At 41.6% G+C, this 57,671-nt stretch carries 50 protein-coding genes and 2 riboswitches (1 of these 52 cut by a window edge); of the genes, 45 read left to right on the plus strand and 5 right to left on the minus strand.

What is annotated here, in order from left to right; all coding sequences use genetic code 11:
* Positions 1-48: 48 nt before the first annotated feature.
* Positions 49-221, plus strand: a riboswitch (cobalamin riboswitch).
* 106 nt (positions 222-327) lie between these two features.
* The 20 genes from BUB11_RS12920 to BUB11_RS13015 all read left to right on the plus strand — a co-directional run bounded on the left by BUB11_RS12920 (position 328) and on the right by BUB11_RS13015 (position 20,907).
* The gene (locus BUB11_RS12920) at positions 328-1,068 is read left to right on the plus strand and encodes an alpha-ribazole kinase (protein WP_073030176.1); all 741 of its coding nucleotides are present in this window, start codon (positions 328-330) and stop codon (positions 1,066-1,068) included.
* Positions 1,069-1,096: 28 nt separating this feature from the next.
* Positions 1,097-1,612 carry an ECF transporter S component gene (locus BUB11_RS12925; protein WP_073030177.1) on the plus strand — a complete coding sequence of 172 codons (516 nt, stop codon included), beginning with the start codon at positions 1,097-1,099 and terminating at the stop codon, positions 1,610-1,612.
* Between the two features lie 17 nt (positions 1,613-1,629).
* Positions 1,630-3,465, plus strand: coding sequence for an ABC transporter ATP-binding protein (locus tag BUB11_RS12930; RefSeq protein ID WP_084110276.1), 1,836 nt, complete (start codon positions 1,630-1,632; stop codon positions 3,463-3,465).
* Complete coding sequence (locus tag BUB11_RS12935) at positions 3,456-4,268, plus strand: energy-coupling factor transporter transmembrane component T family protein (protein WP_073030179.1); 813 nt, start codon at positions 3,456-3,458, stop codon at positions 4,266-4,268. The genes BUB11_RS12930 and BUB11_RS12935 overlap by 10 nt, the downstream gene beginning before the upstream one ends.
* Before the next feature lie 123 nt (positions 4,269-4,391).
* A complete protein-coding gene (cbiD, locus tag BUB11_RS12940; RefSeq protein ID WP_073030180.1) occupies positions 4,392-5,519 on the plus strand; it encodes a cobalt-precorrin-5B (C(1))-methyltransferase CbiD in 1,128 nt (375 codons plus the stop codon).
* Positions 5,520-5,855: 336 nt separating this feature from the next.
* Positions 5,856-6,041: riboswitch (cobalamin riboswitch) on the plus strand.
* A gap of 133 nt (positions 6,042-6,174) precedes the next feature.
* On the plus strand, positions 6,175-7,395 hold the full coding sequence (locus tag BUB11_RS12945; protein WP_073030181.1) for a bifunctional cobalt-precorrin-7 (C(5))-methyltransferase/cobalt-precorrin-6B (C(15))-methyltransferase: 1,221 nt from the start codon (positions 6,175-6,177) through the stop codon (positions 7,393-7,395).
* On the plus strand, positions 7,392-8,129 hold the full coding sequence (cobI, locus tag BUB11_RS12950) for a precorrin-2 C(20)-methyltransferase (protein ID WP_073030182.1): 738 nt from the start codon (positions 7,392-7,394) through the stop codon (positions 8,127-8,129). The genes BUB11_RS12945 and cobI overlap by 4 nt, the downstream gene beginning before the upstream one ends.
* Entirely contained in the window at positions 8,110-8,904 is a 795-nt protein-coding gene (cobM, locus tag BUB11_RS12955) for a precorrin-4 C(11)-methyltransferase (RefSeq protein ID WP_084110277.1), read from the plus strand. The genes cobI and cobM overlap by 20 nt, the downstream gene beginning before the upstream one ends.
* 14 nt (positions 8,905-8,918) lie before the next feature.
* Positions 8,919-10,040, plus strand: a complete 1,122-nt coding sequence (locus tag BUB11_RS12960; RefSeq protein WP_073030183.1) for a cobalt-precorrin 5A hydrolase — start codon at positions 8,919-8,921, stop codon at positions 10,038-10,040.
* A gap of 26 nt (positions 10,041-10,066) precedes the next feature.
* On the plus strand, positions 10,067-10,756 hold the full coding sequence (cobJ, locus tag BUB11_RS12965) for a precorrin-3B C(17)-methyltransferase (RefSeq protein ID WP_073030184.1): 690 nt from the start codon (positions 10,067-10,069) through the stop codon (positions 10,754-10,756).
* The gene (cobK, locus tag BUB11_RS12970) at positions 10,753-11,517 is read left to right on the plus strand and encodes a precorrin-6A reductase (RefSeq protein WP_073030185.1); all 765 of its coding nucleotides are present in this window, start codon (positions 10,753-10,755) and stop codon (positions 11,515-11,517) included. The genes cobJ and cobK overlap by 4 nt, the downstream gene beginning before the upstream one ends.
* The gene (locus BUB11_RS12975) at positions 11,514-11,882 is read left to right on the plus strand and encodes a sirohydrochlorin chelatase (RefSeq protein WP_073030186.1); all 369 of its coding nucleotides are present in this window, start codon (positions 11,514-11,516) and stop codon (positions 11,880-11,882) included. The genes cobK and BUB11_RS12975 overlap by 4 nt, the downstream gene beginning before the upstream one ends.
* Positions 11,879-12,517, plus strand: coding sequence for a precorrin-8X methylmutase (locus BUB11_RS12980; protein ID WP_073030187.1), 639 nt, complete (start codon positions 11,879-11,881; stop codon positions 12,515-12,517). The genes BUB11_RS12975 and BUB11_RS12980 overlap by 4 nt, the downstream gene beginning before the upstream one ends.
* A 132-nt stretch (positions 12,518-12,649) precedes the next feature.
* The gene (locus BUB11_RS12985) at positions 12,650-14,194 is read left to right on the plus strand and encodes a cobyric acid synthase (protein ID WP_073030236.1); all 1,545 of its coding nucleotides are present in this window, start codon (positions 12,650-12,652) and stop codon (positions 14,192-14,194) included.
* A 21-nt stretch (positions 14,195-14,215) separates the two neighbouring features.
* Positions 14,216-15,205: an adenosylcobinamide-phosphate synthase CbiB gene (cbiB, locus tag BUB11_RS12990; protein WP_073030188.1), complete on the plus strand. Its 990-nt coding sequence runs from the start codon at positions 14,216-14,218 to the stop codon at positions 15,203-15,205.
* A gap of 145 nt (positions 15,206-15,350) precedes the next feature.
* Positions 15,351-16,751: a cobyrinic acid a,c-diamide synthase CobB gene (locus BUB11_RS12995; protein ID WP_073030189.1), complete on the plus strand. Its 1,401-nt coding sequence runs from the start codon at positions 15,351-15,353 to the stop codon at positions 16,749-16,751.
* Positions 16,748-17,311 carry a cob(I)yrinic acid a,c-diamide adenosyltransferase gene (locus tag BUB11_RS13000; protein WP_073030190.1) on the plus strand — a complete coding sequence of 188 codons (564 nt, stop codon included), beginning with the start codon at positions 16,748-16,750 and terminating at the stop codon, positions 17,309-17,311. The genes BUB11_RS12995 and BUB11_RS13000 overlap by 4 nt, the downstream gene beginning before the upstream one ends.
* Positions 17,311-18,228: a GHMP family kinase ATP-binding protein gene (locus BUB11_RS13005; RefSeq protein WP_073030191.1), complete on the plus strand. Its 918-nt coding sequence runs from the start codon at positions 17,311-17,313 to the stop codon at positions 18,226-18,228. Before BUB11_RS13000 ends, BUB11_RS13005 begins: the two co-directional genes overlap by 1 nt.
* A 4-nt stretch (positions 18,229-18,232) precedes the next feature.
* Complete coding sequence (locus BUB11_RS13010) at positions 18,233-19,354, plus strand: pyridoxal phosphate-dependent aminotransferase (protein ID WP_073030192.1); 1,122 nt, start codon at positions 18,233-18,235, stop codon at positions 19,352-19,354.
* 749 nt (positions 19,355-20,103) lie between these two features.
* A complete protein-coding gene (locus tag BUB11_RS13015) occupies positions 20,104-20,907 on the plus strand; it encodes a methyltetrahydrofolate cobalamin methyltransferase (protein WP_073030193.1) in 804 nt (267 codons plus the stop codon).
* 238 nt (positions 20,908-21,145) lie between these two features.
* On the opposite strand, the gene BUB11_RS13020 is transcribed toward BUB11_RS13015, so the two are convergent.
* Complete coding sequence (locus BUB11_RS13020) at positions 21,146-22,039, minus strand: CobW family GTP-binding protein (protein ID WP_073030194.1); 894 nt, start codon at positions 22,037-22,039, stop codon at positions 21,146-21,148.
* A 548-nt stretch (positions 22,040-22,587) separates the two neighbouring features.
* Here BUB11_RS13020 and BUB11_RS13025 point away from each other — a divergent pair.
* From BUB11_RS13025 to BUB11_RS13040, 4 genes are all read left to right on the plus strand, one after another.
* Positions 22,588-23,220 (plus strand): corrinoid protein, encoded by a 633-nt coding sequence (locus tag BUB11_RS13025; RefSeq protein WP_073030195.1) that lies wholly within the window; start codon positions 22,588-22,590, stop codon positions 23,218-23,220.
* 29 nt (positions 23,221-23,249) lie between these two features.
* A complete protein-coding gene (locus tag BUB11_RS13030; RefSeq protein WP_073030196.1) occupies positions 23,250-24,650 on the plus strand; it encodes a methyltransferase MtaB domain-containing protein in 1,401 nt (466 codons plus the stop codon).
* A gap of 271 nt (positions 24,651-24,921) precedes the next feature.
* Positions 24,922-26,241, plus strand: a complete 1,320-nt coding sequence (locus BUB11_RS13035; protein WP_073030197.1) for a PocR ligand-binding domain-containing protein — start codon at positions 24,922-24,924, stop codon at positions 26,239-26,241.
* Between the two features lie 29 nt (positions 26,242-26,270).
* Complete coding sequence (locus tag BUB11_RS13040) at positions 26,271-26,918, plus strand: cobalamin B12-binding domain-containing protein (RefSeq protein WP_073030198.1); 648 nt, start codon at positions 26,271-26,273, stop codon at positions 26,916-26,918.
* A gap of 110 nt (positions 26,919-27,028) precedes the next feature.
* Here BUB11_RS13040 and BUB11_RS13045 read toward each other — a convergent pair whose 3' ends face one another.
* Together BUB11_RS13045 and BUB11_RS13050 are read right to left on the minus strand one after the other, a co-directional pair.
* Complete coding sequence (locus BUB11_RS13045) at positions 27,029-27,790, minus strand: DUF4367 domain-containing protein (RefSeq protein ID WP_073030199.1); 762 nt, start codon at positions 27,788-27,790, stop codon at positions 27,029-27,031.
* A 6-nt stretch (positions 27,791-27,796) separates the two neighbouring features.
* A complete protein-coding gene (locus BUB11_RS13050) occupies positions 27,797-28,318 on the minus strand; it encodes an RNA polymerase sigma factor (RefSeq protein WP_143187613.1) in 522 nt (173 codons plus the stop codon).
* Between the two features lie 284 nt (positions 28,319-28,602).
* Here BUB11_RS13050 and cls point away from each other — a divergent pair, with 284 nt between their 5' ends.
* The 4 genes from cls to BUB11_RS13070 all read left to right on the plus strand — a co-directional run bounded on the left by cls (position 28,603) and on the right by BUB11_RS13070 (position 33,131).
* Positions 28,603-30,027 carry a cardiolipin synthase gene (gene cls, locus BUB11_RS13055; protein WP_073030200.1) on the plus strand — a complete coding sequence of 475 codons (1,425 nt, stop codon included), beginning with the start codon at positions 28,603-28,605 and terminating at the stop codon, positions 30,025-30,027.
* A 242-nt stretch (positions 30,028-30,269) separates the two neighbouring features.
* Positions 30,270-30,782, plus strand: coding sequence for an RNA polymerase sigma factor (locus BUB11_RS13060; RefSeq protein WP_073030201.1), 513 nt, complete (start codon positions 30,270-30,272; stop codon positions 30,780-30,782).
* A complete protein-coding gene (locus tag BUB11_RS13065; protein ID WP_073030202.1) occupies positions 30,779-32,092 on the plus strand; it encodes a DUF4349 domain-containing protein in 1,314 nt (437 codons plus the stop codon). Before BUB11_RS13060 ends, BUB11_RS13065 begins: the two co-directional genes overlap by 4 nt.
* Before the next feature lie 190 nt (positions 32,093-32,282).
* Positions 32,283-33,131, plus strand: a complete 849-nt coding sequence (locus BUB11_RS13070; protein ID WP_084110279.1) for a YitT family protein — start codon at positions 32,283-32,285, stop codon at positions 33,129-33,131.
* Between the two features lie 12 nt (positions 33,132-33,143).
* On the opposite strand, the gene BUB11_RS13075 is transcribed toward BUB11_RS13070, so the two are convergent.
* Positions 33,144-33,869 (minus strand): polysaccharide deacetylase family protein, encoded by a 726-nt coding sequence (locus BUB11_RS13075; protein WP_084110280.1) that lies wholly within the window; start codon positions 33,867-33,869, stop codon positions 33,144-33,146.
* Positions 33,870-34,005: 136 nt separating this feature from the next.
* On the opposite strand from BUB11_RS13075, the gene addB reads away from it, so the two are divergent.
* The 14 genes from addB to BUB11_RS13155 all read left to right on the plus strand — a co-directional run bounded on the left by addB (position 34,006) and on the right by BUB11_RS13155 (position 55,654).
* A complete protein-coding gene (gene addB, locus BUB11_RS13080) occupies positions 34,006-37,749 on the plus strand; it encodes a helicase-exonuclease AddAB subunit AddB (RefSeq protein ID WP_073030205.1) in 3,744 nt (1,247 codons plus the stop codon).
* Complete coding sequence (locus BUB11_RS13085; protein WP_073030206.1) at positions 37,742-41,845, plus strand: UvrD-helicase domain-containing protein; 4,104 nt, start codon at positions 37,742-37,744, stop codon at positions 41,843-41,845. The genes addB and BUB11_RS13085 overlap by 8 nt, the downstream gene beginning before the upstream one ends.
* 285 nt (positions 41,846-42,130) lie before the next feature.
* On the plus strand, positions 42,131-45,163 hold the full coding sequence (locus BUB11_RS13090; RefSeq protein WP_073030207.1) for an FAD-dependent oxidoreductase: 3,033 nt from the start codon (positions 42,131-42,133) through the stop codon (positions 45,161-45,163).
* Positions 45,164-45,203: 40 nt separating this feature from the next.
* A complete protein-coding gene (locus BUB11_RS13095) occupies positions 45,204-45,671 on the plus strand; it encodes a hydrogenase iron-sulfur subunit (protein ID WP_073030208.1) in 468 nt (155 codons plus the stop codon).
* A complete protein-coding gene (locus BUB11_RS13100; RefSeq protein WP_073030209.1) occupies positions 45,664-46,614 on the plus strand; it encodes a 4Fe-4S dicluster domain-containing protein in 951 nt (316 codons plus the stop codon). Before BUB11_RS13095 ends, BUB11_RS13100 begins: the two co-directional genes overlap by 8 nt.
* 10 nt (positions 46,615-46,624) lie before the next feature.
* Positions 46,625-47,641: a 4Fe-4S dicluster domain-containing protein gene (locus BUB11_RS13105; RefSeq protein WP_073030210.1), complete on the plus strand. Its 1,017-nt coding sequence runs from the start codon at positions 46,625-46,627 to the stop codon at positions 47,639-47,641.
* Complete coding sequence (locus BUB11_RS13110) at positions 47,641-48,483, plus strand: FAD/NAD(P)-binding protein (RefSeq protein ID WP_073030211.1); 843 nt, start codon at positions 47,641-47,643, stop codon at positions 48,481-48,483. The genes BUB11_RS13105 and BUB11_RS13110 overlap by 1 nt, the downstream gene beginning before the upstream one ends.
* Positions 48,484-48,506: 23 nt before the next feature.
* Complete coding sequence (locus BUB11_RS13115; RefSeq protein ID WP_073030212.1) at positions 48,507-49,739, plus strand: (Fe-S)-binding protein; 1,233 nt, start codon at positions 48,507-48,509, stop codon at positions 49,737-49,739.
* 216 nt (positions 49,740-49,955) lie between these two features.
* Positions 49,956-50,246, plus strand: coding sequence for a DUF3846 domain-containing protein (locus BUB11_RS13120; RefSeq protein ID WP_073030213.1), 291 nt, complete (start codon positions 49,956-49,958; stop codon positions 50,244-50,246).
* Positions 50,247-50,351: 105 nt separating this feature from the next.
* Positions 50,352-51,212 carry a DegV family protein gene (locus BUB11_RS13125; protein ID WP_073030214.1) on the plus strand — a complete coding sequence of 287 codons (861 nt, stop codon included), beginning with the start codon at positions 50,352-50,354 and terminating at the stop codon, positions 51,210-51,212.
* Between the two features lie 369 nt (positions 51,213-51,581).
* Positions 51,582-51,836, plus strand: coding sequence for a hypothetical protein (locus tag BUB11_RS13130; protein WP_073030215.1), 255 nt, complete (start codon positions 51,582-51,584; stop codon positions 51,834-51,836).
* A gap of 640 nt (positions 51,837-52,476) precedes the next feature.
* The gene (locus tag BUB11_RS13140; protein ID WP_073030217.1) at positions 52,477-53,313 is read left to right on the plus strand and encodes a class I SAM-dependent methyltransferase; all 837 of its coding nucleotides are present in this window, start codon (positions 52,477-52,479) and stop codon (positions 53,311-53,313) included.
* A 15-nt stretch (positions 53,314-53,328) separates the two neighbouring features.
* Positions 53,329-54,459, plus strand: coding sequence for an ATP-grasp domain-containing protein (locus BUB11_RS13145; protein WP_242947543.1), 1,131 nt, complete (start codon positions 53,329-53,331; stop codon positions 54,457-54,459).
* 646 nt (positions 54,460-55,105) lie between these two features.
* The gene (locus tag BUB11_RS13155) at positions 55,106-55,654 is read left to right on the plus strand and encodes a phosphohydrolase (RefSeq protein ID WP_073030219.1); all 549 of its coding nucleotides are present in this window, start codon (positions 55,106-55,108) and stop codon (positions 55,652-55,654) included.
* A 107-nt stretch (positions 55,655-55,761) separates the two neighbouring features.
* On the opposite strand, the gene BUB11_RS13160 is transcribed toward BUB11_RS13155, so the two are convergent.
* A complete protein-coding gene (locus BUB11_RS13160) occupies positions 55,762-56,115 on the minus strand; it encodes a hypothetical protein (RefSeq protein WP_073030220.1) in 354 nt (117 codons plus the stop codon).
* Positions 56,116-56,489: 374 nt separating this feature from the next.
* On the opposite strand from BUB11_RS13160, the gene BUB11_RS13165 reads away from it, so the two are divergent.
* The 3 genes from BUB11_RS13165 to dsdA all read left to right on the plus strand — a co-directional run.
* Positions 56,490-56,609 carry a DUF4023 family protein gene (locus tag BUB11_RS13165; protein ID WP_073030221.1) on the plus strand — a complete coding sequence of 40 codons (120 nt, stop codon included), beginning with the start codon at positions 56,490-56,492 and terminating at the stop codon, positions 56,607-56,609.
* Positions 56,610-57,028: 419 nt separating this feature from the next.
* On the plus strand, positions 57,029-57,499 hold the full coding sequence (locus tag BUB11_RS13170) for a CBS domain-containing protein (RefSeq protein ID WP_073030222.1): 471 nt from the start codon (positions 57,029-57,031) through the stop codon (positions 57,497-57,499).
* Positions 57,500-57,583: 84 nt separating this feature from the next.
* Positions 57,584-57,671, plus strand: the start of a protein-coding gene (gene dsdA / locus BUB11_RS13175; protein WP_073030223.1) for a D-serine ammonia-lyase. 1,283 nt of this gene lie beyond the right edge of the window; the window shows 88 of its 1,371 coding nt (coding positions 1-88); the start codon lies at positions 57,584-57,586; the stop codon falls past the right edge of the window.

Genomic DNA, 57,671 nt, shown 5'->3' on the forward strand with positions numbered 1-57,671 from the left:
TTTCACTCTTGTAATCTAACGCAGTTTGCATTAAAATACATATAACTTAATCATTCGTTTGTTACTGGTGCCCTGCAAAGGGAGAATAGGGAACTGGGTGAGAATCCCGGACGGACCCACCACTGTAAAGAGGAGACTTATGCATAGCCACTGGGAAACCGGGAAGGCGCATAAAGTTGATGATTCTAAGTCAGGAGACCTGCCTGTAACTTAAAGTCATGAACAAAGGTAAAGTTCATGGTCGGTTTTCATTTTCAAACTAGTTGAAAATGAAAATTAGACTGTGAATTTTTTTGTTTTGTTAATTTATATGAGAGGTGAAAAGGTTTGGGATTTCTCGGTCGGGATGTTGAAGTTGTTTCGATAAACGAAACACAATCTTTGGTCGTTTCTTGTGATTCCTGTGGAGCAATTGGTATGAAGGAATTTGATGTGTACAAAATTTCGTGGTTTATAACAGGAAAATTGACCACAAGGGTTGCGCTGTTGGAGGTCCTTTCTACAGGAGGTATACCACAGATGCTGACCGTGGCAATTTCAAATGAACCGTGCCCGACTGGCGATGAATTATTAAAGGGGGTGAAGGATGAACTGGAATCCGCAGGATTAGAAAGTCTCCCTGTTGCGATAAGCACTGAGAAAAATATGTCCACAATTCAAACTGGCCTTGGAGTCAGCGTAATCGGACTAGCTGAGAAAAATAAGCTGCGTATTGGAACAGCACAACTTGGAGACGCCGTCTATTGTTTAGGATTCCCTAAGGTCGGAGCTGAACTTAGCAATCCGGAGGACCCGGAAATTATAAAAGTAAAATCGGTTCAAACCCTCTTAGAAAGTTCAAGTATACATGACATAATTCCAATAGGATCAAGAGGGATACGACTAGAAGCAGAACAATTGGCCTCTTCGGTCAATACTCGATTTAAATTTGCTCCTGCCTGTACTCTTGATTTAGATAAATCAGCGGGTCCGTCTACATGTCTTATTTTTTCGACATCCGGGGCATTAGATCAAAGATTATTAAGTTCTTTAAATTTGCCCTTAACGATAATAGGTGAATTATACTAAATAATTTAAATTAGGGAGGAATATTTGTATGAAGAATCTAGGAATAGAACAACAGGAATTACAACTTTCCGCTTGGAATGTTAAAAGATTATCAATTATGGCCATCTTCATTGCTTTAAGTGCCGTAGGAGCGCTCATTAAAATCCCAAGTCCTGTCGGAACGATTGGCATGGATTCTGCGCCCGGATTTTTTAGTGCCTTAGCCTTTGGCGGGCTAACCGGTGCGATAGTTATTGCTTTTGGACACTTGTTGACAGCGGCGGTTGTCGGATTCCCTTTGACAATTCCGGTCCATCTGTATGTTGCATTGCAAATGGCTTTATGGGCTGTAGCCTATCGTTGGGTCAATGAGAAGCTTGGTTTGATTCCGGCAGTCATCGTTGGAATTGTGCTTAATGGGGTAGTCTCAGCTTTTGCCATGCTTCCAATGATGGGTATGGGCGGAGTTCTAGCGCTTTTGCCTTTCCTAGTGGTTGGAGCAACTCTTAATGTTATTATTTCTGCAGTAGCCTACAAAGCAATTAAGGGAAGCCGGCTCATTTAATTAATGGGGTGAAAATCGTGGAGACCTTGGAAAATGAAAAATCCCAAGCAAGGGCAATCTGCCTTAAAAATCTCTCTTATCGTTATCCAAATGCAGTGGAACCAAGCTTGAAAAACATTAACTTAGACGTGGAAAAAGGAAAATTCTTTCTCATAATGGGGTCCACTGGGGCAGGGAAAACGACTTTGAGTTTATGTCTGAACGGTCTGATTCCTCAGCTTCTGGAGGGAAAACTAACAGGATGGGTAAGTGTAGCTGGAAAGGATGTCGGAAAAACCGCAGTACAGTCCTTGTCTAAAGTTCTGGGACTTGTTCTCCAGGACCCAGAGACACAAATTATTGGCCGAACGGTTGAGGAAGACACCTCATTTGGTCCTCGAAATTTTTTAGTGCCATTAGAGGAGATTAAACAGAGAGTAAATCAAACCTTAGAAAAGGTTCGCCTCCAAGGGTATAACGATCGTTTATCTGAGGAGCTGTCGGGGGGTGAAAAACAACGCCTGGCGATTGCGGGTGTCCTGGTGATGGAACCTGAAATCCTTGTGCTGGACGAACCGACTTCAGAACTTGATCCGGTAGGACGCTCAGAAATCTACGCAACCTTAGCGGATTTGCGGCGGAAAAAGGATTTAACCATTATATTAGTTGAACACTCCAGCGAAGAACTGATTTATAGGGCAGATGAAGTCGTGGTACTTAACCAGGGAGAATTAGTTTGGAGAGGAGTTCCTTCAGAACTCTTTCGCAATCTGCCCCTTTTGCGTCAGTGGGGGATTAAGCCGCTTCCGGTCAGTCAGATCGGATGGGATTTCTACGAAAAGGGTTGGATTACCCTTGCTGAAATCCCCTTAGATATCCCATCTGCAGAAGGTTTGATTAGAGAGCTTTTACCCAAATACGGACGTTGGCAGGGGCATTTACAAGGTCAAGCACAAAGACAAGTGCAAGTACCAGGTCAAGGGTTTGGGGCAGGACAGAGAAAGGATGGCTTGTTTCAGCAAGAACTGGACTTGTCTAAGAAAGAAATTGCAGTTCAAATCAAGGATCTAAATTATCAATATAACTCAGATCAGACCGCATTGAGAGGGATTAATCTGATGATTGAAGCAGGGGATTTCGTGGCTTTAATCGGACAAAACGGAGCAGGAAAAACGACTTTAGCCAAACATTTTAACGGACTTTTGAAACCAACCAGTGGTGAGGTTATCATTGAGGGCATGAATACTCTAAAGTATGATACCTCCGATTTGTCAAAAACCGTCGGCTATGTCTTTCAAAATCCGGATCATCAAATTTTCTCTGCTACCGTCGAGAAAGAGTTAGAATTTGGGCTCAAGAACGCGGGATTTAAAGGTGAGGAAATCAAGGAACGTGTTGAACAGGTTCTCCAGTATACGGGTTTAGAAAGATACCGCAACGTTCATCCGTTTAGTTTGGGCAAAGGAGAACGGCAAATGATTGCTGTGGCTTCAATCCTTGTCTTAAAACCTAAAGTCCTGATCATAGATGAACCAACCACGGGCTCAGACTGGACAGGAGTTCAGACCATGATGGCTTTGATCCGTAAACTCCACACTGCAGGGACGACAATTATAATGATTAGTCATGATATGGACTTAGTTGCTCAATATGCAAAGAGGGTTATTGTCTTAAAAGAAGGCGGTGTTTTGTTAGATGGCACGCCAAAGAGTGTTTTTTCCAACGAACAAATTCTTATTGACTCTGCCATCGTTCCACCCCAATTATGCAGGCTCTCATTCCAATTAGAGGATATTTTAGGTCGTGAACCCTTCATCGAATCAAGTGAGTTTACGGCGATGTTCGAAAGCAGGGAGCAGTCAGGATGTTTATAGAGTATTTACCGGGAGAGACCTTGCTCCATCGTCTGGATGTCCGGACAAAAATGCTCGGGTTCTTCGGGTTTATTATAATTTCCTTTCTATTTCAGGATCCAAAATATCAGCTTTTGATTGTCTCGCTTACTGGGCTTTTAGCCTTTTGGATAAAAATTCCCTTGCAAAAGATCCGGGGAATGTTGATTCCCTTGATTCCTATCATCATATCGATTATTCTAATCACAGGATTTACATTTGCACCTGAGCGCTTTGATCATGTTTCCAGTCAAACGATCCTCTTTTATGCCCTTCCAGGAGAAAAATTGGGGGCTACTGTAGGGGGATTTATGATGGGAAGTACCTTTATCTTTCGTCTTTTTGGTATGATGATCGCTTCGTCGGTTTTGATTTTAACCACATCAATGGATGATTTCACTCAGTTCTTTCAAAAGATGAAGATGCCAGTTGAAGTTTCCATGATGCTGACAACAGCGATTCGATTTATTCCAACCCTAGATAAAAAACGCCGGCAAATCTTAGAGGCCCAAAGAGCTCGTGGGACTAAATTCAACGAGAAAGGGATCATCGGTTCCATCCGGTCCTATATACCGATTATGGTTCCCTTGTTTATTAATTCAATAATGATGGCTAATTCATTATCGATGGCAATGCTTAACAGAGGGTACGGTTTGACGCGAACTTGGACATCTATGCGCGAAATAGCCTTTGCTCCAAGGGATTATTGGGTAATGTCATTTATAGTTCTGTTGATAACATTGAGTTTCTTTGTCCGATTCAGACTGCATCTGGGAGTATTATAGGTTCATCAAAAAATGTGGCTCTTCATGACTTGCATTTTCTTGGTATCAAAGGTCGATGAATCAGTTCAGGGCTATAATAATAACGATTGTACTTTCGATTAAATTTAATGTGGGAGAGAAACTATGGCACGAGATAAAGATCGACATACTTGGCGTGAAGGATATACTACAGGGAGTTGTGCTGCGGGTGCGGCAAAAGCCGCCTGTCAGTTGCTTAAAGGGAACAGTTTAGCGGAGCAGGCAGAGATTCCACTGCCGAATTCGGCGCGCTTAATGATGCCCATTCACAGCGGAGAATCCGGATACCCTCAAGCTTGGGCCAGTATTCTTAAAGACGGTGGGGATGATGCGGATATTACTCATGGCCTCGAGATTCGTGCGATGGCACGTTTCATTTCTCATCAAGGAGAAGTTCATATTCGCGGAGGCAAGGGAGTTGGGACCGTCACGAAAAAAGGCTTGGCGATCTCAGTTGGGGAAAGTGCCATTAACCCGGTACCTAGAAGAATGATCCGTGAAGCAGTCCGAGAGGTTTTTCCCGCTGAAGAAATCGAAATTATTATCGAAGTTCCAGCCGGAGAAGATACTGCCTTGCGTACTCTTAATCCCAGACTGGGGGTAATGGGAGGAATTTCAATCCTCGGGACGAGTGGGATAGTTCGTCCTATGTCTGAGGAGGCATTCAAAACCTCCATCCTGCCTGAGCTGGACCAAGCAGTGGCTTATGGACATAAAACTATTGTACTTACTCCTGGGCACTATGGGTATCGAGTGGCAACTGAACGCTTTAAAGTGCCGCCCGAAGCCGTAATACAGATGAGTAATTTTGTAGGCTATATGTTGGAAGAAGCAGCCTATAGGGGGATTGAACAGGTAATTCTCTTAGGGCATATTGGAAAACTCATTAAAGTCTCGGGCGGAATTTTCCATACCCATAATCGTGTCGCTGATGCTCGAATGGAAGTCCTGCTGGCCCATGCCGCATTAGCAGGACTTAGTATAGACACCTTAAAACATTTAGCAGAATTCCCAACCACCGAAGGGGCAACCGCTGAACTTTTACTCCTTGGAGAACAAGAGCTGCTTCATCATCTGGCACACTTGGCTAGTGAAAGAGCCCAAGCGTTCACCTTTGGACGGCTAAGCATTGGAACGATCATGACATTATTAGACGGAAAACCGATTAGTTGGGATATTCAAGCCTTTAAGATAGTGGAGGAACAGGGATGGACTTGGTCGATTGAGTCGTAGGCAATTTGGAGAATGTTTTTAGTACGATGATGATTGCCAGGAATTGAGATTTCAAAGTTAACGAAAGCAACAGGTCAATCTGAAGAAAAAATATGCGAAGAAACCAATAAGGTAAATAAAGCTGAAGGTACGTTATTTCAGAAATGAAACAACGTACCTTCGTGCAACTCTTTGACAAAGGGCTTAAAGTACTAATAATTGCATTTTTGATAACTGGATGGTGAAAGAAATGGCTATTGTTCAGCAAATGCTTTTGATAAATTATTTTGAAAAAGAGGAATTTAGTATATACTTATAGAATAACACTGTATCCGTCGAACACACGCCTAGTGAATTAAATAGCGTTATACTTAAGGTTCCTTTAATTTAAAGGATCTAAAAGGGGAAGTCGGTGAAACTCCGGCGCGGTCCCGCCACTGTAAACAAGGAGTTCTCTTTGTAAATCCATTTTGAAACACAAGATGGTTGAACATGAGAATGATGACTTGAAGCCAGGAAACCTGCCTTAAGTAACATCACAAACCTACGAGCGATAGGAGATGTGTGTGTTTATTCAAGGTAAACCATACGAGCCGCTCAGGCTCGTTTTTTATTTGTATTCGCTAATGTGTCTTTAGAAATTTAGTTAAACGACATTATGGAAGAGGGGTAAAGCATGTTACAGGTGATCGGTATCGGCCCTGGAAGGCCGGAATGGTTGCCCCCTGCGATTATTGAACTTGTGAAAAATTGCGAAATTTTAATCGGAGGGTCCAGGGCTCTTAAACTCTTTCCGGATTTCACAGGACATCAATATGTCCTATCCGGCAACTTGTCCAGCAGTGTTGATGTGATCAGAAATGCACTTCAGGAAAAGAAGGTTGTGGGGGTTCTCGTTTCTGGCGACCCTGGTTTTTTTAGTTTTTTACCCAGACTAAAGAAGGAATTCCCCGAGGAGAATATCGACGTTCATCCTGGGATCAGTTCTCTTCAATTTGCGTTTGCCAGAGCCGAGCTTCCTTGGCAAGAGGCGATTTTTGCCAGTGTCCATGGCCGAGAATTATCCGTATTGCCTCAAGTGATAACTCGTCCGACAGCGGTGTTAACCGGTGGGGAAAATACTCCTCAGAAAATCGCTCAATTTTATTTGGAACGCGGCCATAATCCTAAAATTTCCGTTGGGAATGCCCTTGCTTATCCAGAGGAATTTTGGGCAACAATGGATGCAGAACAGTTAGCTCAGGAAAAGACCTTTTTAAAGAACGCTATTGTTATTCTCCATCCACATTCCCATCGGTATTCCACTATGAAGGGCAGCGGGTCCAGGCTTGGAATTCCAGACGAGGAGTTTCTGCGGGGCAAGGTTCCGATGACAAAGGCGGAAATTCGAGTTCAAGTACTCGCCAAAGCCCAAATTTCTAAATTCGATAATGTCGTGGATATTGGCGCTGGTACAGGGAGCATTAGTATTGAAGCCGCAGGGCTCGCTTCTGAAGGGGTTGTATACGCAATTGAACATAATCCAGAGGCGCAAGAACTCATTCTTACTAATCAACATAAGTTTAACGTTTCAAATCTTTGCTTGATTCCTGGAGTTGCACCCGATGTCTTCGGAGAGCTTCCCCCTGTCGATGTTTGCATTATTGGCGGGAGTAATGGGCGTTTAGCTGAAATATTAAAAACTGTTCCTCTTATTGAAGGGGGAAGAATCGTGATCACAGCAGTGACGATCGAAACAGTGGCTCAAGGTCTGAAACTTCTTACAGACAATAACTATCAAGATATTGACACCGTTTCAATTCAAGCAGTTCGGTGGAAAGCAGTACAAACTCTGCATATGGCTCAAGCTTTGAATCCAATCTTTATAATATCAGCAAGAAAAGGGGAAGCATCATGAATACAACATGGGGAAAATTCTATGGAGTAGGGGTTGGTCCCGGTGATCCTCAGCTCTTGACTTTGCAAGCCGTTGATGTCCTTCATTCAGTCGATCTGGTAGCCATCCCAAAATCCAAGCTGGATCGAGAAAGTGTTGCCTGGGATATTGCCAAAATTCATTGTCCATCTAATGCTCGGCTTGTCGAACTTGAAATGCCCATGACTTCAGATCCGCAGGTTTTAACTAAGGCTTGGCAAGATGGAGCACAAACCATCCTGGCTGAATTGAAACAGGGTAAATCTGTCGCCTTTATCACATTGGGTGATCCTTCACTTTACAGTACTTATAGTTATTTACTTAACATTCTCCAGGAGGAACTTCCTCAGGAATATATTGTAACAGTACCTGGAATTACGGCTATGGCTGCAGCCGCCGCTAAGATTAACCTGCCCCTGGCCACAGGAGATGAGCCTCTGCTTATCTTGCCAAGTACGGAAGATGTTGGGGAGTTCCTTAATTTCCCCAATTTAGTGTTAATGAAAGTCTCCCGCAGACTTCCTGAAATTTTGACCCTGCTTGAAGAGCGCGACAGAAAAGCAGTCTTATTGACTCGTCTCGGACAATCTGGTGAGAAAATTCGCTGGGAACCTAAACCAGAAGATTTTACAGCTGATAAAATTGATTATCTCAGTTTATTGCTCGTCAAAAAAGATTTGTTGGGGAGGGAAAACAGTGAGCCAGAAAAAAACTAGCGGTGAAGGTGAAGTAATCTTCGTCGGAGCTGGTCCAGGGGATCCTGAACTAATTACGGTTAAAGGATCTCGCGCCCTTGAGAGAGCGGACCGCGTGATTTATGCCGGGTCCTTAGTCAATCCAGAATTGCTGGGATTGTGTCGTCCTGGAACCCCTTGTCATGACAGTGCCCATCTCACCCTTGAAGAGGTGATTGCTCTTATGTTTGAGGGAAGCAAAAATGGAGAAACGATTGTTCGGCTCCATACTGGTGATCCCAGTATGTATGGAGCAATTAAGGAACAATTTGAGCATTTAGATAAGCAAGAAATACCCTATTCCGTCATTCCTGGGGTTAGTTCAGTATTTGCCGCCGCAGCAGCGGTTAAACGTGAATTTACCCTGCCTGATATCAGCCAAACCCTAATTCTTACCCGTATAGCTGGGCGCACTCCCGTTCCAGAGCGTGAAGCACTGGCCAAGTTAGCACAACATCAAGCCAGTATGTCAATTTTCCTAAGTGTTCAGGACATGGGATCTGTAGTCCAGGCTTTGCAGGAAGGCGGTTATCCTATCTCGACGCCCATTGCTGTGGTTGCAAAAGCTAGTTGGCCAGATGAAGAGATTCTCTTGGGAACCTTGGAAACCATCGTGGAAAAGGTTAAAACAGCAGGAATTCGAAAACAGGCTCAAATCCTGGTGGGTGATTTTTTAGATCCAGCTAACGGATACACGCGTTCAAAGCTCTATGACCCGACCTTTACACACGAATATCGGCAAGGGACAGATAAGTGAACAGGAATCTTGACATGGACACGGACGCAGACGTAAACACAAAAACTAAAGCAGCTCTTGTGACTTTAACTGACCGTGGGTTAGATACAATCCTGCGTATTGGAGAGGGTCTTCCGAATGCCATTGGAAGAGAATATTATCTTCATGAGAAGGTGCTTAATCAAAGCAACTATCATGGAGAATCACAATCCTCCCAAGGTTTTAAAATTAAATCCTTTTCTCGTTTGAGCGATATCATTCCCAGCCTGTGGCAAGAGTTTTCTGTTCTTATCTTTGTTATGGCTTCAGGAATCGTCGTACGTCAAATTGCTTTATTAATAGAAGGGAAAGACCGAGATCCAGCAGTTCTAGTTTTAGATGAGGAAGGAAAATTCGTAATTCCTTTGCTTTCCGGACATTTAGGCGGCGCAAATGCTTGGGCCCATCAGATCTCTGAGCAAATTGGGGCTGTACCAGTAATTACGACAGCCACGGATGTCAGGGGTATGGTGGCACCGGACGAATATGCCCGCAGGTATGGATGGAAAGTTGAACCTGTCGATCATTTACCGGCGGTCAACCGCTTACTTTTAGAGCAAAAACGGCTCAATGTCTGGGCAAGTTATCCGTTGAAGCCCGAGCATGAAACATGGGTTAAGGATACCCATTATTGCTTTTTATCCGAAAAGGAAAAGGATCAAGCGAATGTCATTATTGATGCTTTTCCAAACTCAAATATTAAGGCGGATTGTCTGTATTTAGTGCCACCAATTTTAAGTATAGGAGTGGGGTGCCGCCGAGGGGTTGCCAGCGATGTCATTCTAGAGAGAATCAAGCTGGCAATAGAACAGCTCGGAGCGTCCCTTAAGGCTATCTCAGGAATCTATAGTATTGACCTTAAATCCAATGAAGTGGGACTGATTGAAGTTGCCAAATACCTGCGGGTTCCGTTTCGAACCTTTCGAGCAGATGAGCTGCAGTCAGTTAATCTTCAAGAACAGTTAAGTCGATCAAACTTTGTAAGCGAAAAGATAGGAGTGGACGGTGTATGCGAAGCAGCGAGTTTACTGGGAGCCAAAAGGGGTCGGTTAGTACTGCCAAAGACCAAGGGGCAGGGGGTAACAGTGGCAATCAGCATAGAAAACTCTATGTCGTAGGTCTCGGACCTGGAGACCAGGATCATATGACAGCTAGGGTTCAGTCAGTATTAAATGAAGTTGAATACATCGTGGGATATAAAACTTACATAGACCTTATTCGTTCGTTTATAACCCATCAACAAATTGTTGCAACGGGGATGCGTCAAGAAATAGACCGCTGTCGAGAAGCAATTCGTTTAGCTGCTGAGGGACATCGAGTAGCTGTCGTAAGCAGTGGTGATGCTGGTGTATACGGCATGGCAGGGATTATTATTGAATGTTTGGAACAAGAGAACCTGCTGGATCTGCCCTTGGAAATCATTCCTGGAGTGACGGCAGCCTCTGCGGCAGCTTCCATGTTAGGAGCTCCCTTAATGCATGATTTTGCTGTGGTTAGCTTAAGTGATCTGCTGACTCCTTGGGAAGTTATCGAGAAGCGAGTTCGCTTAGCAGCCGAGGGAGATTTCATCTTCGCACTTTATAACCCGAAAAGTAATGGCCGTCCCCATCACATTGAGACTGTTCGGGAAATTGTTTTACGTTATCGTCGCCCTGATACCCCGGTTGGATTGGTTCGAGAAGCCTTACGAGGTGAGGAGTCGAGCGTAGAAATTACCACACTGGATGATTTCACGAATCATCCCATTGATATGCTCACGACCGTCATAATTGGAAACTCTCAAACCCGGATTGTTGGCCCTTATATGGTGACTCCTCGCGGGTATAAACTGTGAAACTTCTAGTTTTAGCAGGGACTGAGGATGGGCGTGGCTTGGCAGATGCTCTAAAACAGCGCGGTCATGAGATATTAGTCTCTACCCTAACTGCCTATGGGGCAGAATTAGTACAGGAACACGGCTTGCAGGTTCGTTCGGGAGCGATGGATGCCGAAAGTCTTACAGATCTTCTAAAAGCTAATTCCTTTGCGGCTTTAGTGGATGCAACTCATCCCTATGCCGTACAGGTTAAAGAAATGGCTAAAAAAGTTTGCACAGATTTAGGGTTGCCATACTTGCGTTGGGAACGCTCTGCATTGGAGGTAGACGATCATCCTCTTATTCATTGGGCGGAGGATATACCCGCTGCCGTTGAAATTGCATCGAAACTAGGAAAAAATATTCTGCTCACGACTGGAAGTAACGGCTTGCCTGATTGGGTATCTCATCCTTTGCTGAAGGATAAATTCCTATATGTCCGCGTGTTACCCACTTCTCAGGTATTAGCCCGTTGTGAATCATTAGGCTTTAAACCCAATCAAATCGTAGCGGCTCAAGGTCCGTTTTCTCAAGAGTGGGATGAAGCGATGTTTAAACAACTAAAGATCGATGTCGTAGTGGCTAAAGAAAGTGGAAAAGTTGGCGGAACCCATGAAAAGATACAAGCTTGCCTTAACCTAAACCTGCCCTTGGTTCTTTTAAAACGACCAGTACCCGAAATGGCTTCAGATAGTCAAACACTTACTCAATTTATTAAACATATGGAGGAATTGATATGAAATCAGAAATTATTATCTTAGGCCACGGCAGCCGTCGTGCAGAAGCAAACCAAGGACTTTTAGTGGTTGCCGAAAAAGTGAGTCAGTTAATGGGACAGACGGTAACCCCGGCATACATGGCTCATGATCACCCGAGTCTGCCTGAAGCAGTGGAAGCAAAGATTCAAAGCGGTGCGGCTCATATTGTAATAATGCCACTCTTTCTTTTTCGCGGAATGCACGTAACGGTAGATATTCATGAGGAATTGCGTGAAATTCGAGAACAGCATCCTGAAGTTGAGATCATCTTTACCAGAGAACTGGGAGCTGATGACGGGATTGCAAGCTTGGCCAGCCTTCGCATTAAGGAGGCTTTGGGCGAATGACAGCAGACTTCATTTTAGACCCGGGCCAAATTGAAACTGAAAGTATGCGTATTATCCGGGCTGGATTAACCCGTCCCTGGCTGGAAGCGGACTACCCAGTGGTCGAACGCATCATTCATACAACCGGAGATCCTTCATTAGAGTCTTCGATTGCGATTCATCCTGAAGCAATTGCTTGCGGTCTCCAGGCTCTGAAAGAGGGCGCTAACGTCATTACTGACGTAGAGATGGTACGGGCAGGAATTTCTAAGGAGAAACTCAAGTCGTTGGGTGGGAGTGTGGAATGCTTCCTGAACTCTACTGGAGTTTCCGAACAAGCCAAAGCTTGGGGAATCACACGCTCGATGACCGCTTTTCGTATGAATGCAAATCGTCTGCGGGGTTCAATAGTGGCAATCGGCAACGCGCCAACGGCTTTAATCGAGGTCTTACGCTTAGCTGAAAACCCAGAGACTCGACCTGCATTGATCGTGGGAATTCCTGTTGGTTTTATTGGAGCGAAAGAGTCTAAGGATTTATTATGGGAACACCAAGAGTTCCCCTCGATTACTGTACTCGGAACTCGGGGAGGAAGCCCAATCGCCGCAACCGTGGTTAATGCGCTGATTTATACGGTCTTAAAACAACCTAAATAAGTTACTTCACTCAAGGTGACAATAGAAACTTCAATTTAGCTCACATAAACTGCCGCTTATTGAAGTGATTCGTGAAAATACGAAAGTTATTGCGTTAAAAAGCACCAGCTTAAGAAAAGAGGGTGAAAAATGATGTCTTCAAACAATAAATTGACGGCCAAACTCATGATCCAAGGAACCTCTTCAAGCGTTGGGAAGAGTGTCTTGGCTGCTGCTTTTTGCCGAATCTTTTACCAAGAAGGATACCATGTAAGTCCGTTTAAAGCACAGAATATGGCCCTCAACTCATTTGTGACAGCGGCAGGTGGAGAGATGGGCAGAGCTCAAGTCGTTCAGGCCCAAGCAGCCGGAGTAGAACCTGAGGTGCGCATGAACCCAATTTTACTGAAGCCAAGTGGACCAACGGGTTCTCAAGTTGTCATTATGGGCAAGTCCCAGGGTAATGTGACAGCGTTGCGTTACCATGGTGAGTATCAACGTATGACCTGGCCGTATGTAACTGAGGCTCTTCACGGATTGCTCAATGAGTATGAAATCGTAGTTATTGAAGGGGCGGGAAGTCCGGCTGAAGTCAATCTTAAGTCAAACGATATTGTAAATATGAGAGTGGCTATGGAGGCTGCTTCACCAGTCTTACTCGTGGCAGATATTGATCGTGGCGGGGCTTTAGCTTCCGTCGTAGGGACCTTAGAATTAGTGGAACCTGAAGAGAGAGCCATGATTAAAGGAATTATTTTTAACAAGTTTCGCGGGGAAATTAAGCTTCTTCAACCTGCTTTAGATTTCATAGAGAAAAAAACAGGAATCCCGGTAGTTGGAGTTGTTCCCTATTTTAAGATTCGTATCCCAGATGAAGACTCAGTTGCATTGAGCGAAGCAGACGAAAGACCCACGGTTTCCTTAACGGAACAGCTGGACATTGCAGTGATTCGCTTACCCTATATTTCAAACTTTACAGATTTTGATGCACTTCAAGATGAACCGGATGTTTCTGTACGCTATGTCACAGATCCAGCAAATCTGGGGAAACCAGACCTGGTGATTATTCCCGGCAGTAAAAATACTCTTGCTGATTTACGCTTTCTTCATGAAAGCGGTATAGGAAATAACATTCTTACACTTTGTACGGAAGAGATTCCTGTCATAGGGATTTGTGGCGGCTACCAAATGATGGGTCGCTTAGTAAAGGATCCGTTGCATACAGAGTCCGAGCTTGAAGAAGTAGCGGGACTTGGTATTCTGCCGATGGTGACGGAATTTTATCCTCAAAAACATACTGTTCAGAGCAAGGGGACCATCTTGACGGATCGAGGATTCTTTAAAGCTTGCACTGGAGAAACTGTGGTGGGCTATGAAATTCACATGGGGCGATCCACATTAGATGAAGGGCATTTACCTCTGTTCAATTTAACTTCAAACGGAGAATCAAATCTTGATGGTTTACAGGCCGGGAATTCTTATGGATCCTATTTGCATGGGATTTTCGATAATGACAGCCTGCGGGCCTCACTTTTAAATTGGCTCTGGGAGCGCAGAGGGTCTAAGAGACCTGTTGAGGCGTCACTCTCTCAGGCGGCGCTCCGTGAATCAGCGTTTAACGAATTGGCGGATTTAGTCCGTCAAAATGTGGATCTAGAACGGATTCGAGCCATTATGGGCATAAGGGCAGATTCTTAGGGAAAGACCGGGTAATTAAATATGATAGAAACGCTTTCTTCAATTTGGGCGGTTCTTCCGATTACTGTTTTCATAGGGTTTATACTCGATCAGCTTATTGGAGATCCACGCAGCTGGCCACATCCAGTCGTAGGAATTGGCAAGGGGATTAGCATTTTAGAGAGCAAACTTAATCTAGGTCCCCCGGAGATCCGTCGCCGTAACGGTGTCTTGCTAACTATATTGATCGTGGGTGGAAGTTATCTATTTACCTGGGGTGCGATATCCTTAGCTAACATAGTTCATCCCATACTGGGGTTTCTCTTCAGCGCTTATTTAATTTTTACAACCTTAGCTGGTAAATCTCTTTTAGATGCTGGGCAAAATGTCCTTATCCCTCTGTTAAAAGGGGATTTGAGTGAGGCTCGAACCCAGCTTTCTTGGCTGGTCAGCCGTGATACGACGAATCTTTCCGAGGGAGAGATTGTCCGAGGAACGGTTGAGACGATGGCGGAAAATTTTGTGGATGGGATTTTATCTCCCCTTTTTTACGCGGCTCTTGGCGGTGCGCCCTTAGCGATGGCCTTTAAGGCGGTCAGTACCTTAGATTCCATGGTCGGCTACAGGAATGACCGTTATGAAGAGTTTGGCTGGTTCTCTGCACGGACGGATGATTGGGCAAATTATCTTCCAGCACGCTTATCTGTACCGATTTTACTCCTGGCTGGAAGGTTAAGAGGAATGTCTGTCAATCATGCCTATCAGATGTGGAAGCGAGATGCTTCTGGTCATCCCAGCCCCAACGGCGGTAATCCGGAAAGTGTGGTTGCAGGGTTGCTGGGCATTCGCTTAGGTGGAATCAACATCTATCATGGAAAGCCTCATCACCGAGCAGAGATGGGAGATGCACTCCATCCAGTCAATGCCACTGACATTGTTCGTTGCCGTCAGCTTATTAAAACAGCGACCTGGTTGTCCCTTATACCTACTCTAATTGTAGCTTATATAGCAACTACTTATATGGCAATATGATATGATTAGTATTTAACAAGCTCGAGGTTCGATGCACGAAGGGAATAAAAAATGGACGGAAAGCCCCGTGGTGCCGAGTGTACTTAAGCCTAGGACTTCGAACCACGAACCACGAATATCGAACATCGAATTAGGGGGATAGTGCATGAAAATTCCACGGATTGTCCTGGCAGGAACGCATAGCGGAGTAGGAAAAACAACCCTAGCTACAGGTTTAATGGCAGCTTTGAAAAAACGCGAGCGTCCAATCCAAGGGTACAAGGTTGGACCGGATTACATTGACCCCAGTTATCATGCGGCAGCGACGGGAAGGGCTTCCCGCAATCTTGACCGCTGGCTGTTGGGCGATAATCTTCCTTCCGTTTTTGCTCAAAGCTCTAGAGACCATTGGGCAGTGATCGAGGGTGTCATGGGCATGTTCGATGGAATGAGCGGTACCGCAGGTTTTGGGAGCACCGCCGATGTGGCAAAACTTCTCGACGCTCCGATCATCCTCATTGTTGATGCATCTTCAATGTCTCGCAGTGTCGCGGCACTTGTGCATGGATTTAGCTCATATGACCCGCAAGTTAAGCTGCAAGGAGTTATCCTTAACCGCGTAAAATCTTCCGCACAGGAAAAAATCCTGAGAGAAGCCCTTAGTGAGATCAAGATTCCAGTTCTCGGAGTCCTTCCCAAAGAATTGTCGCTTCAGCTTCCTGAACGCCATTTAGGATTAGTTCCGGTAGGGGAAGGCGGACTCTTAGAAGGCTTTATCGAGACTCTTTCAGAGTTAATAACCAACCACGTTGACTTGGATCAAGTCGAAAACATAATGCTCGGTGCTCCTGAATTTAAGGAACCTGCTTTAGCTAAAGAAACTAAGAAAACTATCACGTGTACAGCCCCAAATTCTGATGGTAATTTTGAAAAATTCAGGCTAGGCTTAGCTTGGGATGAAGCGTTCCTTTTTTACTACCAAGACGCTTTAGACCTGGCAGAACACTTGAATGCTATAATCATACCGTTCAGCCCTTTGCATGATCACTCTATCCCTGAAGACTTGGATGGCATTATGTTGGGCGGGGGGTTTCCAGAACTGCATCTTAACCGCTTAAGTGCAAACATCTCATTTTTAGATTCTTTGCGCGAATATGCTGCGAGTGGCAAGCCAATCTACGCTGAATGTGGAGGGTACATGTATCTTGGTAAGTCCATTAAGGATTTTGAAGGAAACGAGTTGCCTATGGCTGGCCTAATTCCTATGAAGGCCGAAATGACAAAACGGTTACAGGGTATAGGATATCGAAAAGGTGTCTTTCGTGAGGATAATTTTCTCGGTCCTCGAGGGACTGCAGTTCAAGGGCATGAATTTCATTATTCACGTGTGGTCTATGATAAGGACTATCCTCCTGCTTACGAACTATTTAGAGGAAATCAAGCGGACCGATTGGAAGGATATGCCCGGGATAATATTGTAGCTTCCTATCTGCACCTTCATTTCTCAGGACATCAAGAATTACTCGAGCATTGGTTTGCTTCTCGTTCTGGGAGAATCGGAGTATGATAACAGTCTATACTGGTCTGGGCAAAGGAAAGACCACTTCAGCCATCGGAGAAGCAGTGCTTGCCTATTCCGAGGGGAAACGAGTTTTAATGGTCCAATTTCTAAAGGGGAGTACCTACAGCGGCGAACTTACAGGACTTAATCGCTTAGGAATTCCTCTCATACAATTTGGGGTAGGTTGTCGCTGGTCAGGAATGATTCGTACTGGCATGAAACACTGTACAGGATGTGGTGAATGTTTTCGTCAAAACCGCAATCCGGAAATCGCTTTAGACCTAGTTCAACAAGCCATTAATTTTGTGGCAGAGGAAATTGAGGCAAACATTTATCAGGTTATCATCTTAGATGAAATAAGCCATGCGTTAAATCGAGGTTTTCTAGACTTGAATCAATTAAGAGAACTCTTGTCGACTGAGTCCTCCCGGCACCTGCACTGGATTCTTACCGGTCGGGGGATGCCCGCTGCCTTAGAAACATTAGCAGACAATTGGTGGGATCTAAACATGCTAAAACATCCTTTCTCTAAAGGGGTTAAAAGTCGTAGGGGGATTGAATATTAATGGATTTCGCAGTCGGGTTGGCCCGGTGTCCGGGAACATGTGGAGAATGGGTACAAGGGGCTCGGAGAGGAGTTCCTTTTCTTATAGATTGTCCCATTGATCGATTTTCTGAGGCTAGGGTGGCATTGAACATGCATGATTCTGGCTGGGATCTTCCTCTGAATAAAATTAAAGCACTTCAAGTACTGGAGTTACTCAAAGAGAACTTAGGTCTGCCTATGCTTGGTGGTAAGGTGAAGTTTTCCCATCAACTTCCGGAAGGGAAAGGAATGGCAAGCTCTACCGCCGACATTACCGCCGTGGCTGCAGCGGCTTTGATTGCCCTTGGAGAAGATGTTGCACCAGAACGCTTGGCTGGTTTAGCTTTAAGAATTGAACCGAGCGACAGTGTGATGTTTCCTGGAATTACAGAAATAGAACATGTTCAGGGTCATAACCACCGCTTGCTGGGGTCCTCAGTACCTGCCCTGTTTTTGGCCTTGGATTGGGGGGGGACGATTGATACAGGGATGTTTAACGCACGCCCAGGGTTAGCAGAACACTATCGACGTTACGAAAGCGAAATCAAGAGAGCACACAAATTAGCCTGTGAAGGGATAGCTCAAGGGGATTTAGAAAAACTGGCCAGTGCAGGAACGATCAGTGCAAAATGCAATCTGGAGATAAATCCCAAATCCTTCTTTGAGCCCTTCTTATCATGGGTGCGTCAAAAGGGTGGACTTGGTGTGGTAACTGCCCACAGCGGAACACTATTAGCGGGAGTCTTTCCGCAAAACGGATTATTCAATTATGACCTGGGCGGGAACTTGCGTATTGAAGCCCAACAACTGTTTAAACCTGCCTACATCGATCTCTTTAATAGTCACTCGGGTGGAATTGTTGCCACTAAGATGGAAATTACTGAAAATACGGGGTGATGCTATGCACGGTGGGAATCTCCGCAGAGCCAAGGAATTGTATGGCTTGGAGTCTTTTATCGATCTCTCGGCAAATATTAATCCATTTGGACCTCCCGATGGAGTTTGGGCTTCCTTGCAAAAAGGCATGGCGGATATCGTAAACTATCCAGATCCTGAAAGCCTTGCCTTAAGAAGGACACTCTCCAGCCACCTGGAACAGCCAAATGAAACAATCATGGTTGGTAACGGTGCAGGTGAATTGATATTCACCATCGTACAAGCCTTGAAACCCAAAAAAGTTGCGATTCCTATTCCGACATTTAGTGAATACGAACGAGCTGCACGATCGGTTGGGGCTGAAATAAACTATATCCCGCTTGGCCCCAGGGGCTGGGCAACGTTTAATCGTATGGATGAAGAAAGCAATAGTTCTGACGAAGAGAGTTACAATGATCAGATTTGGATTGAACTCCTTAATGGATGTGATTTACTCTTCCTTTGTTCCCCCCATAATCCGACCGGCAGTGTCCTTGAGAAAGATACGTTTGAACGAATTTTAAGGTTAACCAAGGCAATTGGATGTAGAATTCTCTTTGATGAATCTTTCCTTGATTTTTTACCGGACGAGTACCGCCAGTCCACTCGAAGCTATTTGGGTGATAATCAGCACCTAATTGTTTTATACTCCTTAACCAAGTTTTATAGTATACCGGGTTTGCGTCTAGGCACTGTATTTGCACATCAAAGCTTAATTTCTAATTTTGAGCAATACCGTGATCCCTGGTCTGTAAATGTTCTTGCACAACATGCTGGAATAACAGCACTGGAGGATTTAAGGTATCCGGATGAAGTGCGAGAGAAATTAAGGGAGAGCAGAGCGTATTTTTATCGAGAATTTGACTTAGGCAAGTTTTCGAAGCTGAAACTTTGGCCGACTTCCGTAAACTTCGCCTTAATTGAAATTTTAAATCAAGCACCCGATGAATTGATTGAGCATTTAGGCCGTTCAGGAATTCTTGTACGGAATTGTGCCAGTTTTGCTGGTCTGCCTGGGAATTTTATTCGTGTCGCGATCAAGGATATCTTTGTCATGCAACGGTTAATTGAGGGTTTGAAAGGCTGGAGCGGATCCACGAATCGATGATAATCTTAGGAGATTTAAGAGCCTTTTAAATTAATCCGAAAAATAATTAATCTATTAATATAAAAGTATTTTTTTAGGCACTTCTGTATGGAGGTGTCTTTTTGTATATATAAAAATAAGTTCAATTTAAGCCGTACTTTCTAATGGCTTGTCGTCAATGGGTATTGAATCCTTATCGGATCCGAGGCCTAATTTTAATTAGGGCTTGCTACCAACCCCCTTTTTTTAGGGACCAGAATCTTACTATTTTTTTCGCCTCAATATTCAAATAAGAATTTGGGCAATCCCGACAGGGTGGGAGCCTTCTCTTTGGCTTGTCCCACAAATCGACAGCGTTGTCGATTTGTGGGACAAGCCCGGCCGGGTCTGACGTTAACTATTTGGTTTATGATACATCGTTTTTTAACTCCATGTGCATGGCTTTTGATGCCAAAGGCTGTTTTTTTATGCACATATATTAGGCAAAACTACCCGTAAATCCTTGTAAAATCTTGACTTTTCGATAATTTGCAAACCCTAATTAAGTTGGAAATGCAATAAAGAATAATAACTGAACCCTATTTTATTGTTAAGATACATCAATTTAAAGCAAAAAAATCCCTATGATACTAGCTAATTTAGGACTAAAATTAAAAATGAGAAGAATATTCAAAAGAGTGTAAACCATTCCGCTCCACAAGTTAATGGTAAAACAAATTCCTGAGTTTATGGGTCAGAAAAATCTCAACAAATAGAGGAGGAACTAAAACATGCTAGTTGTTGGCGAATTAATTAATGCGAGTCGTAAAGCGATAGGAGAAGCGATCAAAGCTCAAGACGCGGAATACATTCAGAAGGTAGCAAAAGATGAGTTCGAAGCCGGAGCAGATTATATAGATGTCAACGCTGGAATCTTTGTCGGTAAGGAACCTGAATACCTGCAATGGCTCGTGAAAACGGTTCAGGGGGTTGTGGATGCTCCTTGTTGTCTCGACAGTCCTGATCCTAAGGCTATTGATGCTGCCCTTTCTGTGCACAAAGGAATTGCTATGATAAATTCAATCTCTCTGGAAAAGGAACGTTATAATGCCTTAATCCCTGTTGTTGCTGGGACGGACCTTAAAGTTGTGGCACTATGTATGAGTGACGATGGGATGCCTGAAACCATGGATGCTCGGTTGAAAATTGCGGAAAAACTGATTGATGGACTTGTCAAAAACAATGTGCCCTTAAATAATATTTATGTGGACCCATTAGTTCAGCCAATCTCTACCAACAATACTTTTGCTGTGGAATTTATTAATTCTGTAGAAGCGATTATGACGCGGTTTAAAGGAGTTCATACAATGTGCGGATTGTCGAACGTATCCTATGGCTTACCGGTTCGTAAATTCATGAACCATGCTTTTGCAATTATGGCCATTGGAAAAGGGTTAGATGGTCTAATCATTAATCCGTTGGACAAGATGATGATGGCAAGTTTAATTACAGCTGAGGCGCTGGCAGGACGTGACAACTACTGTGTCAAATACCTTAAGGCTTTCCGAAATAAGCAATTTGATTTCTTAGAGTAATTTATGACAGTATAAAACAGGCTGTAACAAGCTGATATTGTTACAGCCTATTTTCGGTGTATACGTTTTTGATTTAACTAAAGAATTATTGCTATTATAGATAGCAAAAGTTAAACTTCTCTTTTTGTCATCCCATTAAAGTAATCCCAAAGATCCAATACCAAGTAGTAACGTAAAGAGGTTGCAGATTGAGATCTAAAAGTACTCCCAACTGCAAAAGAAGTAATGGTTATGGTTGTTATTTAAAGGCGGCAGTTAGTTCTTCTTTTCGTAAATTGTTGCCTATAAAGCTTACAATACCAATCTCAACATCTGGTGATTCCATTATGGAATACTGCCCATCTACATAATTAAATTCAAGGTAATGAGTGCCCGAACAAAGGATCCCTTTACCTCGAATCACATCTCCGAATCCACCTGTTTTACACGTTGCGAGAATCCGTTTTAATTGTTCTAAACTTACGATTCTAGAAGTACTAAGTCCCAACGAATCAAAGTCATGGTCAAAGACCTCTTTGGAAGCCTGTAAAATGCAATTCGATTTTCCATTGATTAAAATTTTGATATCCTGATTAGATAATTTGGCCCAATCCTTTGAGATAATATGGGCAGTCTCGTTTAAAGTTTTTAACCCTTGTTCTATTAGGAGAATTTCATTATCATCTAAGAACTGAGCTTTACTTATAACCAAAGATGAGGCATGCAGGATTTGGCTTTTGTAGAAACCTGAGTAACCCTGTATATGCTTTGTAAAATTCTGAGCATCCACAACCGTAGTTATTGAGTTAATAAAACATTTGCTGGAGATTTCAATGTCCTTAAATATATCTAAGATTTCACCCAAAACAAAAATGCCGGAGGGTTCAAAAATGATTCGATCGATTTCTTGACTCAATAAGTGTTTAAGAGTAAGAAGAAAATCTCCCTTTAGTTTACAGCAGATACATCCATTTGATAATTCATAAACCTCAAAACCTTCAATTTCTAAGATTTCGCGATCAACATTAGCTTCGCCAAAATCGTTTTCAATCAAGACGATTTTTTCACAAGTGTCCAGTGAATGCAAGATTCTCTTAACTAAGGTTGTTTTACCTGCACCTAAAAATCCAGAAACAATATCAAATTTGATCATAAATCTCATCCTCCTTTGAATCCTCAATACCTTGCTCATCTAAGTAAGCTTAATGATAATTGAGCAAGTATACCATGGATTATTCTGTGTTTTTGGGGATTTTTCAATTAGTTTTACTGAATAATCTTAATTCAACAGATGAACAGAAATAAAAATTTATAAAGCAAATAACTTTGAGCTCTCTATATTAGACAATGAAGAACAAGTAACCTTTACAGTTATAGTTGCGCAGTGAACTCGTTCAGCTATAACTGATCACCACTTACAAGAAGTGGGTGACTGCTTTGAATTGATAAATATACTAGTTAGGATTTATCAAGATAAAACAAGATAGTCCATGGTAAAGAGAGCCTCCAAAAGACTACAATATTACCAATAACACTAGTCAAAACATTTAGAACATTCAATTAACAATAAACATAGATCTATAGATGACTATGTAAGAGAGGAGAGAAAATGGGAAGCGTTTCTTAGAATAAGCAATCCTCATAATGACCCTAATGAAAATACTTATTATAATTCAAATTTTAAATTTTAGGAGGATAATCATGTTTGATTTTACAGGATTAAGTAATGCCGTAATAGAAGGCGACAATGACCAAGTGCAAGCAAAAGTCAAAGAAGCTATTAGTGCAAACGTGGATCCACTCGCTATCATTAATCAAGGACTTATCGGGGGTATGAATGTAGTTGGACAACGTTTCAAAGTTAATGATATGTTTGTACCGGAAGTGCTGATGTCAGCACGCTCCATGAATGCAGGTATCGAGCTGGTGAAGCCTTTACTAGCCGGTGGCGAAATGACCAATAGAGGCACCGTCATTATAGGAACTGTCAAAGGAGATCTACATGATATTGGAAAGAGCTTAGTAGGTATGATGCTTGAATGTTCAGGCTTCAAAGTTATTGATCTGGGTGTAGATGTCTCACCTGAAGAATTCATCGCTGCAATCAAGGAGAACGATGGAAAAATCCTAGCCCTTTCAGCCTTACTTACGACCACGATGCTCTCCATGAAATCAACAATTGAAGAGTGTGTAGAACAAGGTATGCGAAACGATATTAAGGTCATCATTGGTGGTGCACCAATTTCACAGGAATTCTCGGATCAAATCGGTGCAGATGGTTATGCTGGGGATGCTGCAGCAGCGGTGGAACTAGTTGCTAAATTATTGCAATAATAATGAAATAATGAATAGGAGGGACTATTGTGGCTAGTCTTCAATTTAATGAGCTTGCCTATACAAATTTAGATGAATTTATATACGGTCATGCCAAGAAACCAGTAGTTTGTAGCAATGGAATGGTCATTGGCGGAGGAACAGTTTATCCAGAAGTAAACTTAACACTTCCAACTATGTTAATAAATACAGAAACTATGCCGAAAGTACTATCCCAGTATGAAGAAATGATTCATGGTATTTGTTCAAAAGCTCACGAACTTCTATCACCTGGAATTATCATAGAAATTGAACTGCTTCCTCCGTGTACCTTCAATCCTCAATGGGGAATTGATGTCACCAAAGTTGTAAAGGGAGTAATGAACGAATACTATTCAAAATTCGGGTTAAAGAGTCTCTTAAGAATGACAGTTGTCGATATTCGTGAAGGTAAGACCCTTACTCATATGTACAAAGGTGAACATTGGGACAATGTTATTAAAACATTTAGAGGGTGTGCTGAAGCTGGTGCTGACTTTTTGGCAATTGAATCGATAGGCGGCAAGCATCTCCACGATGAAGCAGTAATGAACTGTGACCTACCTAGAGCATTGTTTTCTTTAGGGGTTGTCGGCTGTCGAGATATGGTTGCTTTATGGGATGAAATTGTAAAAATTTCGACTGAGACGAACTGTATCCCTTCAGGGGACACCGCATGCGGCTTTGCCAACACCTCAATGGTCATGGCTCACAAAAATTTTATTCCGAAAGTTTTTGCTGCAATTGACAGAGTTATGTGTGCAGTGAGAACATTAGTCGCAGTAGAACGAGGTGCTTTAGGACCAGATAAAGATTGCGGCTATGAAGGAGTTTATCTTAAAGCAATTACTGGTATACCCATTTCTATGGAAGGAAGAACTGCTGCCTGTGCTCATTCGAGTTCAGTTGGAAACATAGCCGCGTGTTTGGCAGACTGCTGGAGTAACGAGTCTGTGGAAAACGTAAGATTGTTGGGCGGAATGGCTCCTACTGTCTATACTGAACATCTTATCTACGATTGCCGAATAATGAACGTGGCCTCAGCACGTGGATTTGCTCTTGAGATGAGAGATATTTTGTCGGAATCTGATCGAATGTATGACCCTCAAGCATATATCTTAGACCCTGGCGTAGTTATAAAAATCAGTCAAGAGATTGTAAAAGGTAAGACTCACTTTGAGCGAACGAAAATCGCCGCTTCTGCTACAATTAAGGAATTACGAAGCGCTTTCCAAGACGGCTTACTACAACTAGATACTAAGGAATTAAAGTATCTTGATATTTTTGAAAAACAGTTAAAGTTAATTCCTAATGATGAAGCTGAGTTTACACAATTCATGATCAAAAACAGTACTTTAGATAAATTTGATCCTGCAAAGTATGATTTTAACTTTGATGTTGTTGCCAAGTAAGCAGAATTAATTCAAATATTTCTTTTAAAATAATCTTTGGCACCCTTGCCTCTAGCTGGTTAGGTATTAAATCCGGCCGGAGGCTAGAGTGCCCCTTTGAATTTTTTATTTATAAGTTTACAATAGTTTAAAGAAAATATTTCCATGTGTTATAATAATATTATTAAATTGATATCCAGCCTAATCCGCATTTGCTTCCATAAACTTGTGTTCAGGAGTGAAATAAGTATTTGCACACTTTAAAGTGTGAACTTGCTTTGGAGGTGGTAATGTGAATCAAGGAGACCAGTATCAAGATAAGAAATTACAGTGGCTCGAAAAATTAGTGGGTCGAAATCTTTTGGATAAAATGCTTTGTTCATTTTCAAAATCTACTGGATTAAAAGCAATTCTCGTCGATAACAAAGGAAATACACTAATTTCTACTGACCATGCCATCAAGGACTGTAACTTTTGTGACATGATAAAATCGGATAGTAATGGTGCAAAAAAATGTCAGCGTTCATATGCGCGTGCTTGCACAGAGGCATCTAAATATGGTGAACCTTATATTTTCCGCTGTCATGCCGGCTTAATAATGTGGGCCGCACCTATTTTATTAGATGAGTATGTTGGCTCAATTATTTGCGGTCAAGTACTTATGTGGGAGCCCGAAGACTATTTTCTAGAAGAAATTGAGGAAATGGTGATGGGACTTAATATAGACGTAGCTGCAGTCAAATGGTCAGCTGCTCAGTTAGAGATTATGTCAAGCGATAGAGTGCAAGCAGCAGCAGACCTGTTGTTTGTCGTGGCAAATCAAATCATGCAAAGCGGTATGACTGTCTTAGCGCAAAGAAGGGAAATAACTGCCCAACAGGCTAGATTGGCTGAAGAAATCCAAGCTCGCAAACGTGTGGAAATCGCCATGGGTACGATTGAGTCGAGAATCATCAGCAGTAATTCCTTAGACAAAGAACAAGAGCTTAAGTCTATGGTGCGAAATGGGGAGAAAGAAGCAACTGCACAACTTTTAGATAAATTATTAGTTGATATTATCGCCAAAAATTCTAATCATATTGGTACATTAAAAACTAGAATAATGGAGCTCGTTGTAATTATCTCAAGGGCAGCCGTGGATGGAGGCGCAGAGTTAACTGAAATTTTAAAGCTAAATGCCTTGTTTCATCAGGAATTGCTAGAAATCACTTCTCCTGATGAGCTCTGCCTGTGGGCAAAAAATATGTTAGAAACATTTATGAACTATTTGGAAACGAATAAAAACCAGAAAAATCTGCTGGCAATTCAGAAGGCTGCGGAATATATTCGAAAGAATTATCGGAATAAGCTGTCAATAGATGATATTGCCCAAGCAGTTTATCTTAGTCCGTGCTATGTTAGTAGAATCTTTAAGCAGGGTCTGGGTTGTACTTTAATGGAATACCTCACACAGGTACGGGTGGAAGAAGCTAAAACAATGCTGAAAAATCCGAAATATAACGTAATGCAAGTTGCTGAAGAAAGCGGTTTCGAGGACCCCGGCTACTTTACTAGAGTTTTCAAGAAGCTTGAGGGAGTAACTCCAAGCCGGTTTAAACAATATGCCTTATAACGAAAAGTACCGAGGGGAGTGAGATAGGATTGGTAACTTCAGAATTAGAATTAGAGTCAATAACGAGAGCGCTGATCAAAGGGCAAGCCAACCGTGTTAAGACACTTACAACGTTAGCAATTGAAAATGGTGTCACGCCACAAAGGGTTTTTCAAAACGCACTACTACCTGGTATGCAAGTTATTGGCAGACAATTTAGAGATAATACAATTTATATTTCAGATGTACTAATAGCTTCAAGGGCTATGCATGCGGGTTTACACGTCCTAAAACCTATCTTGTCAGATCCTCAGCACTCTTCACTAGGTAAAGTTGTAATCGGTACTGTAGCCGGGGATTTACATGATATTGGCAAGAATTTAATCGTCATGATGTTTCGCGGTTCTGGGTTAGAAGTAATTGATCTTGGCATAGATGTTCAGACTGAGGATTTTGTGGAAGCAGTTAACGAACACCAGCCAGATATTTTAGCAATGTCTGCAATGCTCACGACTACCTTAGCTATGATGTCTGAAACAATTAGAGAACTAGAACGTCTTAAACTGCGTGACGGTGTCAAAATAATTATTGGAGGAAATCCTGCGACACAAGATTTTGCCAATGCAATTAATGCGGATGGTTATGCTGTTGATGTTTTTAAAGCTGTTGATTTAGCTTTGAAACTGATAATTAATTGAATTATTGTCCAAGGGAATGTTAAAAATGACAAAGTTGAGGGGCGTTGGTCAGTCTGAGTGATTTTAATTTGTTAAAATAAGAAATACCACGGCTTAAACCGTGGTATTTCTTATTTAATAGATTGAGCGATTTTTATAATTTCTTCTTCCGATAGTTGTCCTTTAAGTTGTAGTAAGAGACTCCTTGATTGCCAATTCAAGGTACTTATGCCGTTCTTATGCATAAATAAAATTGCAGGGTCAGCATTGATCATTAGATCTTTTATAACAGTATCTTCACTGTCATACAGTGAACCGCGTGAAGTTCCGCTAGCATTATTTTGTTGGCTAAAGACTATTACTTTATCCTTAAGATTATATTCAAAGGTAATCTGATAAACATCAGCACCATGAGATGTAAGGACAATTCTTCTTGTATTAGCTTCAAGAGGGAGGTAACTTGGCGCCGCCAACATAAAAGGAATCATATTATGGACTTCATCCAGGCTAACTTCTTTTTCAGTAATATCTCCTAAATCCTGTACCTTTGGTATTCCTGACTCATCACCCTGCTGATAGGTTTCGGTTATATTATTTGTAGTTTTTCCAACCATGTAGTTAAAGAATTTGGCGATGGTTCCCCCAAAAGCATTTGCATTATTTGGGCGTAAAAAGGGTACTGAACCGATTGATAAGAGAATTGTGATGGCCAAAACAATTCTTTTTTGTTTTAAGATGGATCTTTGGGTTGGCGGAATGGTTTCTGTTTCTAATATCTGTTGCTTAATCTTCTCCCATTGATTATCTATATTGGGAACTTCAATAGTTTCGGCTAACTCCTTTGAGAAGTGATCTTTAATTGTCCTGTTAAGTTCTATTTCTGATAAGGCCATTGAAGTTCAACCTCCCGTTTTTTGCTTAATTTCACTATCTATCATTTTTCTGAATTTATCTTTCGCCCTATGTAATCGTACTTTCGCATTTGCGAGGTTAATGCCTAATAAGTCGGAAATCTGTTGCAATGTTAAGTCAGCATAATACTTAAGAACTAAGATCTCGGTTTCTTTATGCTTTAACTTATTTAGGGCATTGTCAATATCCTCCCTAAGATCTATATCATTTTCCTCGCCATAGGACAGTGTATTTAAGTGATAATTAGTTATTGGGGTAATTCGTTCATTATTGTTATCCTTTAGCATATGTTTAGCTTCATTTAGGGCAATAGAAATAACCCAGGAAGCAAATTTATCCTTAGATTTTAATTGATATAGTTTATTATAGGCTATTATAAATGCCTGCTGAACCGCGTCCTCTGAGATGAATTTATCTTTAGTATAGAAATAAACAGTGTGATAGACTTTTTCGTAATTTTGCTTGACAAGAATTTCAAATACGTCCAAGTTACTGCCATACAATGACAATTTTAACCCCTCCTTAAGATACTAATTCTAGGAATTATGTAATTAAACCTTCCTAAATTAAAAAATTATTGGTAAGAAATAGCACAACTAACTTTTTGGAACTCCAACCAAGCATTTAATCAAGCTAAAGATGATTAATTATAAATTCTAAGTAGGGGGCAACATAAAATGGTTTTGATTAAGACTATTAATGATTAATTCTGGAGATAACTAGACTCTGTGAAAAAGTCTGAATGTAAGAATTAACATTTGAACACTGATAAACTAAGAGGGTCGGTGATACAATGATATGGTGCTTTTTATTGCTTATAAACCTTCTTCAGGTTATCTTCCTTTGGACGGCAATACTCTTAGAAAATCGAACTCCTGGAAATACAATAACCTGGCTTTTCATTCTTGGTCTCCTTCCTATACTTGGGTTCATCCTTTACATAGTATTTGGGGAAAAAACTCGAGGACCTTTGTTTCATGCTAAACATATCCAAGATAATTCATATAATCGTTGGATTAGTGAGCAGCAAACAAATATTAAGAACGGAGATTTAGATCCAAATACTAATTATGAGTTAAAATTGGTCAAGCTTCACTTAAACTCAGGCTATGCTCCGTTAACGGTTCATAATCAAGTGGAAATCCTTTTGAACGGTGGGAAGAAATTTCAAGAATTATTCAATTCCTTAGAAAGTGCAAGCCATCACATACACCTTAGCTATTATATTTTTAAAGACGATGAAATTGGTGCAGATGTCTTGAAGATCTTAAGTCGTAAAGTTACTGAGGGTGTAGAAGTTCGTGTCCTGCTGGATGGAATGGGAAGCCTTTCCATTTCAGGCGGTTTTATAAAAAGTATGCGTGAGGCAGGAATTTTGGCAGAATGGTTTTTCCCAATTCGCTTTCCCTATATTACTTCTCAATTAAACCTGCGTTATCATCGCAAAATCGTTGTCGTGGATGGCAGTACCGGTTTCATGGGAGGACTTAATATTGGCGATGAATACTTATCTCGCGACTCCAAACTAGGTTTCTGGCGTGACACACATTTAAAACTAGAAGGGGAAGCTGTCTATACCCTCCAAGCTATTTTCCTGAATGATTGGTATTTTGTGACTCATCAGGAGGTTAAAGGGGAACGATATTTCCCCGAAACGAAAATTAAACAGCATCTCCCAATTCAAATATTAGGGAGTGGACCAGATTCAAGATGGACATCAGTTCTACAGAGTTTTTTTAGCACCATCACAATGGCGAATCATTGTATCTATATAGAAACCCCATACTTTATCCCTGATGCAAGCTTAATCATGGCCTTAAAAACCGCTGCCCTCAGCGGTTTAGACGTGCGGCTCCTTGTCCAAGGAATCCCAGAACATAAACTGACGTTTCTTGCTATGAATTCATATTTTGAGGACTTACTTCAGGCGGGGGTAAGAATTTTTGAATACATGAAAGGAACTCTTCATGCCAAGATCTTAATTATAGATAATCAGCTTACTTCTGTAGGATCAGCAAATATGGATTTGCGAAGTTTTCTCCTAGATTTTGAGATCAGTGCTTTTATCTATGACTCAACAATTGCCGGAGGTTTATTGGAAAATTTTGAGATCGATTTGAAAGTGAGCAGGGAAGTCATTCTTGAAGAGTTTCAAAAACGTTCAGTCATAAAACGATTTAAGGAATCGAGTGCCCGAGTGTTTTCACCGCTTTTATAGCAGATTTTCAATTTTTAACAAAAGGATGCATCTTAGTTTGAAACGACAAGGTGTATTTTTTTGTTTTTAGAAAAAAATTATGATTAGGGTGTCAGATGAGGCAGTGAGCGTACGTCTATTTAAATGTAAATCAGTCATGGTATTAACTCCTATATGCTTCCGAAATCCTATGGTATGATAGCTTGTGTAACTCAGATAGATAATAACGTATTAAAGAGAGAAGGCAGGAGGCTGACGACGAGGTGGAGGCCAATTCGACCTTTGATGAGACCTATGAACTTTTATTCCCATTGATCTACCGATTTGTTTCGATTCGAATACCTAAGCCAGATGTGGAAGATGTAACCGCTGAAATAATCGTGAAAGTGTGGCGCGGTCTGCCAAATATGGAAAAAAAGACCGCCCTTAAGTCTTGGGCCCTAAAAATTGCGACCCATCAAATTGCAGATTATTACCGAAGTCATAAACGTACCCCCGTGATGACCCTCGAAGATACGCCGTTACCTATGACGCAACAATCCGATCAAAGTGAAACCTGGGCAACCCTGTTAAGTGTTAAAGAAACCTTAGCTAAGCTCTCTCCTCAACAGGTTAACGTTATCCAACTCCGATTAATTGAGGGATTCAGTGCAGGAGAAGCGGCAGAAATCTTAGGAACAACACAGCAGGCAGTGGACAGCCTTCTATACCGGGCTAAGAAAGGGTTCCGAAAAATCTACCAGGGGAACCTGGACAGAGGAGGCAGAGTCCGATGAAAAGATTTTTTTATAAAACGGATCTCACCGCACTCTGGGAAGAGGATGGTGATTTGCAACGTATGAAAGCTTTCTTCCAAACGATTGAGGGAGATATAGAGGGTAATGAGCAAATTAAGCAGAGTGTAAAGCAAAAGGCTCTTGAAAAAATGGCCATCATTGAAGATTCAAAAGAGTTTCATGTTGATGTGAATATTAACGAAAAGGAAAGTCTAGCTCAACGATTACGTTCAAGACTGCTCACTATGAGTAATTTTGGTCATTGGAAACTGAGTTTTTCTGTGGTTGCGCTAGCCCTCCTCGTGATCATCGGGCAGGAGGCTATGAATGGTTCATTGAACCTTTTCCCTCGCATGGGGAGCACTCAGAAGTTAGCCCAATCGGCAGGAAGCCCCCCGCAGGCTGCGGATTTAAAAGGTTCAATGGAAACGGGCGCTGATAGTAATGCTAAAACAAAAGGGGTTAATGACACCTTAATAGCAAATGACGAAATTGTAGAAGCACAATCCCCTCAGACAGATTCGCTATACAGTACAAATAGCTCTTCAGATATGCGTAAAAATCTTGAAATTTCTCCTGTTTCGCCAGATCAACCAAGCGTTCCTCCCGCAGATACAGGGGTTTCTCGGAAAATCATTCATGATTTAGAGTTAACGCTTGAGGTAGCAACCATCAAGGATACGGTGACGCAAATCAGCGAAGAGGTAAAACAACTAGGCGGATATGTGGTCACATCTCAACAAAGCGAATCAGATTATCATTCATCCGCGCAGTTGACGGTTAAGGTTCCGGCCGACAAGCTTGCTGGGTTGCAGGATACCTTTTCTGCTTGGGGTAAGGTGCTCGAACAACGCTTGCAGGCCAATGATATAACTAACCAATACTATGATTCCCAGGCACGTTTGCAAATTCTAGAGGCTGAAGAGAAACGTTACCTCGAAATCCTTGACAAGTCTACAACTATTGAAGACGTGCTTAAAGTGGAAAACTCGCTGAGCAACGTTCGTCAACAAATTGAACAATTAAAGGGTCAGTTAAAACTTTGGAACCATCAGGTAGACTATTCCACGGTAACCCTTCAAATTGTTACTCGCCAAAGTCCAAATCTCAATGTCACAAACCCGTGGCAGCCGATTTCTTGGAGTGAAACCTGGAAAGCGGCAGGGGATGCTGTATTGAAAACTTTGAGCAGTACCTGGAATGGACTTAATTATCTGGTAGTCGGGATAGGGTATGCCTCCCCTTACCTTTTAATCGGTGCCTTGAGTTGGATCCTTTATCGAGTATGGCAAAAGAGTAAATCACAGTAATTATTGGGCAACCACAAGGAGGGCTTAGATCTGCAGATAAATGCATGACTAAGCCCTCCTTGTATCGAGTCGGCTCGGCACCTTAAGTCTTGGTGCCAGTAAGTTGCTGTATTGTGACTCGACTTTACGTATAATATATATGTCTGTATAATGAAATGTAATCTTTAACCAAAAAGTAGGGGGCATTTATTTGAAACTAACAAAACGATCAAAGTCTATTGGAGGGATTATAGGGATTGCTGTCGGGGCCATCCTTGCCGCTTATGGAATTCAAGGCTTTATTGTCTATTCCGGTTTAAGTGGAGGCGGCGTCGGTGGAATTGCCCTGCTTCTCTACTATACGTTTAATCTTCCGATTGGGATCGTGACATTTATTCTAAATGTACCGTTATTTGTTTTAGGATGGAAAGAAGTTGATAAACAGTTCGTTTTTAAAACCATATGGGGATTAGCGATTTTCTCTATTTTTCTGGATTTATTTAACGGCATTCAACCTTTCGATTTCAATGACATTTTTTTAGGGGCTCTGTATGGCGGGGTCATCTCAGGAGTTTCCTCAGCTATTGTCTTTCGCTTTGGTGGCAGTCTGGGGGGCACCGATATCGTCTCGAAAGTCATTCAACGCAAGTATGGAGTACCTATGGGCACCTCAGCCCTAGCTATCAACGGAGTCATTATCTTGATATCTTGGGCAGTACTTGGCCCGAAAGCAGCACTCTATACTTTGGTAATGCTGTTCGTATATGGCCGTGTACTTGATCTAATTGAGAGCGGCGTTCCAGCAAAGTCAATTACCATCATTTCAGATCGATCCGAGGAACTCGTCGCCCGAATTATGGTTGATTTAGGACGGGGGGCTACGTTTTTACATGGCAGAGGTGCTTACTCTTGTGAGCCGAAAGACATTGTTATTTGTGTCGTAAGTCTGCCTGAAATGGGCCGCCTAAAACGAGCTGTGCGGGAAATAGATCCTCAAGCCTTTATAATTATTCAAAATGCCGGAGAAGTTTTCGGAAGCGGCTTTATTTCTAATGAGTGAGTTAAAGCATTTTTACTTCGTTTCTGAATCCAAGGTTTTAAGTTCACTCAAAGTAGCTAAGCGATAACCACGAGCTCTCAAAGCATCAATAATCGGACCTAGTGATTTTACTGTTTGACTGCGTTGATAACCTCCGTCATGCATGAGGATAATTGAGCCCGGGAAAACATTTTTAACAACATTGTCCACAATTTGTTTTACTCCTGGATTTCTCCAATCTTTGCTGTCCACGCTCCACAGCGCTACGACATGGCCATTTCGGTTAGTGGTTTCCAGTTGAGTTTTTGATACGAACCCGCCGGGAGGACGATAAAAATATGTGTGGTAGCCTGTTGCAGCATAAACTGCTTGATCTGTTTGATTCATTTCTTTAACTAAATGGCGTTGTTGATAATCATGGTTAAAACCATGATTTCCAATTTCATGTCCTTCTTTTACTAAGCGCTTTAATAAGTCAGGGTTCGATTGTGCCGCCTTCCCCAAAACAAAGAATGTGGCCCGCACCTCCTTTTCTTTTAGGATATCCAGTATATCGGGAGTATCGATTGGATCCGGTCCATCATCAAAGGTAAGCGCTACAACCTTTTCCGGGGTATTTGCCATATAGTAAGTACCTGGAGTCCGAACCAAAGAGGGGGTTGTCAGCGTAAATTGAGTTATAGCTAGAATCCCCCCCACAGTGAACAGAAACAATAATCCTAAGAGCAGTTTTTGCCGAGATAAAACATAAATACGCACTGTCAATCACCCCCAAGTCGCTTCTATATACCTATGGATGAACAATGGGTTACATGCATTCTGCGCTCTAAACAATTTTAAAACATGAAAATAATTTTGTATGCTGATGAAAGTCTTGTGGAAGGGAGGGAGTTATATGGGTTTCCGTTTCGTTTTTGGTCGAGCCGGCAGTGGCAAGAGTACCCTATGTTTAGAAGAAATCCGAAGTGAGCTCCGCAATGAACCGGGAGGGTCACCATTAATCCTCCTCGTTCCTGAACAGGCTACCTATCAGTTGGAGGTTGCTTTAGCTAATACGCCGGATCTTGCAGGCAGCTTGCAAGCTCAGGTTTTAAGTTTTCGACGCTTGGGCTGGCGGGTATTTTCAGAGACTGGAGGCGGACAAAAAGTTCTGATCGGCACCATAGGCAAACGGATGCTGATTCGCAAAATTCTTTTAAAGCACCGTCTCAAATTAAAGGCCTTCGCACGCTCAGCTACTAGACCTGGCATGGCTGAACTGCTTGCTCAAGCCATCGGAGAATTTAAGACTTATCGAGTTGTCCCAAATGATTTGCGAAAGGCTAAAACTGCGAGCAGTATTTTATTAGATAAGCTTGATGACTTAGCCCTCATTTATGAAGAGTTTCAGGCAACACTTGGGCAAGGAATTCGAGATCCAGATGAGGAACTGACAGTTTTGGCAGAAAAAATTCCTTATGCCCCTCTGATCCAAGGGGCAAAAGTATGGGTTGACGGGTTTACCGGATTTACCCCTCAAGAATTAGAAGTCTTGAAGATTATCATGTCAACTGCTCAGGAAGTTGTCATTACGTCCTCTCTTGATCCGAGTTACCTTTCAGAGGAGCACCATCTCGGAACGGGGATATTTAGAGCGGGTGAGGAGCTGTTTGCAGGACCTTGGAAAACATACCAGGACCTGCAACGCATTGCTCTGGAAACGGGTACCCATATACACCCTCCTACCTTGCTTAAGGCCTCAATACGATTTAAACATCCTTGGCTTTGGCATTTAGAGAAATATTATGCTGCGTATCCAACTGTATCTTATGGAACTAATCAGTCCTTCGATTCATGCAATTCTATGGATGAAGCGCCTATCACTGTTGACACTGCAACTGAAGGCATTCAGGTTTTATCAGCAGTTAATCGGAGGGCTGAAGTAGAGGGAGTAGCACGAGAACTAAGGCGCTTGGCTAGGGATGAGGGTTTTTGCTGGAATGAGATGGCGGTCACGACTCGTGACCTCACAGGTTATGCCGAACTGATTGCTCAAGTTTTCACGTCCTACGAAGTCCCTCATTTCTTAGATTATAAACGTTCTGTTCTCCACCATCCGCTAATTGAACTGCTTCAATCCATCTTGGAAGTTGCTCAGAGCAATTGGGGGTATGAACCCCTATTTCGCTGTTTAAAAACAGATTTTTTTCCGCTTCAAAGGGATGCCGTCGATCGCTTGGAAAACTATGTGTTAGAACATGGGATACATGGCGAGGGCTGGACGAGAAATGTTGATTGGCGATATCACCGTCAATGGACTTTAGGAAAAAATGAGGAACAACGAGTTACGGAGCTTATGTTTCAAGCGGAACTAAACTCCTCCAGACAGACTGTTTACGACCTCATTGCTCCATTGATGCATGGATTCTTATTGAAAGGTGAATCTAAAACTTCAAATGTGCGGACAGTCACTGAAGCATTATATGTTTTTCTGGAAACTTTAAATATTCCTTCAACCTTAAAAAGGTGGTCGCAAAAAGCCCAAGAAGAAGGAGATCTGAGCGAGGCTCGATTGCATGAACAAATCTGGGAATCCGTCGTTCAAGTCCTGGATGAAATTGTGGTTGGTTTGGGGGAAGAAAGCCTGGAGCTTGAGGACTATGCCTTAATACTTTCTTCCGGGATAGAAGGGATTGAACTAGGTCTGATTCCCCCTGGACTTGACCAAATTTTAGTGGGTTCATTAGATCGATCACGAAATCCTGAAGCACGAGTTCTTTTTCTCGTAGGGGCTAACGAAGGCATACTTCCTGCACGACCAGTTTCTGACGGAGTACTCGACGCTGAGGAAAGGGTACAGTTAGAGAAAGCAGGGGTTGTCCTTGCTCCAAAAGGGAAGTCTCAGACTTATGAAGAACAGTTTTTCATATATATGGCACTCACTCGCGCTGTAGAAAAACTTGTGGTTTCTTATCCTTTGACTGATGAAGAGGGGAAAGGACTAACAGTTTCTCCTGTTGTCACACGGATCTGCCACCTTTTCCCAACCCTGAATGATAATTTCCTGGGAAACCAAGAAGATATACATCAGATTAGTCAACCGGATTCTACTCTTCAAATCTATGCTGAACAACTACGCACTCTGCGCCAAGGAGAACCGCTTTCAACTCTTTGGCAGGCAACCGAAAAGTGGCTTATCGAGGATCCGCTTCGCCATAATCAAACCAAGAGATTACAGGCCAGCCTCACGACCCAGAATCAGGAGGGGAAACTGCAGCGTCCGCTAGCTCGACGCTTATATGGTAAACGCTTGATGGCTAGTGTCTCTCGTCTGGAACAATTCGCCAAGTGTCCTTTTGGTCATTATGCCCGCTATGGACTGAAGTTGCGTGAGAGATCTGCTTATCAATTATCCAGCCCCAATATGGGGGAATTCTTTCATACTCTTTTGCATGATTTTGCAATCGAACTACAGTCACGCGGCTTAGATTGGGGCAAATTGACGAAGGAAGAATCTTGGGCACTTATTAGTGGTCTGGCAGATAAAATAGCACCTAGTCTACAGCATGAAATCCTTCTAAGCAGCGCTCGCTACCGCTATTTAACCCATAAACTGAAGCGCACAGTTCATCATGCAGTTCGAGTGTTAGGCGAGCATGCCCGAAAAGGGATATTTATTCCGATCCAACTCGAAGTAGGTTTTGGCCCGCAAGAGAAGCTTCCTGGAGTGGAGATCCCGTTAACTGAAGACGATTCGCTGTTGCTCTGCGGACAAATTGACCGAGTGGATGCTGCTTTCTTAGATGGACAAGTCTTTCTGCGTATCCTTGATTATAAGTCCCGTGAGTTATCCTTATCGTTGGATTCTATTTATTACGGCTTAAATCTCCAACTGCTTACCTATTTAAACGTCGCTCTACAGGGAGCGGAAGTCTTGTTAAATACTACGCTAGCTTTGCCTTCGTCAGAGGAAACGGAATTAAGTACAGAAAGCACCATGAGTGAGATTGCTGCAGGGAGAGATAACCCATTTCTACAGAAGATTCCTGCGGGATTTCTTTATTTCCCCGTACTGGAACCTCAGCTCGAAGAGAAACTTCCTCTTAGTACGGAAGAGTTGGAGCAACATCGAGTCAGAGCAGTCAAAGTTAGTGGTTATTTATTAGCAAATCCTAAAGTGTTAGAAGCCATGGATTCAACGTTTACGACAGGACAATCCGAATTATTGGGACTTAAATTAAAAAAAGATGGCACCTTTAAAAAAGGGACCAATGTCCTTACTGAGGGTCAATTTTCTTTGCTTAGTGACTATCTTCATCAGTGGTTTCGAGAGAAAGGGGAAGAAATACTAGACGGTGACATTTCCCTGTCTCCTTTCCGCAGAGGAAAGAGTACGGGATGCCAGTATTGTGCATATAAGCCCGTGTGTCACTTTGACCCCTACCTACCGGAAAATCAATACCGAGACCTGTCTGCTCTAAAACCAGAGGAGGTTTGGGAACGACTGGATATATCAAAAGAAGATACTCCTTGTGACTCTTTGCCCGAAACAAAGGATTCCAACGCTTTAACCTTAAACTGGCTTGGTGAAGAGAATGAGCCGAAGAAGGTTCGAAAGATCCAGACTCGTAAGTTGAAAGGCGGTAATCTGAGTGAGTAAACCCAAATGGACAGAGGAACAGAATGCCGCCATCATGTTGCAAGGAGAACTCTTAGTTGCCGCCGCAGCTGGTTCAGGCAAAACAGCTGTACTTGTGGAACGATTAATCCGCCGCATTAAGAATGCTGAAGACCCTGTCGATGTTGACCGTTTTTTGGTTGTAACCTTTACAAAAGCAGCAGCCAATGAAATGCGAGAGCGTATCGGCAAAGCCTTAGACGACGCTCTGTTTCAGGAACAAGAGCCTAAGGAAATCGAGCGCATTCTTAGCCAACGCACCCTTCTTCATCAGGCTAGTATTACGACACTTCATTCATTCTGTCTGGAGTTAATCCGAAAGTACTTTTACCAACTTGAGCTTGATCCTGCCTTTCGAGTGGCGGATCAAGCCGAGGCAGAATTGCTGCGTCAGGATGTCATTGAAGAAATCTTTGAGACTAGGTATGCTAAAGAAGACGATGAGTTTTTGAGGCTTGTCGAAGCCTTTGGCACAGATCGTGATGATCACCCCTTAATAGAGCATGTTCTTAATCTCTATTCATTCGCCTATAGTCAACCCCAACCTAAGTCCTGGTTAAGTTCGCTTAAAATGGCCTATTCTTGGGATGATATTAAATCCCTAATGCAAAGCGAATGGGGGCAAGCCCTTCGCCAAGGACTACTCGATCTTGTGAGTGAAGGTTTAAACTTACTCGCAAGGGCCGAACAAATTACCCGATGTCCTGGGGGACCAATGCTTTACTCAGCAACCTTGCAAGATGATCTAAACCGCGTTGGTTTACTTAACCGAGCTTTACAAGAAGGGGATTGGGCTGAGGTTGAAGCGGAGTTTTACTCTGCGGTCAATTTTTCAAAGTTGCCGGCGATAAGATCCAAATCGAAGCAGAAGTCTGCTCTGCTTGCTGAACAAGCCGAATACGATGAATCTATGCAAAAGGGGTTACAGGAAGAAAGTAAAAAATTAAGGGACGACGCTAAAAAGAAACTGAATTCTTTAAAAGAAGCGGTCTTCGCTTATCCTCTCAATGAACAGTTGCCTGGCTTGCGAGAGATGGGAACTATGGCTCAAACACTAAGTGACTTAGTAATCGAGTTTTCTCAAGTTTATGCGATTGCCAAGGGACAACGCAACATTTTAGACTTTACTGACCTGGAGCATTTTGCCCTCCGATTACTTGAAGAAGAGGGTGAGGCTTCTTTGATTGCCCAAGGATTAAAGGAGTTTTTTGCTGAAGTATTAGTGGATGAATATCAGGACATTAACCCTGTTCAAGAACGCATTTTACATCAGGTATCCAGACAAGGGGAGTCCCCTAATCTGTTTATGGTGGGTGATGTCAAGCAAAGCATTTATCGTTTTCGCATGGCAGACCCCAATTTATTTATTGCAAAATACAACCTGCTTCCACATTGGCAATCAGACATGACAAACGATACTAGGACAATGGTAATTGATCTAAACCGTAACTTTCGCAGTCGGCTTGAGGTGGTAGAGGGGGTTAATTTTCTCTTTCGTCAGATCATGACCTTGAGCGCCGGGGAAATCGCCTATGATGACCAGGCAGCTTTACAATATGGAGCATCCTTTGTTTCTGGGAAAAATCAAATCCGAACAGCAGAAGGCCCAATTGAAGTTCACCTTATTGACTCAAAGAGTATAAAAGACGAGCTGAGTTCATATTCTGATGAAGGGATAAAAGATGTTGCGACTTTGAGCGAAGGACAATCAGAAAGTGACAGAGCAGAAAGCGTCAACCCTGCAGAAAATGACGCTGAGGACTTGGGAGACACTTTATCATCAGAAGATATGGATAAAGCTCGAATCGAAGCACGCCTTGTCAGCCAGAGGATCCAGGGTATTGTCCAAGGAGCGGAATTTCAAATCTATGACAAAAACAACACAGAATTTCGACCAGTACGATATTCTGATATTGTCATCTTGATGCGTTCTTATTCAGCGGTGGCGCCAATCTATATAGAAGAATTCCAGAACACTGGCATTCCTGTTTATGCCGAAACAACCAGCGGTTACTTCGGAGCCAGTGAAGTGGAAACAATTTTGTCACTTCTTAAAATCATTGATAATCCGCATCTGGATATTCCTTTGGCAGCAGTCCTGCGCTCCCCGTTGGTAGGTCTAAATGGGAGAGAGTTAGGCCAAATTCGCATGATGCTCCCCGAGGGGGATTTCTTTGAAGCGCTTACCATTGCAGTATGGGCCGGGCTTAACGAGGGAAATTCTGCCTCAGAGCAAGTCGATGAGTTTAAAATCATCTTAGGGCTATATGAGGAATCCTTACCAGAAAAACTTAACAATGCTAGTCTAATTCTATCCGCCGCTCCCATGTTAAAGGAGAAAATCTCAGCTTTTTGGCTTAACCTGCAATCATGGCGAACACGATCCCGACGTACTTCCTTGGCAGATTTGCTTTGGTCTCTTTATGTAGAAACGGGGTACTTGGCTTATGTTGGAACCTTACCGGCAGGCGTACAGCGTCAAGCAAATCTGCGTGTGCTCTATGACCGTGCCCGTCGCTTTGAAGCAACTCGGTACCGTGGCTTGTTCCGTTTCCTGCGCTTTCTGGATCGCTTCCAAGGACAAGGTAAAGACATGGGAAGTGCTCGAGCGTTAGGAGAAAATGAAGATGTCGTTCGGTTAATTACGGTACACGCCAGCAAAGGACTGGAATTCCCTGTTGTTTTTGTGGTTGGGCTAGGTCGAACTTTCAATACCCAAAGCCTCAGAGGTAAGATGCTTCTACACTCCAAATTAGGAATTGGTATGCCAATCATCGATGTAGAAAACAATGTGCGCTATCCCTCGTTAATTCAATACGCTGTCAAACAACGCTTGGCTCAAGAATCTTTGGCTGAAGAGTTGAGGATTCTTTATGTAGCTCTTACAAGAGCTAAGGAACGTCTATTACTTTATGGCTCCTTGGACAATTTCGATAATACACTCAATAAATGGTATCGTACTTTAGATTGGCAAGATATCCCCTTGCCATCAGGTCAACTCCGGAGTGCCAAGTGCTTTCTGGATTGGATCGGTCCTGCCTTAGCACGACATCCAGACCGACTTTTTGGTGAGGAAAATTCTCCTTTAACATTAACTATGCCAGATATAAGTTCCAAATGGGAACTTCATCGGCACTGCAGTTTAACATCAGTTAAAGAGGTAAACAGGGAAGAATCTCAGGAACTTGACGAAAGCGTCGAAGAAGCACCAAAGAAGGAAACGGATACCGATACCGAGCAAAGCAATACAGAGAACTCTTCTAATATTAAGACCTTTGAAGAATGGTATTCTGAGGTCAGTCGACGTCTAAGCTGGCAGTACCCACATCCAAAGTCTGTTCGGCAGGTTGCTAAAACGAGTGTTAGTGAACTAAAACGTCAACAAACCTGGCATGTAAATGATGAGGCGTCCTCAATATCCACACTTTGGAATCAATCGGATACCATAAAAAGGCCAAAATTCCTTCAAGCAACAAAACAATTAACTGCTGCCGAACGAGGAACCGCTTTGCATACAGTTATGCAGCATCTTCCCTTTAAAGAATGGGCAAACCATTGGCCAAGCCTGTCTCTGAAGGAAGAAATTAATGAAATTAACGAATTTCTGAATCAATTAGAACATCAAGAAATACTTAGTTTGGAGCAACGTAGTGTCATTCAACAAGAACAGGTTGTACATTTCTTGGGCACCCCCTTAAGTCAGCGACTTTTTAAAGCAGAACAAATTCTTCGAGAAGTACCATTTACACTAACGTTTCCGTCCGAGGACCAGACAAAAATCTTGGTCCAAGGGGTTATTGATGTGGTTATTATGTACAAGGACGAGTACGGTAATATTACAGCAGAGATTCTTGACTATAAGACAGATTCATTTCGAACAGACAGTGAAACTGATCCAGAGCAGATTTTAAGAGAGCGGTATACCCTGCAACTGTCACTCTACGCCCAAGCTATTGAACGCTTAATTAAAATAGAGGTCACGAGTTGTACGCTCTATTCCTTTACCCTTGGCCGCGAAATTACTATTTCCGAGGAGCTACGCAAAAGCATTTTAGAACCTGGTTTTCCATTTCTCTAAGTCATACCAAATCCATTGATTTACAATTATCTTTAGTAATCGTAAATCCTAATTTTATTTAAAATAGTTTAATATTTGAGCTTTTCTATCCTTATTCGTGTTCAATGTTTTGAACATATGTCATTAAATGATTTAATAAGGGTAGATTGCTATAAAATTATTTAATTCCATAATATTTCGTCATTTCTAAAAAGGATTTTTCAATTAAATGGCGAAGTTAATTACTGTTCCTTGTGATTGTTGTAACTATCTTTAATAAGGAGTAAGGATGAAAGAGGGGTTGTAATGAGTCAAAATAAAATAGGTTCTGTTTTGATTGTTGGCGCAGGAATTGCCGGGATTCAAGCTGCACTGGATTTAGCAGAGTCGGGATACTTAGTGCATTTGGTAGAAGAATCGTCAGCAATTGGCGGAACTATGCCAATGTTGGATAAGACCTTCCCAACCAATGATTGCTCGATGTGTATTTTGTCCCCAAAACTAGTTGAATGCGGACGCCATCTTAACGTCAGAACCTACACCAATTCACAAGTTGTTAAAACAGAAGGAGAAGCCGGAAATTTTAAAGTCACTATTAAGCAAAAGGCACGTTACATTGATCTTGAAAAATGTACGGGGTGTGGAGCCTGTGCTGAAGCTTGTCCGGTAAAAGTCGATGATGAATTTAATCAGGGCTTAGGGAAACGAAAAGCTGCGTTTAAACAGTATTCGCAAGCCTTCCCAAATGCCTATGGAATTGACGAAAAGAATTGCTTGTATCAAACTCGCGGTAAAGCCAAAGGGAAAGACATTTGCCTGAAATGTGTTAAAGCATGTCAAGCTGGCGCAATCGACCATCAGATGGAAGACAAAGAATTTGAAGTCGAAGTGGGGTCAATGATTCTTAATCCCGGCTTCAAAATATTTGACGCCTCCAGGCTTGATTACTACGGTTATGGAAAAATCAAAAGCGTTATAACAAGCCTTGAATTTGAGCGTCTTCTCAGCGCTTCTGGTCCCTTTGACGGACATTTAGTAAGACCTTTTGATCAAAAAGAGCCACAAAAGATCGCTTGGATCCAATGTGTCGGTTCCAGAAACGCCAAAATCAATAATAATTACTGTTCTGGTGTTTGCTGTATGTACGCTATCAAAGAAGCCGTTATTGCTAAAGAACATAGCCATATTCCAGTGGATACAACCATTTTCTATATGGATATGAGAACCCCTGGTAAGGATTTCGAAAAATATTATAACAACGCTAAGAATAATCAAGGGGTTAACTTCATTCGTTCTCGTGTATATGAAGTTACCGAAGCCAAAGATGATTCCGGAGATGCTTGCATAAGATACTCCACAGAAGATGGAAAAATTTGTGAAGACCAATTTGATTTAGTCGTTCTGTCAGTGGGTCTTGAGCCAGGCGACAGTTCCAAAGAATTAGCCCAAATGTTAGATCTCAAAGTCAACAAATTTGGATTTGCTGAGCTTGAACCGCTAAGTGGGGTAAATACCTCCAAAGCAGGTGTTTTTGCTGCAGGAGCCTTTAGTGGCCCGAGAGATATTCCTGAAACTGTTATGCAAGCCAGTGCCGCTGCTGGTGCTGCCTCCGCTTTATTATCCGATGAGCGTGGAACCCTGGTTAGTGAAAAAGAATATCCACCTGAATTAGATGTTGTCGGAGATGTTATACGAACCGGTGTCTTTATTTGTCACTGTGGTGTCAATATCGGCGGGGTTGTAGATGTACCCAGTGTTGTAGAATATGCCAAAACTCTGCCTACTGTAGCCTATGCTACAGACAAAATCTATGCTTGTTCTCAAGATGCTCAGGCTTCGATCAAAGCATTGATTAGTGAACAGAAACTGAATAGAATTGTTGTTTCTTCCTGTAGTCCGCGAACTCATGAACCTTTATTCCAAGAGACATTGAAGGAAGCAGGTTTGAATGCCCACCTGTTTGACATGGCTAACATCCGTGACCAATGTTCCTGGGTTCATATGCACGAGCCTGAAAAAGCGACCGAGAAAGCGAAAGATCTCACAAAGTTAGCAATCGTTCGTGCTTCCATGCAACAAGCTGTCCAACCTATCTTCATGTCAATGAATCATACTGCCTTGGTGATCGGCGGCGGAGTAGCTGGGATGACAAGTGCCGTATCTTTAGCTGATCAAGGCTATGAAGTTCATTTGGTCGAAAAAGATAATGCTTTAGGTGGAGTTGCCAGAAGATTCTCTACCGGTTTCAGAGGAGAAGACATGAAAGCCTTTGTTGCTGGGCTTATCGATCAAGTAAGCAACCATCCAAACATTAAACTTCACGTAGGTGTGGGAATTAAAGACGTTGGAGGTTTCTTGGGTAACTTTACCACCACTTTAGAAAATGGAGAACAACTGGCACATGGTGTAGCTCTCCTGACCATTGGCGGGCAAGAATACAAGCCTAAGGAATACTTATATGGTCAAGATGACCGCGTCATGACCCAAATCGAAATGGATGAGGCACTCTATAACCATGACCCTAAAGTGGATGATGCTAAGAATTTTGTCTTTATTCAATGCGTGGGTTCTCGTTCTGATGAAAACCCATATTGTAGCCGTACTTGCTGTACTAAATCCGTTAAATTAGCTCTTAAGGTCAAAAAGAAAAATCCAGGGGCTAATGTATTCGTTCTATACAGAGATATGAGAACTTATGGCTACTACGAAGAGGACTATGAGGAAGCAAGACGAATTGGGATCATCTTTGTCCGCTATAGTGAGAATGCCAAACCGGTCGTAAGCAAGGAAGGTGACACCCTTGTGGTAACAGTCACAGATCATGTCTTAGACCGACCTATAGAGATTGAAGCAGATCTAGTTTGCTTAGCTGCTGCCATAAAAGCGCCTGCTGACGGCAAGAAACTCTCCAAATGGTTCAAGATCCCCTTAAATGCCGAAGGATTCTTCTTAGAAGCTCATATGAAATTACGGCCTGTTGATTTTAGTACTGATGGAGTCTTTATGGCAGGTATCGCTCACAGTCCTAAAAATATGGAAGAAGTTATAGCGCAAGCTAAAGCAGCCGCTGGACGCGCCGGTGTTGCCTTGTCTAAAGATCAAGTTGAATCTGCCGGTCTAAACGCTTTTGTCAACAAACGCAAATGTACTGCCTGTGGAACTTGTGAAGCAGTTTGTTCAGCCAAAGCTGTCACCGTTGATATGGTTAACCGCGTTGCAGTTGTGAACGATGCTCTATGTAAAGGCTGTGGAGCATGCGCTTCGAGTTGTCGTTGCGGAGCTATAAGCCTCAGAGGGTGTACAAACGAGCAAATTGTGGAGATGTTAAACTCCCTATAAATTTTGGGCACCTAATAACTATTGGGAAAGGTAGATGATTATGGGAGAAATTCAGGTAGAAACTGAAAATAAAAAGTACGAACCAAAAATTGCGGCATTCTTGTGTAACTGGTGCAGTTATGCTGGAGCAGATCTAGCGGGTGTCGGTAGAATTCAATATCCTGCAACTATTAGAACAATCAGAGTCCCATGTTCCGGTCGAATTAATCCCCTATATGTCTTGAAAGCAATGGCTAATGGGGCAGACGGAGTCTTAGTTTCCGGCTGTCACCCAGGAGATTGCCATTATATTAGCGGCAATTACGTAGCAAGAAGAAAATTTGCGCTTATTAAATCCTTACTAAACCATGTTGGTTTAGAAGAGGATCGAATCAGTTTTTCTTGGGTATCAGCAGCAGAAGGCGGCCGCTTTGCTGAAGTTGTTAAAGGGGTTACCGAGCGCGTCAGTGCTCTTGGTCCCAATAACGGAATCTTTAAAGTAGTCGACGGGGGTGCAGCGGATGAATAAAATCATTAACGATATCCGAGAAACGGCCCGCCAATTACTGGCTGAAGGCAAAGTAGACGTTGTTATCGGTTACGAAAAAGGTTCCTTACCACTAAAAGCGACTCCTTGCTTTATTCATTCTTCAGAAGGGGTCGACTCCTTGATATGGGATGAAACTTGCGAGAATAATTTAGCCACGTATGTAGCTAAGACTCCTGGAAAAAAAGCCATTGTCGCCAAAGGGTGTGACAGTCGCGCTTTAGCAGTCTTGTTACAAGAAAATCAACTTGTCAGAGATGACTTATACATCATCGGAGTTTCCTGTCACGGTGTCATTGATCAAAGAAAAATCGGAGCTGAAGTGGGGGAAATTCTCGAAGCTAGTATCAGCGACGGTAAAATATCCGTAAAAGGAATGGAAGGGGATAAAGAGTATCTCTTTACGGAAGTAAAGGATGCTACCTGTCAAACCTGCCGTTACCCTAACCCTGTCATGGAGGACCTTCATATTGGCGATACGATTGAAGTATCTCAAGAGGCTGCCGCTTTTGCAGACGTAGAAGCCTTGGAAAGCAAATCTGACAGCGAGCGCCAAGAATATTTCAAAGAGCAAATGAGCAAGTGCATTCGCTGTTATGCCTGCCGTAATGCTTGTCCTTTATGCTATTGTCAGGAATGCTTTGTGGACTGCAATTCTCCAAGATGGCTCACTGGCGGAGTAAATCGTGCCGAAAATCTCCTTTTCCAAGCTGGACGTGTTATGCACTTAGCTGGCCGATGTGTTGATTGCGGTGCATGTAGTCGTGCATGTCCACAAGGTGTCGACATCCGCGCCTTGAACCGTAAAATGACGAAAGATGTTTACGTCATGTATAACCATGAATCCGGTATCAGTGAAGAGGGTAAACCTGCTCTTAATGAATACAGCGCAAATGATCCAGAACAGTTCTTGGTAAAGGAGTGAGGTGAAGATAATGAAGATAAGTAAAGAAAAATTTGGCCAGGCATTTGATGCTTTAGTCGCTGAGTACCAAATAATTGCTCCGGTTAGTGATGCTAACGGAATTGCTTTCAAAGGAGTCAAAAGCTTCTCAGAAGTTAAGCAAGATTATCTAAATTCTAAACTTCCTCCCAAAGCCTTCTTTTTTCCTCAACATGAAAAACTCATGTCTTATAAAAAAGAGGGTAAAGATGTAACCGTTAAGAGCGAGCTTAAGGTAGATAATACCGTTCTTTTTGGAATCAGACCGTGCGATGCTAAAGGGATGCAACTCTTAGATATGGTCTTCAAAAATGATCAGTATACAGACCCCTATTATTTTGAACGCCGAGATAAATCTGTCATAATCGGGGTAGCGTGTAACAAAATTGCTCCTACTTGCTTTTGCTCCTCATTTGGTCTTTCTCCGGCTGGCAGTGAAGGGTCCGATATCTTTTTAATAGATCTTGGAGATTCCTACGACGTAGAAGTGATCACTGAGAAAGGGAAAGCCGTAGCTGCTCGTTTCGAAGAGCTCTCTGAACTTTCTGCAGATGAACAAGCATTAGTTGACAAAATTAAGGATGCAGAGACCTCGAGCAAGGTCGATGTCTCAACCACCACCAGTAAGCTGGACAAGATGTTTAATAATCCTTACTGGGATACTCTCCAAGAAAAGTGCATTGGATGTAATGTTTGTTCGTTCTCATGTCCTACCTGCCATTGCTTCGATATTTCCGAGGAAGTGCGCAAGAATGAAGGCACGAGAGTTCGAACTTGGGATGCTTGTATGGCCCCGCTCTTTACACTTCATGGATCTGGTCATAACCCGCGGGATAATAAAAAGGCTCGTTGGCGTCAACGGATGATGCACAAGTTTAACTATTTTGTCCATAACAATGGGTCTATGTCGTGCGTAGGCTGTGGTCGCTGCATAAAAGGTTGCCCAGTTAATATGGATATCCGACAAGTCATTGATGGGGCTAACAAAGCAGAATTGGTGGTGGAATGATGCAACTGAATCCATATATCCCAATAACCATGAAACTCGTTAAAAATTTAGTAGAAACCGAAGATAAGCTGATCAATACCTTTACACTGGAGTTTCTCAATAAACAAGATGAAGAAAACTTTAAATATATGCCGGGGCAGTTTGCAGAACTAAGTGCCTATGGTCATGGCGAAGCGCCCTTTGGAATTGCAACCTCTCCGACTGAGCCTGGAATTCTAAAGTTTTCGGTTGCTAAAGTAGGATGCGTATCCAATGCCTTACATCTCATGGAAGAAGGAACTATGGTAGGGGTCCGAGGACCGATGGGTAATTACTATCCCCTAGAAAAGTTTAAAGGGAAAAACGTTGTTATTATTGGTGGAGGTTTTGCTTTTACAACTCTACGTTCACTGGCGAAATATATGTTGGATGACAAACATCGTGGTGACTATGGTGATATTACAGTTATTTACGGTGCCAGAAACCCCGGCTTATTACTCTATAAAGAAGAATTAGCCGAGTGGGAAAACAATCCAAATATTAACCTGATAACCACCATTGACCGACCGGCAGAAGGCTGGACTAAACACGTAGGCTTTATTCCCAGCATCACGGAACAAATTGCTCCTTCTTCCGTTGATACCTATGCTGTCGTTTGCGGACCACCGGCCATGATTAAATTTACCTTACCGGTCCTTGAAAAATTAAACTTTACTCCTGAGAGTATTTACACCTCCTTAGAAATGCGCATGAAGTGCGGATTGGGAATCTGTGGACGTTGTAATATTGGTACAGAATATGTATGTAAAGATGGTCCGGTCTTCTCCATGGCTCAATTAAAAGAATTACCGAATGAATATTAATCAAGTCGGAGGTGATAGTAAGAATGGCTGAACCCATTAGAGTTAAAGACTTAGATCCTACTCTGCGTGATGAACTGGCTGGATTATTAAAGGGCTATGATTTTTCCAATTGCCTTTCTTGTGGTATGTGTCTGGCTGGATGTAAGTATAGTGATTTAATTGAGGATCAAGACCCACGTAAATTCATTCGCAAGGTAGCCCTTGGCATGCGAGAAGAATTAGTTAACGATCCTTTTGTTTGGAATTGCAATATGTGTGAACGATGTACTGTAGAATGCCCGATGGGTGTAAATATTGCAGCTATAACAAGAGCTTTCCGAGGAAAAACTCCGGTACCTCCCGGTCATTTACAAATTATTGCCGATGACCATATCCGTACAGGTAACCAAATGGCTGTAGAGCAACTAGATTATGACGAAACCCTGGAATGGCTTGAGGAGGAACTTCAGAAAGAACTGAACGATCCAAATTATAAAATACCTATCGACAAGCCTGATGCAGATTTTATGTTTGGCTTTAATGCCAGAGAGGTCAAGCATTATCCTCACGAACTGCAGACTATTTTACATGTCTTTTACGCTGCGAAAGCAAATTATACCCTGAGCAGTAAACGTTGGGACGCAACGAATATCTGTCTGTTCACAGGAAAGAATGATGAATTCCAAGAAATTTCTCGTCCGCTCTTTGAAGAAGTAGAGCGCTTAAATGCTAAAGAACTCATCGTCACAGAATGTGGTCACGCTTTCCGCTCCAGTAAAATGTTTGAGCGTACTTTCTGGAAGGGAAAAAAATTCCCTGTCCGCCACATTGTTGAAATTTACGCTGATTGGATTAAAGAAGGCAGACTAAAACTGGATAAGAGCAAAAATCCTCTCCCAGTGACCATGCACGATCCTTGTAATACAGTTCGTAAAGAAGGAGTCTATGAACCGCAACGCTATGTTATTAAACATGTTGTGGAGGATTATCGCGAAATGAATCCTGATGGCAAGTATAACATTTGTTGTGGAGCCGGCGGTGGCGCTTTAGCCGTAGCTGCCACCAAACAGCAGCGTATGATTAAAGCAAAACCTAAAGTTGATCAATTATTGGCTACCGGGGCAAAAATTGGCTGTATTCCCTGTCACAACTGTATTGACCAGTTTAATGACATGAATAAGTTCTATAAGCTTAAAATGAAAATGCACCATCTCAGTACTCTCATTGAAAATGCATTAGTACCTGATGATGTACCGGAGAGTCCTGCCGCAGAGTAGACCAGTCTGGTTGTCCTTGCTGAATGTCTTGAACCGTGGCATTAGCCAAAATAGTATTTGCTTTATTTTAAAGTGAATCAGAAAGCCCCGTCGGCGGAAAAATAACCGCGCGTACGGGGCTTTTTTTGCTTCCCGTATAGTTCAGAATCTGATAGAATGTCTTATCAATTCATAATCCTTCACTTTGTTTTATTGAAGGAGGCTGGAGGAGGAAAAATGGTTAAATGGATAAGGGTTCTTGTAGTGGAGCCTGGAAAATCTCCGGATATTCGAGAAATGCCCAATAACCTTAAAGCGTTTGAACTGACAATCGGAGGTTATCTTGAGATAGCAGAGAGTGTGCGTCCTGGGTGCTCAATAATATACAATGGCAACAAACCTCTTCTCAAAAAGCCCCTCAGAAGATCAGATATTGAGGGAACTTTCATCATTGTCCGAGTAGATCCTCCAGAACCTGTATCACTTAGACAAGAAGATATCACCACACTATCGGAAGTCTATAGTTAAATTCTTAAACAAATTACACAGTGAGTTAATAAAGGTTATAATATAGATATAATTAATACATGCGCATTTCAGCATATTAGCATGTAATGAAAGAGAGCTAAAAGGATGGCTGTACAGATTTTGACAGATAGCACAAGCTACTTGCCAGAAGATACTAGAAAAGAATTAAATATAAGAATGGTATCGTTAAATCTTTCGTTTGGAAATGATAGTATGAGGGAAATTGACATAGATAACAAGACGTTTTACACAATGATGGATGCAAAAGGGATTCCAACCTCTTCACAACCTTCAGTTGGGGAAATGTATCAAGAAATGATAAGTGCGATTGAGATGGGGGATAGCCTTTGCTGCATCTTCTTGTCTTCAGATATGAGTGGTACGGTATCAACTGGTCAAATAGTAAAAGCCATGGTTTTAGAGAAATATGAAAATGCCCAAATAGAGATAGTTGATTCTAGATCAAACTGCATGCAACTTGGATTTGCTGTTGTTTTAGCAGCCAGAGCTGCTAAGGCGGGCAAAACCCTGGAGCAGGTTAAAGAAGCGGCCTTAGAAAATATCAAACGAAGCAGGTTCTTATTTATTCCTGAAAATTTGGAGTACTTGAAAAAAGGCGGCAGAATTGGTGGCGCTAGTGCGTTAATCGGAAATTTATTCAAAATTATTCCGATTTTAACTGTAGAAGACGGTAAGACAACGGTTTTAACGAAAGTTCGAACGAAGAATAACGCTGTTAAGGCTATGGTTGATAGAATGATGCTGGATGTAAGTTTGTATGGTTTAGGAGAAATTGTCGTTTTGCATATTAATTGTTTCGATGAAGCGATAGAACTAGCTAAAATAATCAAGGAAAATTTGAAAGTTGATATAGATGTCATGGATATTGGACCGGTCATCGGGTTACATGTAGGTCCAGGTGCAATTGCAATTGCTTATTATACAGAAAATGCTATGAGAGAATGATATAATATAGGGTGAATGATACTCCAATCGAAGTTAACTAACTGCACAGAAAGAGGTAATAGGTAATCATGATGTACGAATACAATGGAATAATATTTAAAAACGCTAATCCCAAGCATGCTGACGGAACAAAAGCATGGAGCCAAATATGCAGAATCTGCGCAGGGAAATATAAGATTAAACGTAGCATGCTGGAAAATGTTTGAAGCGGCACATGTGGTGTGCAAGGTTGTACACGTCAAGCCAGTTTCTATATCAATTTTGAGGATGGAGAATTAGTTGAAGTGGTCGATTGATTTTAAAACTGTAAGGACTTGTGATACAATGTAAGAGGATGGTAAGAGGGTTAAGATAAAGGAGGTTTTCGCATTGCCAAAACTTAATAGAATTCTATGGTCCCTTGCGATTCTATTTATTGTTATTACCACTGTGATTTTTTCCTTTGGGATTATTTTAGTTGGTGCAGCAACGCTAAGTCTATATGGAATTTATCGACATTACTTTCCGAAAAAGAAATTACCTAAACACCCTAATTCAAGGTCGCAAGTCTATACTTTTGGGGAAATCATCGATATAAAATCTGAAGTGATTCATGATACGATTGATGTGAAAAAAATAAGATAACTCATAGCCTATTCTTTACCTAGGTTATAGTTTTTCTAGGATTTGAAGATACAAAAGAATATAGAAATGTTCAGACAGATAAGCTACCGCTTTTTGGGCGGTAACTTATCTGTCTTTTGTTTTTACCAGGATTATTGTTCTGTCTAAGCTCACTTCTTGACCTGACTTGCCGCAACATTTGTTTGTCTGTACACGGTGCTATAGTTAAATCATTAAATAGTTTAATGAAAGAAGGGAATACAATGTCCGTCTCAAAAGCAAGTCTATTGGGTTTTAATGAAAAAACTGAATCTAGAACAAAATCTAAATTGACATTATTAGCTAATACGTTTCTAATCTCTGTATCTGTCCTTTCAGCGCTAGATCTACTGGTTGCACATTACAGTGGTGATTCAATAGCCAATTACACAATATCTGTTCTAGTCGATCTAATTTTAACAGTAATAGGCATAATTTTCTGTTCTGATCTTATTGCAAATAAACATGAGGATTCAATAATTTGCTTTCTCGCCTATATGGTCTTCTTATGGATATGTACTACAGTACTCAAATTAGTTTTCTTATTATGAAGAATGAACAAGTTTCAAGCAAGCTCGACCATGGAATATAATACCATATACCTTCGGAAGGAGGGTCATACATGGTATATGAAAACAAACGAGTGGAGGAAATGAACTATTTTGAACTGATTGCTTGGCTTGGAATAGGAAGTTCCCATCCGGGAGGCTTTCCTGCTACCAAACTCAATTTAGATGCAATACAAGTCACACCTGAGGAATATGTGCTAGACGCAGGATGCGGAAGTGGTTTAACAGCTTGTCATTTAGCAAAAACAGTGGGATGCAAAATTGCAGGCGTAGATATTAGTCCTCAAATGATTGAAAAAGCAAGACTGAGGGCTGAAAAAGAAGGAGTATCTCATTTGGTTGAATTTTGTGTTTCAGATGTTTATGATCTGCCGTTTAACGATAACCACTTTGACTTAGTAATTGCTGAATCTATTACCGTTTTTTTAGATAAAGTCAAAGTTTATCTGGAATTCTTTCGAATATTAAAGCCTGAGGGGAGAGTAGCTGACCTAGAAATGGCATTGCTAAAAGAATTGCCTGCTAATCTTCGACATCAGATGGAACAGTGCTTCGGTTTTGGCACTAATCCATTGTCCTTCGAAGAGTGGCATAATGCTTTAGAGCAAGCTGGATTTCAGGATGTTGAAATTAAAAATACTCAAGCATTAAAAGATAATGGCAATGTTGTTATGAATGAACTCAAAAAGGATTGGTTACTGATAAAAGACCTTACCACTAAAATCAAAAGACAGCCTAATTTATTGCCCAGATTACAAAAGAATGCCGGCTTCATGAAGAAGAATCGCAGCTACTTTGGATTTGGCCTTATTTATGGTCGCAAACCCACTCTCAAGAAATTGGGATTCAAGGATTGGGTTTGGCAAGTTTTATTTCGAAGAAAAGCATAACAATGCTCGTATGCAATGTATGTATTTTACAATTTTGCTAATCCTATGAGTGGACCTATAGGAGGAAGCAAATTAATTATGTATAACAAAACTAAAGAAAACTGCCTTGAACAAGTGACAACAAATATTTATTTTAATCGTTGTTTTTCCTCAACTTACAAAATTATAGAAAGCTTTTTAAGCAATAATAATTCTTATAAGTTTAAGATCTATATTTCTCACGTTTGTGCAAACAGCTATCTAGAAGAGGTTGCAGATTATTTCGAAGTGGAGCCGTCTCTTGATGGAAGCGACTATGTTAAGTATTGTTTGGATTTTTGTTTCAAACACCATATCAACTTGTTTGTACCAAGATATAATGTAACCACTTTAATCAATTTTAAGGAACAGTTTGAACAACTGGGAGTTAAGGTGATGTTTATCGGGAACAGTGCAACTTACCAACTTCTTGACGATAAATTTAAAACGTACGAAGCTTTAAAAGATACTGATATTGTCGCTATCCCAAAAACATTTTGTATAAGAAACTATGTGGACTTTGAAAAAGCACATGATGATATCACGAAAAATAAAAGCAGTTCTTGTTTGAAGCCTATCTCAGGAATTGGCGGAGATGGCTTCAAACAAATCTTAGAGGATATGAAAGAAGTAGATGAGCTTTATAAAACAACAGGTCCGACAATCGCCATGGATAGGATAGTGCGGGTATTACAGAACTCTATTGATATAAACCCTTTTATGGTAATGGAATACTTGGAAGGAGATGAGTTTAGCATTGATTGTTTAGGGAATAAGGGCGAACTTATCGTAGCTATTCCTAGGAGGAAGCTAGACCTGTATCGCCAGAACATTGAATATCGAGAAGATTTGATTGCTCTAGCTCAAAAACTAACTAAGGAATTCTCCTTGAGTTATCTGTACAATATTCAAGTTAAGTATCACAGAGGCAAGGCCTATCTTATAGAAATAAACACCCGTATGTCAGCAGGGATTCATAAATCTTGTTTTACAGGGGTGAATTTCCTAGATCTTGCTATTAAGCTGCTTATGGGAGAGACCGTAACAACTCCGGACTGTATTCATTGGGGCTTTCAAATACGAACTACTGAGAACTATGAAATTGTGCCAACCTTGGCGATACCCTAAGCTTCCAACGTCCTGTTTGAGTCATGTCCATCGCCTGGAAGTCTTGGAGATGTTTCTAAATATCTCTTACTTCTTTATACTTGCTCCTTCTATTTCCAACCATTTGAAAAATAACAACTTTCTCAGTTTAATTTTAATTTCCGAATAGCCGTCTCTTACTTTAAGTTTTGTTGAATAGTAGATTTTAATTCCATCTTGGTCGAGAACATTATATTCGAGCTGTCTATTTGAATGTGGTTCTCTGATAGAGATTTTTGGAACGTAACGACCTGTTACGTTTGGACTGGGACATCATCCGCCTGAAGACGGATTTGGCTTCAAGTCAATAACTATAGAATTTGCCTTGGAATTGATATATTCCAAGGCCTCTTTGTCAACTAAAAACATAGTGGCTTCCTCCTGTAATCAGCATTATTATAATGTATTATACTTCCGTTAAGTGGTTGAGACAAATTTAGCTTCTCACCCATGGTACCTGCAAAATAAAAAAATATTGAATGTTTTTCAATGCCCGCGGGTTTTATAATATTGCTGATCTATGCTATTGTTACTTTAAACTACATTTCACTCTTCTTACACAATTTATCCAAGGAGATGGTATAATTAAGTCCATTCCAAAAATCTAATTTTGAAATGGAGAAGCATAATGTCCGACTATATATTGACATACTCAAAAATAAAGTTTTTTCCACTGGAACCTGTACAAGAAGACATTAAGATAGAGGATATAGCTCACTCGTTATCGTTAATGACTAGAGCTAATGGTCATTGCAGCCATTTTTACTCAGTTGCACAGCACTCAATTCATTGCTTTCAAGAGGCAAAAAGTCGAGGATATTCCAAACGAGAACAACTTGGTTGCCTTCTACATGATGCCAGTGAAAGCTATATATCTGATTTAACACGACCTGTTAAACGTAACATGCCTGAGTATTTTGCTATTGAGGAGAAATTACAAAGTGTTATCTATGACAGATTCGGTCTGAGTGATTTATCGACCGAAGAGCGACAGCATATCGAAGCTGTTGATGATACCCTTCTTCACTATGAGTTTGAAACGTTAATGAAATTTCAGATATTCGAGATTCCACCAGACAAGGCGACAGAACCCGACTTCTCTCAAAGGGATTTTGCCAGTGTAGAACAGGAATTCCTTGCTATCTATTTCTCAGTCATTGGTATGCGAAGTGCCTAAAAATGATATTCCCCAAGGCGAACATTTTTATAGTCGCCTTGGGGAATAGTGAATAAACTTCAGTGTACCAATAAATTATGAGAAATAGTTGAGTAAGCTGTTATATGCTAGCTGATTAATCCTAGTTCTCTTTTAGTTCGTTCTGCCAGCTTTTTAAGCATTTTTTCTCTGTCACTATTGTATAACGGTCCATAAAAAACTATTCCATACTTCTCTAACATTTTAGATTCGATCTCTTTTCTGGTGCGTCCGACTTCAGGGATATAGAGAGATTTCCTTTTGGCTTTGTGGAATTTCGCATGATGAGCGCTATCAATGAACACTGCAAGGTTTGCAGTTCTGTCGTCATCATTGACTTCGTTAAGATGGTGAAGAATTTCAGTATCTTTCAATTTTCTTTCTAAATACCTCTCAATAATTGACCTTGAGAGCTCAGTTTTCATAGAAATGTTATCGCTCATTACTTGACTCCTTTCAAAGTGACACCCAAATAAAAAACAAGCAACAACCATTGGGATGGATTCTGCTCCTAGTCCCGCCAGTCAGGTTGCTTTGAATTCAAATAATTTATGAATTGATTTATTCGCTTTTTTATTATACTATAGATTGCTGAAAAAAACAACAGTATTTGTTTATCTTACCAAAAATCAAACAATAACCCCAATATTATATCCTCATTACTGAATACATAACTGTTTTTTACTATATTGTAGAGGTATGCCAGTTAGAGGACACGAGGGAATAGGATTGATTAATTTTATATATTTTCGGGCATGTTTTTATGGGCGTATGGTTAAAGTAAGAAAAGGTTCAGTAATCAAGGGAGGGTAAATCAATGGATGAATTGGCTAAAATACAGGATGCTCAAGCAAAAGCTGAAAAAAACAAGAAACATCAAGATAATGAAAATCCAGCTAAGAAGTTACCCAGTAAGCAGCACAGTACTAACAAATAGATCTTAATAAACCATGGTCATTCAAGATCATGGTTTATTAACAAGCTTGACATTGTGACTATGTACTCATATAATCACAAAATGAACACGTGGTTATACTTTGCTAAGTGGAGCGATTAAATGCCAAATCAAACCTTTTTCAGACAGATTCCATAGATTTCTATTTAGTACACGCTATTAATCAACAACTATGGACTACGGTAAAAGAGGCTGGAATAGGTGAATTTTAGATCAACAATTTACAGGCTCCAAGTTTGAGTTCTAGGGTAATGAATGAACATAGCACTGATGTTCTAAAAATAGAAGGTCGGTGCTATAATTATGTAACTCAAAAAACCAAAGTTTCATTTCAGTATTTCTAACTATGGTATATAATTAATCTTAGTTTTATAATAGATAGCCGAAATGGAGTAAATATAATGAATGTAGCATTTTTTCTTATACCTAAAAAGAACATCGTTTTTTTAAAAGAAAATGCAACGATGCGTCAAGCCTTGGAAAGAATGGAGTATCATAGCTATTCGGCGGTCCCTCTCATTAATGACGAAGGAAAATATGCAGGAACGATAACAGAAGGAGATTTACTCTGGAAGTTAAAAAATACGCCCGGTTTGTCCTTTGAAAACACGGAGGATATTTTCCTAAGCGAAGTAAAACAACATGTTCAGAATTTGCCGGTAACCATCGAAGCCCAAATAGAGGATTTGATTTCCAGAGCGGTAGTGCAGAATTTTGTGCCTGTCGTGGATGATCAGCAGATTTTTATCGGAATTGTACGTCGTCGAGAAATCATTGAATACTGTTCTAAAATCTTGATCCAACGAAAAACAGACACCGTGAATACTCTGGAAAGGCCTAAACCAAGTTCGTTTACTGAACTTCAAGATTAAACAATCAGCAACAAGGTTGCTGAACGAAAGAATTGGCTATCACATACTAAGTTAGAAGCTATCTGAAATTTTGAGGGGATTAATATGATTTTAGGAAAAAGTATTGAGCGTTGGCAACAAGAATATCCATTGCTTACTGAAATAATCAATACTAACGAAGTATTCTGGATAA

It is taken from the genome of Desulfosporosinus lacus DSM 15449, assembly GCF_900129935.1.
In the GTDB taxonomy this organism is placed as follows: Bacteria; Bacillota; Desulfitobacteriia; order Desulfitobacteriales; family Desulfitobacteriaceae; genus Desulfosporosinus; species Desulfosporosinus lacus.

Coding starts and splice junctions, on each gene's coding strand:
- BUB11_RS13105 (WP_073030210.1), top strand. CDS start 46,625: ATGAAGATAAGTAAAGAAAAATTTGGCCAGGCATTTGATGCTTTAGTC.
- BUB11_RS12945 (WP_073030181.1), top strand. CDS start 6,175: ATGTTACAGGTGATCGGTATCGGCCCTGGAAGGCCGGAATGGTTGCCC.
- BUB11_RS13110 (WP_073030211.1), top strand. CDS start 47,641: ATGCAACTGAATCCATATATCCCAATAACCATGAAACTCGTTAAAAAT.
- BUB11_RS12980 (WP_073030187.1), top strand. CDS start 11,879: ATGACAGCAGACTTCATTTTAGACCCGGGCCAAATTGAAACTGAAAGT.
- BUB11_RS12935 (WP_073030179.1), top strand. CDS start 3,456: ATGTTTATAGAGTATTTACCGGGAGAGACCTTGCTCCATCGTCTGGAT.
- BUB11_RS12925 (WP_073030177.1), top strand. CDS start 1,097: ATGAAGAATCTAGGAATAGAACAACAGGAATTACAACTTTCCGCTTGG.
- BUB11_RS13020 (WP_073030194.1), bottom strand. CDS start 22,039: ATGATCAAATTTGATATTGTTTCTGGATTTTTAGGTGCAGGTAAAACA.
- BUB11_RS12995 (WP_073030189.1), top strand. CDS start 15,351: ATGAAAATTCCACGGATTGTCCTGGCAGGAACGCATAGCGGAGTAGGA.
- BUB11_RS13145 (WP_242947543.1), top strand. CDS start 53,329: ATGTATGTATTTTACAATTTTGCTAATCCTATGAGTGGACCTATAGGA.
- BUB11_RS13160 (WP_073030220.1), bottom strand. CDS start 56,115: ATGAGCGATAACATTTCTATGAAAACTGAGCTCTCAAGGTCAATTATT.
- cbiB (WP_073030188.1), top strand. CDS start 14,216: ATGATAGAAACGCTTTCTTCAATTTGGGCGGTTCTTCCGATTACTGTT.
- BUB11_RS13015 (WP_073030193.1), top strand. CDS start 20,104: ATGCTAGTTGTTGGCGAATTAATTAATGCGAGTCGTAAAGCGATAGGA.
- BUB11_RS13045 (WP_073030199.1), bottom strand. CDS start 27,790: ATGGCCTTATCAGAAATAGAACTTAACAGGACAATTAAAGATCACTTC.
- cls (WP_073030200.1), top strand. CDS start 28,603: ATGATATGGTGCTTTTTATTGCTTATAAACCTTCTTCAGGTTATCTTC.
- BUB11_RS13125 (WP_073030214.1), top strand. CDS start 50,352: ATGGCTGTACAGATTTTGACAGATAGCACAAGCTACTTGCCAGAAGAT.
- BUB11_RS13005 (WP_073030191.1), top strand. CDS start 17,311: ATGGATTTCGCAGTCGGGTTGGCCCGGTGTCCGGGAACATGTGGAGAA.
- BUB11_RS13010 (WP_073030192.1), top strand. CDS start 18,233: ATGCACGGTGGGAATCTCCGCAGAGCCAAGGAATTGTATGGCTTGGAG.
- BUB11_RS13000 (WP_073030190.1), top strand. CDS start 16,748: ATGATAACAGTCTATACTGGTCTGGGCAAAGGAAAGACCACTTCAGCC.
- BUB11_RS13090 (WP_073030207.1), top strand. CDS start 42,131: ATGAGTCAAAATAAAATAGGTTCTGTTTTGATTGTTGGCGCAGGAATT.
- BUB11_RS12975 (WP_073030186.1), top strand. CDS start 11,514: ATGAAATCAGAAATTATTATCTTAGGCCACGGCAGCCGTCGTGCAGAA.
- BUB11_RS13095 (WP_073030208.1), top strand. CDS start 45,204: ATGGGAGAAATTCAGGTAGAAACTGAAAATAAAAAGTACGAACCAAAA.
- BUB11_RS13100 (WP_073030209.1), top strand. CDS start 45,664: ATGAATAAAATCATTAACGATATCCGAGAAACGGCCCGCCAATTACTG.
- BUB11_RS13025 (WP_073030195.1), top strand. CDS start 22,588: ATGTTTGATTTTACAGGATTAAGTAATGCCGTAATAGAAGGCGACAAT.
- BUB11_RS13165 (WP_073030221.1), top strand. CDS start 56,490: ATGGATGAATTGGCTAAAATACAGGATGCTCAAGCAAAAGCTGAAAAA.
- BUB11_RS13155 (WP_073030219.1), top strand. CDS start 55,106: ATGTCCGACTATATATTGACATACTCAAAAATAAAGTTTTTTCCACTG.
- BUB11_RS12985 (WP_073030236.1), top strand. CDS start 12,650: ATGTCTTCAAACAATAAATTGACGGCCAAACTCATGATCCAAGGAACC.
- BUB11_RS13115 (WP_073030212.1), top strand. CDS start 48,507: ATGGCTGAACCCATTAGAGTTAAAGACTTAGATCCTACTCTGCGTGAT.
- BUB11_RS13065 (WP_073030202.1), top strand. CDS start 30,779: ATGAAAAGATTTTTTTATAAAACGGATCTCACCGCACTCTGGGAAGAG.
- cbiD (WP_073030180.1), top strand. CDS start 4,392: ATGGCACGAGATAAAGATCGACATACTTGGCGTGAAGGATATACTACA.
- BUB11_RS13170 (WP_073030222.1), top strand. CDS start 57,029: ATGAATGTAGCATTTTTTCTTATACCTAAAAAGAACATCGTTTTTTTA.
- cobJ (WP_073030184.1), top strand. CDS start 10,067: ATGACAGCTAGGGTTCAGTCAGTATTAAATGAAGTTGAATACATCGTG.
- cobI (WP_073030182.1), top strand. CDS start 7,392: ATGAATACAACATGGGGAAAATTCTATGGAGTAGGGGTTGGTCCCGGT.
- addB (WP_073030205.1), top strand. CDS start 34,006: ATGGGTTTCCGTTTCGTTTTTGGTCGAGCCGGCAGTGGCAAGAGTACC.
- BUB11_RS12960 (WP_073030183.1), top strand. CDS start 8,919: ATGGACACGGACGCAGACGTAAACACAAAAACTAAAGCAGCTCTTGTG.
- BUB11_RS13120 (WP_073030213.1), top strand. CDS start 49,956: ATGGTTAAATGGATAAGGGTTCTTGTAGTGGAGCCTGGAAAATCTCCG.
- BUB11_RS13140 (WP_073030217.1), top strand. CDS start 52,477: ATGGTATATGAAAACAAACGAGTGGAGGAAATGAACTATTTTGAACTG.